This is a genomic window from Nitratireductor pacificus pht-3B (assembly GCF_000300335.1).
Classification (GTDB): Bacteria; Pseudomonadota; Alphaproteobacteria; order Rhizobiales; family Rhizobiaceae; genus Nitratireductor; species Nitratireductor pacificus.
Window position 1 is genome coordinate 172,625 of record NZ_AMRM01000002.1, and the last position, 56,658, is coordinate 229,282.

Annotated in this window: 51 protein-coding genes and 2 tRNA genes (2 of these 53 only partly in view); 26 read left to right on the plus strand and 27 right to left on the minus strand. The window is 65.1% G+C overall.

Annotated elements, in window-relative coordinates:
* Positions 1-1,137 carry the 5' portion of a glucose-6-phosphate dehydrogenase gene (zwf, locus tag NA2_RS02285; protein WP_008593704.1) on the minus strand. The gene continues 336 nt to the left of window position 1, outside the view, so the window shows 1,137 of its 1,473 coding nt (coding positions 1-1,137); it begins with the start codon at positions 1,135-1,137; its stop codon lies beyond the left edge, outside the window.
* Positions 1,138-1,351: 214 nt separating this feature from the next.
* On the opposite strand from zwf, the gene NA2_RS02290 reads away from it, so the two are divergent.
* From NA2_RS02290 to NA2_RS02300, 3 genes are all read left to right on the plus strand, one after another.
* A complete protein-coding gene (locus NA2_RS02290) occupies positions 1,352-2,827 on the plus strand; it encodes an aldehyde dehydrogenase family protein (RefSeq protein ID WP_008593705.1) in 1,476 nt (491 codons plus the stop codon).
* A gap of 13 nt (positions 2,828-2,840) precedes the next feature.
* The gene (locus tag NA2_RS02295; RefSeq protein WP_008593706.1) at positions 2,841-3,590 is read left to right on the plus strand and encodes an SDR family oxidoreductase; all 750 of its coding nucleotides are present in this window, start codon (positions 2,841-2,843) and stop codon (positions 3,588-3,590) included.
* A 261-nt stretch (positions 3,591-3,851) separates the two neighbouring features.
* Positions 3,852-5,621 carry an SLC13 family permease gene (locus NA2_RS02300; protein WP_008593708.1) on the plus strand — a complete coding sequence of 590 codons (1,770 nt, stop codon included), beginning with the start codon at positions 3,852-3,854 and terminating at the stop codon, positions 5,619-5,621.
* A 9-nt stretch (positions 5,622-5,630) separates the two neighbouring features.
* On the opposite strand, the gene NA2_RS02305 is transcribed toward NA2_RS02300, so the two are convergent.
* The 5 genes from NA2_RS02305 to aceA form a co-directional block, all read right to left on the minus strand.
* On the minus strand, positions 5,631-6,917 hold the full coding sequence (locus NA2_RS02305) for an NAD(P)/FAD-dependent oxidoreductase (RefSeq protein ID WP_008593710.1): 1,287 nt from the start codon (positions 6,915-6,917) through the stop codon (positions 5,631-5,633).
* Between the two features lie 160 nt (positions 6,918-7,077).
* A complete protein-coding gene (locus NA2_RS02310; RefSeq protein WP_008593712.1) occupies positions 7,078-8,511 on the minus strand; it encodes a glutamine synthetase family protein in 1,434 nt (477 codons plus the stop codon).
* 66 nt (positions 8,512-8,577) lie between these two features.
* Positions 8,578-9,039: a response regulator gene (locus tag NA2_RS02315; RefSeq protein WP_157188106.1), complete on the minus strand. Its 462-nt coding sequence runs from the start codon at positions 9,037-9,039 to the stop codon at positions 8,578-8,580.
* 287 nt (positions 9,040-9,326) lie between these two features.
* Positions 9,327-9,572 (minus strand): SMc00767 family acetate metabolism repressor, encoded by a 246-nt coding sequence (locus tag NA2_RS02320; protein ID WP_008593715.1) that lies wholly within the window; start codon positions 9,570-9,572, stop codon positions 9,327-9,329.
* Positions 9,573-9,603: 31 nt separating this feature from the next.
* The gene (gene aceA / locus NA2_RS02325) at positions 9,604-10,893 is read right to left on the minus strand and encodes an isocitrate lyase (RefSeq protein ID WP_008593718.1); all 1,290 of its coding nucleotides are present in this window, start codon (positions 10,891-10,893) and stop codon (positions 9,604-9,606) included.
* A 444-nt stretch (positions 10,894-11,337) separates the two neighbouring features.
* On the opposite strand from aceA, the gene NA2_RS02330 reads away from it, so the two are divergent.
* Positions 11,338-12,783: a helix-turn-helix domain-containing protein gene (locus tag NA2_RS02330; RefSeq protein WP_008593720.1), complete on the plus strand. Its 1,446-nt coding sequence runs from the start codon at positions 11,338-11,340 to the stop codon at positions 12,781-12,783.
* Between the two features lie 382 nt (positions 12,784-13,165).
* On the opposite strand, the gene NA2_RS02335 is transcribed toward NA2_RS02330, so the two are convergent.
* Complete coding sequence (locus NA2_RS02335) at positions 13,166-13,612, minus strand: VOC family protein (protein ID WP_008593723.1); 447 nt, start codon at positions 13,610-13,612, stop codon at positions 13,166-13,168.
* Between the two features lie 32 nt (positions 13,613-13,644).
* Positions 13,645-14,040: a VOC family protein gene (locus tag NA2_RS02340; protein ID WP_040676553.1), complete on the minus strand. Its 396-nt coding sequence runs from the start codon at positions 14,038-14,040 to the stop codon at positions 13,645-13,647.
* 478 nt (positions 14,041-14,518) lie between these two features.
* On the opposite strand from NA2_RS02340, the gene NA2_RS02345 reads away from it, so the two are divergent.
* Together NA2_RS02345 and NA2_RS02350 are read left to right on the plus strand one after the other, a co-directional pair.
* The gene (locus NA2_RS02345; protein WP_081582590.1) at positions 14,519-15,619 is read left to right on the plus strand and encodes a protein kinase domain-containing protein; all 1,101 of its coding nucleotides are present in this window, start codon (positions 14,519-14,521) and stop codon (positions 15,617-15,619) included.
* Positions 15,620-15,699: 80 nt separating this feature from the next.
* Positions 15,700-17,208 carry a hypothetical protein gene (locus NA2_RS02350; protein ID WP_157188107.1) on the plus strand — a complete coding sequence of 503 codons (1,509 nt, stop codon included), beginning with the start codon at positions 15,700-15,702 and terminating at the stop codon, positions 17,206-17,208.
* Between the two features lie 574 nt (positions 17,209-17,782).
* Here the strand turns inward: NA2_RS02350 and NA2_RS02355 are convergent.
* Complete coding sequence (locus NA2_RS02355; protein WP_008593730.1) at positions 17,783-18,760, minus strand: NADPH:quinone reductase; 978 nt, start codon at positions 18,758-18,760, stop codon at positions 17,783-17,785.
* A gap of 211 nt (positions 18,761-18,971) precedes the next feature.
* Here NA2_RS02355 and NA2_RS02360 point away from each other — a divergent pair, with 211 nt between their 5' ends.
* The 5 genes from NA2_RS02360 to NA2_RS02380 all read left to right on the plus strand — a co-directional run bounded on the left by NA2_RS02360 (position 18,972) and on the right by NA2_RS02380 (position 24,773).
* Entirely contained in the window at positions 18,972-20,372 is a 1,401-nt protein-coding gene (locus NA2_RS02360) for a glutamine synthetase family protein (protein ID WP_008593733.1), read from the plus strand.
* Between the two features lie 393 nt (positions 20,373-20,765).
* Complete coding sequence (locus NA2_RS02365; protein WP_008593736.1) at positions 20,766-21,863, plus strand: polyamine ABC transporter substrate-binding protein; 1,098 nt, start codon at positions 20,766-20,768, stop codon at positions 21,861-21,863.
* A 25-nt stretch (positions 21,864-21,888) separates the two neighbouring features.
* Complete coding sequence (locus NA2_RS02370; protein WP_008593738.1) at positions 21,889-23,028, plus strand: ABC transporter ATP-binding protein; 1,140 nt, start codon at positions 21,889-21,891, stop codon at positions 23,026-23,028.
* Between the two features lie 5 nt (positions 23,029-23,033).
* Positions 23,034-23,945, plus strand: coding sequence for an ABC transporter permease subunit (locus tag NA2_RS02375; RefSeq protein WP_008593740.1), 912 nt, complete (start codon positions 23,034-23,036; stop codon positions 23,943-23,945).
* 3 nt (positions 23,946-23,948) lie between these two features.
* Positions 23,949-24,773, plus strand: coding sequence for an ABC transporter permease subunit (locus tag NA2_RS02380; protein WP_008593742.1), 825 nt, complete (start codon positions 23,949-23,951; stop codon positions 24,771-24,773).
* A gap of 31 nt (positions 24,774-24,804) precedes the next feature.
* Here NA2_RS02380 and NA2_RS02385 read toward each other — a convergent pair whose 3' ends face one another.
* A complete protein-coding gene (locus tag NA2_RS02385) occupies positions 24,805-26,610 on the minus strand; it encodes an AsmA family protein (protein ID WP_008593744.1) in 1,806 nt (601 codons plus the stop codon).
* 284 nt (positions 26,611-26,894) lie between these two features.
* Between NA2_RS02385 and NA2_RS02390 the strand changes: the two genes are divergently transcribed.
* A complete protein-coding gene (locus NA2_RS02390) occupies positions 26,895-28,850 on the plus strand; it encodes an acetoacetate--CoA ligase (RefSeq protein ID WP_008593746.1) in 1,956 nt (651 codons plus the stop codon).
* Positions 28,851-29,208: 358 nt separating this feature from the next.
* Here the strand turns inward: NA2_RS02390 and NA2_RS02395 are convergent, their stop codons facing one another.
* The 3 genes from NA2_RS02395 to NA2_RS02405 all read right to left on the minus strand — a co-directional run bounded on the left by NA2_RS02395 (position 29,209) and on the right by NA2_RS02405 (position 35,677).
* Positions 29,209-30,906: an ABC transporter permease gene (locus NA2_RS02395; protein ID WP_157188108.1), complete on the minus strand. Its 1,698-nt coding sequence runs from the start codon at positions 30,904-30,906 to the stop codon at positions 29,209-29,211.
* Between the two features lie 102 nt (positions 30,907-31,008).
* Positions 31,009-32,052, minus strand: a complete 1,044-nt coding sequence (locus tag NA2_RS02400; RefSeq protein WP_040676556.1) for a Fe(3+) ABC transporter substrate-binding protein — start codon at positions 32,050-32,052, stop codon at positions 31,009-31,011.
* 196 nt (positions 32,053-32,248) lie between these two features.
* A complete protein-coding gene (locus NA2_RS02405; protein WP_008593751.1) occupies positions 32,249-35,677 on the minus strand; it encodes a sensor histidine kinase in 3,429 nt (1,142 codons plus the stop codon).
* Between the two features lie 348 nt (positions 35,678-36,025).
* Between NA2_RS02405 and NA2_RS02410 the strand changes: the two genes are divergently transcribed.
* The 4 genes from NA2_RS02410 to NA2_RS02425 all read left to right on the plus strand — a co-directional run bounded on the left by NA2_RS02410 (position 36,026) and on the right by NA2_RS02425 (position 37,978).
* Complete coding sequence (locus NA2_RS02410) at positions 36,026-36,481, plus strand: phasin (RefSeq protein ID WP_008593753.1); 456 nt, start codon at positions 36,026-36,028, stop codon at positions 36,479-36,481.
* Positions 36,482-36,726: 245 nt separating this feature from the next.
* Positions 36,727-36,803: transfer RNA gene (locus tag NA2_RS02415), tRNA-His, on the plus strand.
* A gap of 132 nt (positions 36,804-36,935) precedes the next feature.
* Positions 36,936-37,661 (plus strand): helix-turn-helix transcriptional regulator, encoded by a 726-nt coding sequence (locus NA2_RS02420; RefSeq protein ID WP_081582591.1) that lies wholly within the window; start codon positions 36,936-36,938, stop codon positions 37,659-37,661.
* Between the two features lie 92 nt (positions 37,662-37,753).
* Entirely contained in the window at positions 37,754-37,978 is a 225-nt protein-coding gene (locus NA2_RS02425) for a hypothetical protein (RefSeq protein WP_008593757.1), read from the plus strand.
* Positions 37,979-38,103: 125 nt separating this feature from the next.
* On the opposite strand, the gene xseA is transcribed toward NA2_RS02425, so the two are convergent.
* On the minus strand, positions 38,104-39,672 hold the full coding sequence (xseA, locus tag NA2_RS02430) for an exodeoxyribonuclease VII large subunit (RefSeq protein ID WP_008593759.1): 1,569 nt from the start codon (positions 39,670-39,672) through the stop codon (positions 38,104-38,106).
* Between the two features lie 63 nt (positions 39,673-39,735).
* The gene (locus NA2_RS02435) at positions 39,736-40,698 is read right to left on the minus strand and encodes a LysR substrate-binding domain-containing protein (RefSeq protein ID WP_008593760.1); all 963 of its coding nucleotides are present in this window, start codon (positions 40,696-40,698) and stop codon (positions 39,736-39,738) included.
* A 180-nt stretch (positions 40,699-40,878) separates the two neighbouring features.
* Between NA2_RS02435 and NA2_RS02440 the strand changes: the two genes are divergently transcribed.
* Positions 40,879-41,169 carry a DUF1127 domain-containing protein gene (locus NA2_RS02440; protein ID WP_008593762.1) on the plus strand — a complete coding sequence of 97 codons (291 nt, stop codon included), beginning with the start codon at positions 40,879-40,881 and terminating at the stop codon, positions 41,167-41,169.
* A gap of 137 nt (positions 41,170-41,306) precedes the next feature.
* Here the strand turns inward: NA2_RS02440 and yacG are convergent, their stop codons facing one another.
* From yacG to NA2_RS02480, 8 genes are all read right to left on the minus strand, one after another.
* Complete coding sequence (yacG, locus tag NA2_RS02445; RefSeq protein WP_008593765.1) at positions 41,307-41,504, minus strand: DNA gyrase inhibitor YacG; 198 nt, start codon at positions 41,502-41,504, stop codon at positions 41,307-41,309.
* Between the two features lie 2 nt (positions 41,505-41,506).
* Positions 41,507-42,139 carry a Maf-like protein gene (locus tag NA2_RS02450; RefSeq protein ID WP_008593768.1) on the minus strand — a complete coding sequence of 211 codons (633 nt, stop codon included), beginning with the start codon at positions 42,137-42,139 and terminating at the stop codon, positions 41,507-41,509.
* A 29-nt stretch (positions 42,140-42,168) separates the two neighbouring features.
* Positions 42,169-42,387, minus strand: coding sequence for a translation initiation factor IF-1 (gene infA, locus NA2_RS02455; protein ID WP_006200926.1), 219 nt, complete (start codon positions 42,385-42,387; stop codon positions 42,169-42,171).
* 103 nt (positions 42,388-42,490) lie between these two features.
* A complete protein-coding gene (locus tag NA2_RS02460) occupies positions 42,491-42,970 on the minus strand; it encodes an arsenate-mycothiol transferase ArsC (protein WP_008593797.1) in 480 nt (159 codons plus the stop codon).
* Positions 42,971-43,002: 32 nt separating this feature from the next.
* Complete coding sequence (locus NA2_RS02465) at positions 43,003-43,488, minus strand: UPF0262 family protein (protein ID WP_008593800.1); 486 nt, start codon at positions 43,486-43,488, stop codon at positions 43,003-43,005.
* Between the two features lies 1 nt (position 43,489).
* Positions 43,490-43,933: a DUF2948 family protein gene (locus NA2_RS02470; protein WP_008593801.1), complete on the minus strand. Its 444-nt coding sequence runs from the start codon at positions 43,931-43,933 to the stop codon at positions 43,490-43,492.
* A gap of 21 nt (positions 43,934-43,954) precedes the next feature.
* Positions 43,955-45,244, minus strand: coding sequence for a UDP-N-acetylglucosamine 1-carboxyvinyltransferase (gene murA, locus NA2_RS02475; protein ID WP_008593804.1), 1,290 nt, complete (start codon positions 45,242-45,244; stop codon positions 43,955-43,957).
* Positions 45,245-45,456: 212 nt separating this feature from the next.
* Positions 45,457-45,645, minus strand: a complete 189-nt coding sequence (locus NA2_RS02480) for a hypothetical protein (protein WP_008593806.1) — start codon at positions 45,643-45,645, stop codon at positions 45,457-45,459.
* 155 nt (positions 45,646-45,800) lie between these two features.
* Between NA2_RS02480 and NA2_RS02485 the strand changes: the two genes are divergently transcribed.
* Positions 45,801-45,875: transfer RNA gene (locus NA2_RS02485), tRNA-Thr, on the plus strand.
* Positions 45,876-46,495: 620 nt separating this feature from the next.
* Entirely contained in the window at positions 46,496-47,497 is a 1,002-nt protein-coding gene (locus NA2_RS02490; RefSeq protein WP_157188109.1) for a hypothetical protein, read from the plus strand.
* 214 nt (positions 47,498-47,711) lie between these two features.
* Here NA2_RS02490 and NA2_RS21860 read toward each other — a convergent pair whose 3' ends face one another.
* Entirely contained in the window at positions 47,712-47,921 is a 210-nt protein-coding gene (locus NA2_RS21860; protein WP_157188110.1) for a hypothetical protein, read from the minus strand.
* Between the two features lie 581 nt (positions 47,922-48,502).
* Here NA2_RS21860 and NA2_RS02500 point away from each other — a divergent pair.
* Genes NA2_RS02500 through NA2_RS02510 form a run of 3 tightly spaced genes read left to right on the plus strand, consistent with a single transcriptional unit; the run spans position 48,503 to position 50,692 of the window.
* Entirely contained in the window at positions 48,503-49,906 is a 1,404-nt protein-coding gene (locus NA2_RS02500; RefSeq protein WP_008593811.1) for a PTS galactitol transporter subunit IIC, read from the plus strand.
* 12 nt (positions 49,907-49,918) lie between these two features.
* Complete coding sequence (locus tag NA2_RS02505) at positions 49,919-50,380, plus strand: PTS sugar transporter subunit IIA (RefSeq protein ID WP_008593813.1); 462 nt, start codon at positions 49,919-49,921, stop codon at positions 50,378-50,380.
* Between the two features lie 24 nt (positions 50,381-50,404).
* Positions 50,405-50,692 (plus strand): PTS sugar transporter subunit IIB, encoded by a 288-nt coding sequence (locus tag NA2_RS02510; RefSeq protein ID WP_008593815.1) that lies wholly within the window; start codon positions 50,405-50,407, stop codon positions 50,690-50,692.
* Positions 50,693-50,700: 8 nt separating this feature from the next.
* On the opposite strand, the gene NA2_RS02515 is transcribed toward NA2_RS02510, so the two are convergent.
* Together NA2_RS02515 and NA2_RS02520 are read right to left on the minus strand one after the other, a co-directional pair.
* Positions 50,701-51,105 carry a VOC family protein gene (locus tag NA2_RS02515; protein ID WP_008593817.1) on the minus strand — a complete coding sequence of 135 codons (405 nt, stop codon included), beginning with the start codon at positions 51,103-51,105 and terminating at the stop codon, positions 50,701-50,703.
* A gap of 159 nt (positions 51,106-51,264) precedes the next feature.
* Positions 51,265-51,777, minus strand: coding sequence for a DUF2938 domain-containing protein (locus tag NA2_RS02520; protein ID WP_040676560.1), 513 nt, complete (start codon positions 51,775-51,777; stop codon positions 51,265-51,267).
* Between the two features lie 85 nt (positions 51,778-51,862).
* On the opposite strand from NA2_RS02520, the gene NA2_RS02525 reads away from it, so the two are divergent.
* Positions 51,863-52,522, plus strand: coding sequence for an ArsR/SmtB family transcription factor (locus tag NA2_RS02525; RefSeq protein ID WP_008593821.1), 660 nt, complete (start codon positions 51,863-51,865; stop codon positions 52,520-52,522).
* 72 nt (positions 52,523-52,594) lie between these two features.
* Here the strand turns inward: NA2_RS02525 and NA2_RS02530 are convergent, their stop codons facing one another.
* Positions 52,595-53,512, minus strand: a complete 918-nt coding sequence (locus NA2_RS02530) for a LysR substrate-binding domain-containing protein (RefSeq protein ID WP_008593823.1) — start codon at positions 53,510-53,512, stop codon at positions 52,595-52,597.
* 110 nt (positions 53,513-53,622) lie between these two features.
* On the opposite strand from NA2_RS02530, the gene NA2_RS02535 reads away from it, so the two are divergent.
* The 3 genes from NA2_RS02535 to NA2_RS02545 all read left to right on the plus strand — a co-directional run.
* A complete protein-coding gene (locus NA2_RS02535) occupies positions 53,623-54,564 on the plus strand; it encodes a TAXI family TRAP transporter solute-binding subunit (protein ID WP_008593825.1) in 942 nt (313 codons plus the stop codon).
* A 102-nt stretch (positions 54,565-54,666) separates the two neighbouring features.
* Positions 54,667-56,568 (plus strand): TRAP transporter permease, encoded by a 1,902-nt coding sequence (locus NA2_RS02540; protein ID WP_008593826.1) that lies wholly within the window; start codon positions 54,667-54,669, stop codon positions 56,566-56,568.
* Positions 56,565-56,658, plus strand: partial view of a polysaccharide deacetylase family protein gene (locus NA2_RS02545; RefSeq protein WP_008593829.1) — the start only. It continues 833 nt past the right edge of the window; 94 of the gene's 927 nt are visible here — the first part of the coding sequence; the start codon lies at positions 56,565-56,567; its stop codon lies beyond the right edge, outside the window. Before NA2_RS02540 ends, NA2_RS02545 begins: the two co-directional genes overlap by 4 nt.

Sequence of the window (56,658 nt, forward strand, 5' to 3'; positions counted from 1 at the left end):
GGGCTGCAGCCGGATCACGAGCTGGTTGGCGAACACCTTGCCGGCGCCCTCGCCGAAGATCGAATGCGGGATCGGCTTGAATTCGATGACGATCTCCGACACGCGCTCGGCCAGCCGCTTGCCGGTGCGCAGGTAGAACGGGACGCCGGCCCAGCGCCAGTTCTCGATCTCCGCCTTGATGGCGACGAAGGTCTCCGTGTCGCTGGCACCGCTTTCCAGTTCCTGCGCATAGCCCTTGACCGCGCCTCCGTTCGAGGCGCCGGCGCGGTACTGGCCGCGCACGGTGATCTTTTCCGCATGGGTGGCGTCGACGGGCTTCAGCGCCCGCAGCACTTTCAGCTTCTCGTCGCGCACCGTGTCGGCGTCCATCGAGGCCGGCGCCTCCATGGCGACCAGGCAGAGGAGCTGGAGAATGTGGTTCTGCACCATGTCGCGCAGCGCGCCCGCCTTGTCGTAGTAGCCGGCGCGGCCCTCCAGCCCGACGGATTCCGCCACGGTGATCTGCACATGGTCGATATGGGCCGAGTTCCAGAGGGGCTCGTAGAGGGCGTTGGCGAAGCGCAGCGCCATCAGGTTCTGCACCGTCTCCTTGCCGAGATAGTGGTCGATGCGGAACACGTTGTGCTCGTCGAACACGCGGCCGATGGCGTCGTTCAGCTCCTTCGCGGAGGACAGCGAGCGGCCGATCGGCTTCTCGACGATCACCCGCGCCGTTTCCGTCGAAAGTCCGTGCTCGGAAATCTGCTCGACAATGTCGTCGAACAGGCTCGGCGCGACGGCCATGTAGAAGGCGCGCACGCTCGTGCTGTCGCCGATCTCCGTCTTCAGCTCGGCGAAGCCGTCGCCCGATTTCGCATCCGCCGGCACGTAGGAAAGGCGGGCCAGGAAATGCTTTAGCTCGCCCGGCTCGATATCGCCCTTGGCGACATGTTCGCGGATCGCCTTCTCGGCGAAGGCGCGGAATTCCTCGCCGCTGAGCTTCGTTCGCGACGAGCCGATGATGCGCGTCGGGTCGCTGAACTGCCCCGCCCTTTGCCGCTGGTAGAGAGCCGGCAGCAGCTTGCGCTCCGACAGGTCTCCCGTGGCGCCGAACACCACCAGGTCAAAAGGCTCAACCGGAATTGTCTGGCTGGTCATCGTCGCTCCGCTTGCCTCGCAGTTTGTGTGCCGATGCTATAGTCTAATCGATTTAAGAAAGCCAGACGGGAAAGCTGCCGGATGCGGTTCGGGGCATGTGCGCCAATGCCGCGCTCGCGTTTGTGCCTTGACATGGCGACGCATGGCGGGTTTCCCATGGTTCCGTCGTTGAGCATAAGCTCGCGCGCACAGAATACAAACCGGAGCGGCAGGGATGGGCACCCATTTTTCGCGCAGCGTGGCCGAGGGCCGCGCCTTCATGCAGTTGATCGACGGTCGCTCGGTCGATTCCCTTTCGGGCGAGCGGATCGATGTCCTGTCACCTTCCGACGGCAGGGTTTTCGCCACGATCCCCGCAGCCAACGCCGCGGATGTCGATCTGGCGGTGAAGGCCGCGCGGCGCGCCTTCGACGAGGAGCCGTGGAGCCGGATGCCGGCGGTCGAGCGCGGCCGCTGCCTGACGCGCCTGTTCCAGCTCGTCGAGAAGAACGGCGAGGAACTGGCCGCCCTCGAATCGCGCGACACGGGCAAGCCGGTCCGCCAGGGCAAGGCGGACGTCACGGCCACCATGCGCTACTACGAGTTCTACGGCGGCGCAGCCGACAAGATCCATGGCGACACGATCCCCTTCCTGGAAGGATACACGGCGCTCACCCTGCGCGAGCCGCATGGCGTGGTGGTCGGCATCACGCCGTGGAACTATCCGCTGCAGATCCTCGCCCGCGTGGTCGGCGCGGCGCTGGCCATGGGCAACACGCTGGTCATCAAGCCGGCGGAAGACGCCTCGCTGACGACGCTGCGCATCGCCGAACTGGCGCTCGAGGCCGGCATCCCCGAAGGCGTGTTCAACGTCGTCACTGGCTATGGCCGCACGGCGGGTGCGGCCCTTTCGGCGCATCCGCTGGTCGACTACGTGACCTTCACCGGCTCGCCGATGACCGGCACGGCGATCCAGCAGGCAGCCGCCGTCAACAATCGCGGCGTGACGATGGAGCTGGGCGGCAAGTCGCCGCAGATCGTCTTCGCCGACGCCGACATCGAGGCGGCACTTCCGGTGCTGGTCAACGCCATCATCCAGAACGGCGGCCAGACCTGCTCGGCGGGCAGCCGCATCCTGATCGAGAAGCCGGTCTATGAGCAGGTGGCGGCCGCGCTGGCCGAGCGCTTCTCGAAGCTCGTGGCCGGCCCGCACGATGCCGATCTCGACATTGGCCCGCTGATCAATCGGGCACAGCGCGACCGGGTGGCCGGGTTTGTCCAGGCGGCCGAGGAAGCCGGCATGCCGCTTCTCGCCCGCGGTACGGTGCATGCCGACGCCCCGTCGGGCGGCTTCTATCACGCGCCGGTTCTGTTCGGGGACGTCGATCCGGATGCGGCGCTGGCGCAGGACGAGGTGTTCGGCCCGGTTCTGGCGCTGTTCCCCTTCGCCGACGAGGCGGAGGCGGTGCGCCTCGCCAACGGAACGGAGTTCGGCCTGGTCGCCGGCGTCTGGACGCGCGACGGCGCACGTCAGCACCGGGTCGCCAAGCGCGTGCGCGCCGGGCAGGTCTTCGTCAACGGCTATGGCGCCGGCGGCGGCATCGAGTTGCCCTTCGGCGGCTTCAAGAAGTCGGGGCATGGACGCGAGAAGGGTTTCGAGGCCCTGTTCGACATGTCCGCCACAAAAACCATCGTTTTCAATCACGGGTAACAGGAATTTCAGCATGGCTCGACTTGATGGCAAGGTCGCCGTCATCACCGGCGCGGCGTCCGGTTTTGGCGCGGGAATGGCGAAGCGCTTCGCGGAGGAGGGGGCGAAGGTCATCGTCGCCGATCTGAACGCCAAAGGCGCCGCGCGCATCGCCGACGAGATCGGCGAGGCGGCGCTGCCGGTAACCGCCGACGTCTCCATGAAGGCCGACGTGGAAGCCATGGTCGAGGCCGCGATGCAGGCGCATGGCCGTCTCGACATCATGGTCAACAATGCAGGCTTCACCCATCGCAACGGCGACCTGCTCGAAGTCGATGAGGAAACCTTCGACCTGATCACCGCGGTCAACATGAAGGCGATCTATCATTCGACGCTCGCCGTCGTTCCGATCATGGAAAAGCAGGGCGGCGGCTCGATCATCACCACCGCCTCGACGGCAGGGCTCAGGCCGCGGCCGGGTCTCACCTGGTACAATGCCTCGAAGGGCTGGGCGATCACCGCCACCAAGTCGATGGCCGTCGAGCTGGCGCCGAAGAACATCAGGGTCAACTGCCTCTGCCCCGTCGCGGGCGAGACGGGCATGCTCGGCCAGTTCATGGGCGAGGACACGCCGGAAAAGCGCGCGCAGTTCCGCGCCTCGATTCCACTCGGCCGCCTATCGACGCCGCTCGACATCGCCAATGCGGCGCTCTGGCTGGCCTCCGGAGAGGCCGAGTTCATCACCGGCGTGGCGCTGGAGGTGGATGGCGGGCGCTGCATCTAGATCGCCGTGCGTCCGAAAGGACGCAAACCAGATCCCACGCGTCCCTTCGGACGCAAGAAGGACGATCCAGATCATTGACCGAGCATCGGAACAGCCGAAAACCGGAGTCCACGTTTTGGTCCGATGCTCTGAGCGCCCTTGCCGATCTTTCTTCTGGACAATTCCGGAGCCGGGGGAACCTGCCGGCCTTCCCGGAATTGCCCAATTCAGACGGACGGTTCAAGCTGAGGGCCGGCGGGTTCAAGAGAGGGGCACGATCACATGACCTTTGAGCAGGTTTTCCTTTTTTGTCTTCTCGGGGTCGTCTTCGCTTTCCTTGTCTGGGGCCGCATCCGCTACGATCTCGTGGCGTTTGCCGCGCTGATCATCGCGGTGATCGGCGGCGTCGTCGCGCCGCACGACGCCTTCATCGGCTTCGGCCACGAGGCCGTGGTCATCATCGCGCTGGTGCTGATCGTCTCGCGCGCCATGATGAACGCGGGCGCGGTCGAGCTGATCGCCCGTTTCGTCCTCTCGTCAGGCCGTTCGCTGTCGACGCATATCGGCTTCATGTCGGTGATCGGGGCCGGACTGTCGGCCGTCATCAACAATGTCGCCGCGCTGGTGATGCTGATGACGCTCGACATCGAGGCGGCGCAGAAGGCCAAACGGCCCGTCTCGCGCTCGCTGATGCCGCTCTCCTTCGCCACCATTCTCGGTGGCATGATCACGCTGATCGGAACGCCGCCCAACATCGTCATCGCCGAGTTCCGCGGCAGGGCGCTCGGCGAGTCCTTCTCGATGTTCGATTTCTCGCCGGTCGGCCTCATCTGCGCGGCCTTCGGCATCGCCTTCGTCGCGCTGGTCGGCTGGCGGCTGATTCCGGAAACGGGGCCGGCGGTGATCGGCCAGAGCGAGGATGCCGGCCTGTTCGTCGCGGAAGCCGGCGTGAAGGAGAACTCGAAGTCCATCGGCAAGACCGTCAATACGCTCTATCCGATGGCCGACGAACACGATGTGACGATCCTCGGCCTGGTGCGGCGCGGTAAACGCCTGCCTGGCTTTTCGGCGGGCGAGGAGGTGCGCAAGAGCGATCATCTCGTCCTGGAGGGCGATCCGAAGTCGATCGAGGCCTTCATCGGCGCCGCCGGGCTGGACGCGCCGGGCGCGGAAGAGCATGGCGGCCTGCGCGGCCAGTCCCTGATCCTGGTCGAGGCGATCGTGCCCGACAATGCGCGCATGGTCGGCCGAACGGCGCTGGACCTGCGGCTGCTCTACCGGCGCGGCGTCACGCTCCTCGGCGTCTCGCGCCAAGGGAAGCGCTTCCGCGAGCGCGTGCGCAAGCTCGTCATCAAGCCGGGCGACGTGGTGCTGCTGCTGGGGCCGGAAAGCCGGGTGATGGACGCGGCCGAGTGGCTCGGCGTCCTGCCGCTGGCGGAAAAGAGCCACACCGTGATCCAGCGTGGCAAGGCCATGTTCGCGGTCGGCGTCTTCGCCGCTGCTGTCGCCTCCTCGGTGATGGGTTTTGTGCCGCTGGCCATCGCGCTCGCGGCGGCGGTGGGCATCTACGCGCTGTTCAACGTGGTCAGCGCGCGCGAGGTCTATGAATCCGTCGAATGGCCGGTGATCGTGCTGCTGGCCTCGCTCATTCCGCTCGGCTTGGCCCTGGAGGAATCGGGCGGTACGAAGCTGATCGCCGATCAGATCCTGTCGCTGACGGGCGCCCTGCCGGCCTGGGCGATCCTGACGATCCTGATGATCGTCACGATGACCCTGTCGGACTTCCTGAACAATGTGGCCACGGCGCTGATCGCCGCTCCGGTCGGCCTGTCGGTCGCGCAGGGACTGGACGTGTCGCCGGACCCGTTCCTGATGGCCGTCGCGGTCGCCGCCTCATGCGCCTTCCTGACGCCGATCGGCCACAAGAACAACACCATCATCATGGGGCCGGGCGGCTATCGGTTCGGCGACTACTGGCGCATGGGCCTGCCGCTCGAGATCCTCATCATCGCGGTATCCGTGCCGGCCATCCTGTTCTTCTGGCCGCTGTAAGGCTGGCCATCAGATCCGGTCGCGCAGCGCATACCAGTTGAGTGCGAGGAACATCAGCGCCGGCCGCAGGAACCGGCCGCCGGGGAAGGGCGGGATCTTCAGTTCCTCCAGCAGCTTCAGCCGGTCGCGATTGCCGCAGACCGTCTCGGCATAGAGCTTGCCGGTGAAGTTCGACAGCATGACGCCGTGGCCGGAATAGCCGCCGGCGGCGATCACGTTGGGCATCACCTCGCGCACGAAGGGCTTGCGCGGCATGGTGATGCCCACATAGCCGCCCCATGCATGGGTGATCTCGACGTCTCTCAAGGCGGGATAGAGTTCCGCGATCTGCCGGCGGATATGCGTCTCGATGGCCTTGTCCTCGCCCGGCGCGTAGATCTCGCGCCCGCCGAACAGAAGCCGCCCGTCCGACGATTTGCGGAAATAGCGAACCACGAAGCGGGAATCGTCCACCGCCTCGCCGCCCGGCAGGACCGGGCTGTCGTCGCCGAGCGGCGCGGTCGCGCCGATGAAGGAGCCGATCGGCATGACATGTGCGGCGCTGGTCGGCTCCAGATCGCCGCCATAGGCGTTCGTGGCGAGCAGGCATTTCCGTGCGCTGACGGTGCCGCGCGCGGTGGCAATGCGCACCATGCCGCCCTCGGAGACGATCCCGGTCGCAGGTGAGTTCTCGAACAGCAGCGCCCCGGCCTCCGCCGCCGTGCGCGCTGTGCCGATGACCAGTTTCAGGGGATGGATGTGGCCGGTGCCCGTGTCGCGCACGCCGCCGAAATAGCGGTCGGAACCCAGCCGCTCGCGCGTCTCGCCGGCGTCCATGAAGCTCAGATGCGGATAGGCGAAGCGCTCGCGCATGATGTCGGCATGCCGGCGGTAATCGTCGAGATAGCGCTTCTTGTGGACCACCGACATCTGGCCCGGCCGGTAGTCGATCTCGATGCCGTTGGCCGCCGCGAAGTCCAGGAGATGCGCCTTCGCCTCCTCGGCCAGATCGAACAGGGCTTTCGCCCGGGTGAAGCCCAGTTCGGCCTCCAGCTCTTCCGCCCAGGCGCGCTGTCCGGTGCCGAGCTGTCCGCCGTTGCGCCCAGAGGCGCCGTCACCGAAGCGATGCGCCTCGATCAGCGCGACATTGACGCCGGCCTTGGCGAGATGCGCCGCCGCCGAAAGGCCTGTGAAGCCACCCCCGACAATGGCTACATCGACCGAGAGATCCGCATCGAGCGCCGGATAGTCCGCGCGTGGCCCGCTGGTCGCTTCGTACCAGGAGTGGCCGGGGGAGATGGGAGAGCGGTGGGACATGGGAGAGGAGCGAGTAGTGAGTAGTGAGTAGGGAAAAAAGATGGCTTCAGGAAGGTGGCCGGTTGTCTTCGCTCATCATACGGATACTCCTCTATTCGCTATTCGCTATTCGCTATTCGCTATTCGCTATTCGCTATTCGCTATTCGCTATTCGCTCACTTCACACATTCAACAGCAGATACTCCCGTTCCCACGGGCTGATCACCTGCATGAAGGTTTCGAATTCGGCGCGCTTGATGGCGGCGAAGGTGGAGACGAAGGAGGCGCCGAGGATGCGCGTCAGGGCTTCGTCGCTCTCGAACAGGGCGACGGCCTCGAGCAGGCCGCGCGGCAGCTCGATCTCGTCCTGGTTTACCGCCGTGCCGGCCGGCGCGTCGGGCGTGTTCTTGTCCAGGATGCCGATCAGCCCGCAGGCGAGCGATGCGGCCAGCGCCAGATAGGGATTGGCGTCGGACGATGGGATGCGGTTCTCGACGCGCCGTGCCGCCGGGTCGGAGCGCGGCACGCGAAAGGCCGTCGTGCGGTTGTCGTAGCCCCAGCGCGTGTTCACCGGCACGGAAGTGCCCTGGGTCAGCCGGCGGTAGGAGTTGACGTAGGGCGCGAGCATGATCAGCGCGCTCGGGATGTGCCGCTGCAACCCGCCGATGAAGTGGCGGAAGGTTTGGGTCTCGCCGCCGTCTTCGCTTGAGAAGACATTGTTGCCCTTCTTCAGCGACACCACCGACTGGTGGATATGCATCGCCGAGCCGGGTTGGCCCTGGATCGGCTTGGCCATGAAGGTGGCATAGGTGTCGTGGTTGAGTGCGGCCTCGCGGATCGTCCGCTTGAACATAAACACCTGGTCGGCGAGTTCCACGGGATCGCCGTGGCGCAGATTGATCTCGAGTTGGCCGGCGCCTTCCTCGTGGATCAGCGTGTCGATCTCCAGGCCCTGCGCCTCGGAATAGTGGTAGATGTCGTCGATCAGCTCGTCGAATTCGTTGACGCCGGCGATGGAATAGCCCTGACCCCCGCCGATGGGACGGCCCGAGCGGCCGACCGGTGGCGTCAGCGGATAGTCCGGGTCGGGGTTCTTGTGGACCAGATAGAACTCGATCTCCGGCGCGACGATGGGTTTCAGGCCATGCTTCGCGTACTGGGCGACCACATGCTTGAGCAGGTTGCGCGGGCTGAACTCGACGGCGCGTCCGTCCTGGTGCACCAGGTCGCAGATCACCTGCGCCGTCGGGTCCGTCTCCCACGGCACCGCCGTCAGCGTCGACAGGTCCGGCAGAAGCTTCAGATCGCCGTCGTCTTCCGGGTAGACGAAGCCGCCGCCGCTTTCGGGATACTCGCCCGAGATCGTCGTCATGAAGACGGCGGAGGGGAGCGCCAGCGATGTGTTGGAGGTGAATTTCTTCGACGGCATCATCTTGCCGCGCGCCACGCCGGCCTGGTCCGGCGTGATGCATTCGATGTCCTCGATACCGCGCCATTCGAGCCAGGACGTCGCCTGCTTCCAGTCCTTCACCCCGCGCAGATTCTTGAGAAATGCGGGAGCGCGCACCACGTCGCCGCGGCCGGCGGGACGGCTCAGCTTTTTCCTGTCAGGCATCAATCACCAGGGATCGTTTCGGATGCCGGAGTATAGACGGGCGATGCGCGGGAAGGGAAGGCCCGCCTATCCCCTGGCGCCGGCGATCAACCGCTCTATGACCGGCTGCAGGGTCTCGGGGGTGACGGGGCGAACGACGGTCGCGTCGAACTGCAGGGCGGGCAGGGTGGCGGTCTCGCAGCTGGAGACGACGCCGATGACCAGCGGCAGCCGGCGCGGCGAGGCGCTGCGCAGCGCGCTGAGAAGGTCGATCAGGCTGCCGGCATTGCCGAGCGCTGCGTCCATGTCGACGATCACCAGGCCCGGCGACCGGTCGCGCGCGGCGGCGGCGGCAAGCGTCCGCCCGGCTTCGCCTGGCTCCATCGCGCTGGCCTTCAGATAGGCGCGCTCGGCGATCCGCGACAGGACGATGCGGTTGATCGGCGATGCGGCGACGACCAGCACCTGGCCTAAATCGGCGGTGCAGGCGGCCTGCTGGGCGCTGTGGTCGGAAACCATTGTTTCGCTGGAAGAAGAAATGTTCGTCATCGCCCCGCCACCCAAAAGAACAGGGCAGCGAAACGCAATGCCCGGTTGAATTTCGGGCGCCATACTCTCAACGAGCGGTGAAAAGTCAAGTTACAAAAGGTTTATATTGGGCGGATTGGCAGGATTTCCCGTGTAAAATTATGCAAACGGGGGTTGTTTGCGATGTTTAGTTGAATTTGCATATTCTTTTATTGAATTTTTCTATCCCGAGGGTCTCCTTTCCTGCCATAAAGAAACACCCGCGCGGCGGACCGCGCGGGCGTCGGGCTGGAGGCCCATTGGCCGGTTCAGGAGCCGGCGAGGCGGTTGGTGACGATGACCGGCACCAGGAGGTCGCCCCAGTTTCCCTCCCCGCCATGGTGGCGCGCCGAGCGGACGAGTTCGACGGACACGCCCGAATCCACCGCCTTCATCACCGACTGGTTGAGCCTGTGCAGGTCGTTGGCGACCATGCGGATGATGGCCTGCTGGTCGACGCTCATGGCGCTCGACTGTTCTTCTGCACGTTCCTTGACGCGGGTCTTCGGTGTCATGTCCGTTCTCCTTTCCGGGCGTCGGCCCTGTTTACTCCGCCGCCGGGCGGAACTGGTCGTGTTCGGTGGATTCCTTCATGGCGGTGGTCGACGACTGGCCGCCGGTGATTGCCATCGACACGGCGTCGAAATAGCCTGTGCCGACTTCGCGCTGGTGCTTGGTGGCCGTGTAGCCATTGGCCTCGGCGGCGAACTCCGCCTCCTGCAGCTCCGAATAGGCGGCCATCTGCCGGTCCTTGTAGCCGCGCGCCAGCTCGAACATGCCGAAATTGAGCTGATGGAAGCCGGCCAGCGTGATGAACTGGAACTTGTAGCCCATGGCGCCCAGCTCGCACTGGAACCTGGCGATGGTGGCGTCGTCGAGGTTCTTCTTCCAGTTGAACGAGGGCGAGCAATTGTAGGCGAGCAGCTTGCCCGGATGCGCCTTCTGGACGCCCTCGGCGAATTTGCGCGCCTGCTCGAGATCCGGCTTCGAGGTCTCGCACCAGATCAGGTCCGCATGCGGCGCATAGGCGATGGCGCGGGCGATGCAGGATTCGAGCCCGTTCTTCACCTGATAGAAGCCCTCGACGGTACGGCCCGCGTCATAATCGACGAAGGGCCGGTCGCGCTCGTCGATGTCGGAGGTGAGCAGCTTGGCCGCTTCCGCGTCGGTGCGGGCGATGACCAGCGACGGCACGCCCATCACGTCGGCGGCGAGCCGCGCCGCGTTGAGGTTGCGGATATGCGCCGCGGTCGGGATCAGCACCTTGCCGCCCAGATGGCCGCACTTCTTCTCCGAGGCGAGCTGGTCCTCGAAATGGACGCCCGCCGCGCCCGCCTCGATATAGGCCTTCATGATCTCGAAGGCGTTGAGCGGGCCGCCGAAGCCGGCCTCTGCGTCGGCGACGATGGGCGCGAACCAGGTGTCGACTGACAGGCCCTTGCCCTCCGCCGTCTCGATCTGGTCGGCGCGCTGCAGGGTGCGGTTGATGCGCTTCGCCAGTTCGGGGCCGGCATTGGCCGGGTAGAGCGACTGGTCCGGATACATGGCGGATGCCGTGTTGGCGTCGGCCGCCACCTGCCAGCCGGACAGATAGATCGCCTTCAGCCCGGCGCGCACCATCTGCATGGCCTGGTTGCCGGAGAGCGCGCCGAGCGCGTTGACGAAGTCTTCCTCATGAATGAGCTGCCACAGCCGGTTTGCGCCCTGTTCGGCCAGCGTGTGGCGGATCGCCACCGAGCCGCGCAGCTTCTCCACGTCGGCCGGCGTGTAGGGCCGCTCGATGCCGTCGAAACGGCCTTCCGCCGCGCTGGGAACAAGGTTGTAAAAATCCGTCATTGTGACCTCCGTGCAGGAAATGCTTCTGTTGCGGGGCGAGCTTCCTGGGAAATTGCTTGCCCCGTGTTCGTTACAGGATTTACATTGCGGCGCAGCGGAAGCGGAGAAAATTCAGAGAATGCAAGGGATTTTTCGTGTCAGCATGTCTGGATTTTGACAGGGTAGGCGTGTAAATTTGTAAAGGATGTAAGGGCGAGTTTGTGGGGCGGTTTTGTAAAGGTGTGTAAAGTGGCGATCGTTCAGGCATGGATCCTCGGGTCAAGCCCGAGGATGACGAAGCCGGATCGCGAGGCGGTTGGCCTGGTTCACTGCGGGCCGTAGGGCTCACTTGCGGTGGCGGCAGGTTCGCAGGCCTTTCCTCTCGTCATCCTCGGGCTTGACCCGAGGATCCATGCCTGAACGGCCACGCGTTGCCGAGGACGCAGAAACAAGCGGGGTTCGACCATGGCCAACCAGAAGATCTTCGCCGGCGCGCGCATCCGCCGGGTGCGCAACGCCAAGGGGCTGACCCAGACGGCGATGGCCGAGGGGCTGGGCATCTCGCCCTCCTACCTGAACCTGATCGAGCGCAACCAGCGCCCGCTGACCGTGCCGCTGATCCTGAAGCTTGCCTCGGTCTACAAGGTCGACCCGGACGAGTTGCAGGGCGAGGCGGGGCTTTCGCTGGCGGCGCTGCGCGAGGTGTTTTCCGACCCGCTGCTGGCCGGCGAGCTGCCGGGCGAGCAGGAGCTGATCGACGTCGCCGAGGCCGCGCCCAACGCGGCGGCGGCGCTGGTCAAGCTCTACCGCGCCTATCGCGAGCAGGCCGACCGCATGTCGGACCTGTCGGAGATGCTCGCGCGGGAAGGGCGCGCCACGGCGATCTCCGCCGCGCGTCTGCCCATCGACGAGGTGCGCGAGACCTTCGAGCGGCGGGCCAACCATTTCCCGGCCATCGAGGAGGAGGCGGAGAGCTTTCACAAGCTGCTGGAGCCGGGCGACGACCTCTCCGCCGCCATCCGGGCCTGGCTGAAGCGCGAGCACGGCATCGTCGTGCGCGTCCTGCCGGTCGCCACCATGCCCAACTGGCGCCGCCGCTATGACCGGCATTCGCAGCGCCTCTTCGTCTCCGAGCGCCTGTCGCCCGCCGACCAGCTGCGCGAGATCGCCATGGAGGCGTGCCTCCTGCGCATGTCGGTGGCCGTGGCCGGCGAGATCGAGGCGCTAAAACTTTCCGGCAACGAGGCGCGGCGGCTCGCCCGCTTCGAGCTCGGCCGCTATGCGGCGCACGCGCTGATGATGCCCTACCGGCCCTTCCTCTCGGCGGCGGAGCGGGCGCATTACGACATCGACGTTCTGAAATCGCGCTTCGGCGTTTCCTTCGAGCAGGCGGCGAACCGGCTGACCACACTCGGCCGCGCCGGGGCCGCGGGCGTTCCCTTCTTCATGCTCGAGGTCGACCATGCGGGCAACCGCTTCCGCAAGGCGGGCGCGCAGGGTTTTCCGCAGAGCCGTTTTGGGGGGGGCTGCCCGAAGCTCGCCGTGCACGCCGCCTTCGCCCAGCCGGGGCAGGTGCTGGTGGAGGCGGTGGAGATGCCCGACGGGGCGGAGTTCCTGACGATCGCCCGCACGCTGGAGGGGCCGCAGGGCGCCTTCGCCGAGCGCCCGCGCCGCACGGCGCTGCTGATCGGCTGCGATCTGGGGTTCCGCGACGCCGTGGTCTATGGCGCCGCGCTCCCCGGCATGCCGGGCAAGGCCGGCGGCGCGCCGACCCATGCGCTGACCCCGGTCGGCCCCGCCTGCCGCCTGTGCGAACGCGCCGGCTGCCTCGCCCGCGCCGAGCCGCCCGTGACGCGGCCGCTCGGGCTGGACGAGATGGTGACGGGGCTGAGCGCGTTCGATTTTCAGTGAGGGCCGCGCCGGTCTTTCCCGCATCGGTCGTCGCGCGCGATCCGGGGGTCGGATTCGTTGCCGGTGCGTGGTTCGACAAGCTCACCATGAGGGAGGTGGGGTGCTGCAATGCTGCTTTGCCGGATCCCGGGACTGGCCTCCTTCGAGGTCCCACCTCTGCCAAAGCCACCCTCCGTCAGGCTCAATCTCCCTGCCTACCCCGGCATCCCGCATGGTGAGCTTGTCGAACCACGCATGGGATCGCCGCAGGGCGACGCGATGCTCCTGCTCGCCTCTCGCAAGGCTCCGCCACGCCGCCGCGCTCCACATCCCTCAGGGTGAGCCTGTCGAACCACGCACGAGGCCGATGCAGCGCGCCAAGACGCTGCCGCCCCGCCATCGCTCAGCCCTGCGCGGGCTTCCAGTCGGCCGAGGGAACGACGTTGATCATCCACGGCACGCCGAACCTGTCGACCAGCGAACCGAAGCCCGGCGACCAGAAGGTCTCGCCGAACGGCATGACGGCCCGGCCGCCCTCCGAGAGCTGGTCGAACCAGCGCTGGCCCTCGGCCTTGTCCTCAGTATGCAGGGTGACGTCGAAGCCGTTCTTCGGCTTGTCGACATTGGGCGCCCAGTCGAGATCCATGTCGGCGCCCATCAGCGCCTGGTCGCCGACCTCGAGCCAGCAATGCATCAGCCAGCTCTTGTGCTTCTCGTCGCTGAACGGCATGTCGGGCGGCCCGTCGCCATAGGGCATGGCGGCGGTGATCTCGCCGCCCAGCACCTTGGCGTAGAATTCGAATGCCTCGCGGCACTGGCCCTGGAAACTGAGGCTGGTCACGATCTTCATGTCGGTCTCCTTTCGGTCGGGATGTCGATGCGTCAGGGGAGATTGAGCTGCCAGGACACGCCGAACCGGTCGGCGACCCAGGCGAAGCGCCTGCTGAAACCGTAATCGTCGAGCGGCATCATCACGCTGCCGCCCTCCGACAGTTTTTCGTAAAGCCGTTCCTGCTCGTCGCCCGACGCGCAATCGACGAAGAAGGACCAGGAGGGCGTGAAATCGAAGGCGTGCTCGACCGGGCTGTCGCTCGCCAGCACGCTCTGTCCGGCGGCCGTGAAGCGGGCCAGCTTGACGCCGCCCTCCGCGCCCTGCTCGCCCTTCCGCCAGCGCGTGACCTCGAGCACCGCGCCGTCCTCGAACAGCGAGACATAGAGGTTCATCGCGGCTTCCGCATGGCCGCCCTGGAACATCAGGAATGGCTGCATCGTAGACATGGTCGCCTCGTTCAACGGTGTTTCGCGTGGAGAGCGGCGGTCGATGGCCGATACGGGCCGATGTCAGCGCGGGAAGGGGGCGGATGTCAACGGTTTTGGTGCTGGCTGCTGACAGGGGTGCTCATTTGGGGGGGCGGTGTGAGGGAGTTGCCGACGTTGGTTTTCTTGGTGGGAAACTGGCGGCCGCATTGCGCCCCACTTCAGACGTTCAGGCAAATTCTGCCTTAGCTTGAAAGCTGACCTTGAGAGCTAGATCAACAGATGTTCGCTGACCTGAGAAACCTGACTTCCTCCAGATTGGGTAGAGCCCGTCGATCCTTGAGGTGCTCCTCGATTTTGGAGCGCCCGTCTGGAGGATTTTCCGGGTTGTTGAGGTACTCCGGCCCACCACCGGCCCCACCATACACATTTATTCCCTTGATTGACGTAAGCTGGCAGACTTGCTGGAAGGTGGGTTTCCGAGTCGCTGAGGGATGCGATGACAAGTTCTGTGCAAATTCCGGCAGCATTCCGGTTGGTGGGAACGACCTTGCCGAACGACTGGCAGGTAGTATCGCCGCTGAACTGGGAGCTTGACGCGAATACCGGGCTGCCACTCGGCGATGGCTATGGCAGTGGCGGAAATTTCGGCATCCCATATGTCGTCCAGCGCAAAGAGCGAAAGGCCTTCCTAAAAGCGATTACTCTCCATCGTCTGAAAGGACGCGGCGACATTATCCAAGCAATGCGCGAAGTGACCGATGTTGTGGAATTCGAACGCGAAATTCATCGCGTATGCGCCGACCACAGGATGGACCGGGTGGTTCAGGCTGTCGATGGCGGCCAAGTCTCTTTGGGTCAAAATATCGAGGACCAAGTCCCCTACATCATAATGGAATTGGCGGATGGCGATGTTCGTAGGCGGCTGCGCAAGATCGAGGAGGCGCAGATCATCGCCTGGAAGATGCGTGCTATGCATCATGCCGCTGTTGGCCTGTCTCAGCTGCACGGTCAGAGAATTGCGCATCAGGACCTAAAGCCATCGAACCTGATGAGCTTTGACGCCGAGAGCGGGTTCAAACTAGGGGATTTCGGCCGCTCAGTTAGGCAGGGTGTCGCTGCACCACATGAGGATTTCAACCATGCCGGCGACCCCTCATACGCGCCGCCGGAATTGATGTATGGGGAGCTTGATCCCGATTGGGTCCGGCGTCGCGTTGGGTGCGACATCTATATGCTTGGCGGTCTGCTCAGCTGGGCCTTTCTAGGTGAGGCAGCTACACCACTTCTTGTCCAGCGTCTCGCCCCAACTCATCGCCCGCTCGTCGCGAGAGGACAGTGGGTTGGAACCTATCGAGACGTTCTACCCTTCGTGCGGAGTAGTTTCACCGATCTCGTCAGCGATTTCGAGACGGCAGTACCAGAGTGGTTACGGGAAAAGCTCGTTCCCGCTTTCGTTCAGCTGACAGAACCTGACCCCCAGCTTCGTGGTCATCCGCTGGAGCGGAAAAGCAAGCACGGGTCTCAATTCTCGCTCACGCGATACATATCTCTGTTCAATACGTTGGCAGCGACGGCCAAGCTAAACGCGAAAGCATAGAATTGATATTTGCCCAAGACCCGAAGCGGCTCCTCGTACCGCGCTGGCGCAGCGTCTCTGATACAATCAGGGCGGGCGAGTTGGACGCGTTGCCGGGAAAACCCGCCCTTGGCGCGGTAGAGTTGGCTGAACAAGGGAAGCGCGAGTTCTCGCAGAAGCAGGCTCGCTGGGCGGAAACCCTGAAGGTTGAGGATGCCGAGGAGCTTGTCGCGGCCGCAATCGTGTCGGGCGTGACAACCAACGAGGTTTGCCGAGCAGCGGCCGCCATCCTTAAGGATCCGGCTGCGCAGAGCGGATCAAGGCGGCTAGCCCAAGGGATACTTGAACCGCTTCCGCAGGACGCCCCTAGACCGGCGTTGGTCACCCGGGCGGAAATTCAGCAGTTGAAGCGGCTAGTCGTAAAGTCTCCACATGATGCGCTTCGCGTCGCTGAGCTCTCTCGCCTCTACACGTTGTTAGGGCAGCGCAAGCCAGCGATCGTCGCCATGCGCCGCGCGTTGGCTCTGGCGGACACCAATCGCTACGTACTGCGTTCCGCCGTGAGATTGTTGATCCATGTTGGACGTGAAGACGAGGCCGCAGCCCTGATAGCCGACCACGGGCTAACCGAACGTGATCCTTGGTTGATGGCGGCCGCTGTCGGTGCGGCACAGGCAGCTGGTCACGGCGGCAGGCTGATGCGTGCAGCAAGCCGAATGGTCATGAGCGACAACCATTCTGCATTTTCTCTTTCAGAGCTGCGAGCGAGCTTGGCAACTGAACACCTTAATGCCGGCGAGATAAAGCTTGCGCGCCGCCAGTTCCGGCTAAGCCTGAAGGCGCCGACGGAGAACGCATTGGCACAGGCCAAGTGGGCGCAAGGAGTGGATAAGGCGATCGAAATCTCTTCCGATCTAATGGGGCGTCCAGAGGCGCACGAGGCACATGCGCTTGACACCGCCCGGATAGGCCACTGGGAAAGGAGCCTCGTCGCCACGGGCGAATGGAAGGCCGACGAGCGCTTTTCAGGCAAGCCGTTCGTTCATGCGAGCTGGATATCCACCGGCCCGCTGAACAGTCCCGCGGACGCTCTGCCGTGGCTGCAAGAGGGTCTTGTTGCCAACCCGGATGATCCCAGCCTGCTTAACAACCTGGCTGTGGCTAAGGCAATGCTCGGCGACCTAGACAGAGCCGACGACGCGCTCACACGAGCACGAAAGAATGCGGAGGATGATGCCTTCCCGTTGATCTTAGCCGCCACGGAGGGACTAATTGCTTTCCGGCGCGGGGATCCCATTTCAGGGGCAGCACTCTACCAACAAGCACTGTCAACCTGCGTAGAAAAAAGGCTTCCGCACCAGTGGCTGCGCGTCGCGGCATATCTCGCGCGTGAACTCGCGGCGATTGATTTTCGCTATGCGAAAGCAACACTCGATCAGATCGAGATCGTAGAAACTGAGATGCGCAAGCGAGGGCACACGATTTCACAAGAAATCTCGGCAGTTACTAACAGCGTACGGGATTCCACTGAAAAGGAAGTGACGGATAACGAGTGGAACTGGGACCTTAGCATCCTATCCAAGCTTCGGGATAGCCTTCTGTTGAACTGAAGATGCTGACTTGGAGTGGACTTCCGTCGCCGTCTCCGCGTGTGTTCGTCGCGGCCATGAAGGAGATGACTGACCACGCCGCGCTCACGCGGAAAAAGGCCGATATGGCGAAGGAAGCTGCAAGAGCGGCTAAGGCGTCGGGATGGCTGCCGGCGCCGCTGCGGCCCAAGGGTACAAGATCAAGAAGCTGGCCTAACTGCGATTCGGCGAGGCACCATTGCGGCACGCTGCCTCAGTTAAAGTGGTTGAAACGCGGACCAAGGGATCATGCGAGCCGATTGACGCGCCTGCAAATGTATGAACCACCACGCTCTGGGCTGGTGCCTTGACCAGTCGCGAAAAGAACCTCTCGTCCATGATCAAAGAACTCGGTTCGTTGGTGGCATCGAACTGCTCGCCTCGAAGGTTGTCGAGCAGCTTCGCTGACGGGTCAGTGACAGGTCTCGGGCGGCGGACGACGCACTTCGGACGACCGCAATGGGGTCGCATGCCGAACGTCGACTTTCCGAGTATCTCTTCCAGAACCGGACTGTCGGAACACGGCCCCTTCTAGCCACTTACTAACCCCCCCCCCTCACCCCATCTCCACCACCACATTCCCCACCACCTCGCCCTTCTCCACCGCCTCATGCGCCTTCACGATCTCGTCGAGGCCGTAGCGCGCGCCGATCAGGTGCTTTAGGCTGTTCTTCGCCAGCATCTCCGACAGGCCGTTCAGCGCCGCCTCGCGCTCGGCCGGCTGCAGCTCGTAGACCAGGAACATCTGCAGGGTGAGGCTGCTCGCGAGCATGGTCGGGAAGGAGACGGGAACGTCGCCGGCGAGGCTCGAGCCGTAGCAGACGGCCTTACCGTGCGCCGCCAGCGCGCCATTGGAGACGATCGCCGCGGTCGCATAGAAATCCATGTCGATCAGCCCGTCGGCGCCCTTGCCGCCGGTCAGGCCCTTGACCGTCGCGGCGACGTCCTTGGCCTTGTAGTCGATGACGAAATCGGCGCCCGCCGCGCGCGCATGGGCGGCGCGGGCGGGCGAGGCGGTGCTGATCACGCGCGCCCCGCGCATCTTGGCGATCTGCACCGCGTAATGGCCGACCGCCGAGCCGGCGCCGATCACCAGCAGCGTCCTGCCGCGTATGTCGCCATGCAGGGCAACGGCGTGGATCGCCGTCATCGCCGGAATGCCGAGGCATGCGCCGGTGGCGAAGTCGATACCGTCGGGCAGGGGAACGGCCTGCGCCTCGGGCAGGGCGATCCATTCGGCGGCGGTGCCATGCGGGCGGCGCCACTGGCCGTTCCACACCCAGACGCGCTGGCCGATCCGGCCATGGTCGACGCCGCCGCCCACCGCGTCGATGACGCCCGCGCCGTCGCTGTGCGGGATGATGCGCTCCGCGCCGGGCGGCCGGTTGCGCCGGGATTTGACGTCCGACGGGTTGACGCCCGAGGCGTGGAGCCGCACGCGCACCTCGCCGGGTTCCGGCAGCGGCACCGGCCGCTCGCCGACCTTCAAGACGTCGCGCGCCGCGCCGTTGCGCTCATACCAGGCCGCCTTCATCTCCCCTCCCACGCCGCGAAGGGCGCCCCGCAGAGCGCCGTGCCGCGGCTGTCGCCGTCATTGACATTCTCCGGACATCCGGCGCAGGCTCGGTCACCTTCAACAGCGACAAGGGCCCATCTTGAGACATCCGGCAACCGGTCTCGACGAGAACCGTAAGAGCAGTTCGTCCGTTCCGCCAGCGGCCCGTGGGCGCAATCCGCAGAATCCGGTGGAAGCCGCCGCCGCCGGGGGCACAAAACCCTCCGAAGGCTTCATCTCCGCCGACCACGAGGCCGAATACCGCGCCTTCGTCGAAAAACATCCCGACATCGAGGCGGTGGAATTCCTGCTGGTCGATCCGAACGGCATCATCCGCGGCAAATGGGCGCCGGGCGACAGTCTGAAGAAGGCCTTTCAGGAAGGCGTCAATTTTCCCATGTCGCTGCACGGGCTGGATGTCTGGGGCCGCGAGGTGGAGGAAACGGGCCTGCACATCGAGACCGGCGACAAGGACGGCTATTGCCGCGCCACGCGCGGCTCGCTCGCCATCGTGCCCTGGGCCAAGCGCAAGACGGCGCAGGTGCTCCTGCAGACCTTCACGCCGGAGGGCGAGCCGTTCATGGCCTGCCCGCGCCAGGTGCTGAAGCATAAGGTGGCCGAGGCCCATGCGCGCGGCTTCTTCCCCGTCGCCGCCTTCGAGCTGGAATTCTACCTGCTCGACCCGTCGAAGGAGGACAGCGCCGGCATGCCGGCGCCGCTCGGGACGGGCGAGGGGCCGGACCGGCTGCGCATGTACGGCCTCGACGACCTGGCGGAGAACGCCGCCCTGTTCGACATGATCCGCGACGCGGCCGACGCGCAGAACCTGCCGATCGACACGATCATCAAGGAGGCGGCGCCCGGCCAGTTCGAGGTCAATCTGAAGCACCGCGCCGACCCGCTGCGGGCGGCCGACGACGTCATCCTCCTGCGCCGCATCGTCATGGGCTGCGCCCGGGCGCACGGGCTGACGGCCACCTTCATGGCCAAGCCCTTCATCGACTATGCGGGCAACGGCATGCATGTGCACACCTCGCTGCTCGACGGCGACGGGGCGAATGTCTTCGCCGGGGCGGACGGGCGGGCACGGCTCGAATCGGCGGTCGCCGGCCTGATCAAGACCATGCCGGAATCGCTGATCCTCTACATCAACACCTGGAACGGCTTTCGCCGCATCACGCCCGGCTCCTACGCGCCGACCCATGCGGTCTGGGCGGAGAACAACCGCTCGGTGGCCCTGCGCATTCCCGTCTCGACGGAGGAGAACCGCCGCGTCGAGCACCGCATCTCCGGCGCCGACGCCAATCCCTATCTGGTCATGGCGGCCATCATCCAGGGCATGATGGAGGGCATCGACAGCGGCGCAAAGCCACCGCCGCCGGTGGAAGGGAGCGCCTATGACGAGACAGCGGACCTCGGGCGCGAGCTGCCCGACGACATGGACGACGCCCTGCAGCTTGCTTCGCGGAGTGCCTTCCTCGACCGTGCCTTGGGGCCGCTTCTCGCCAAGGTTTACCGCGACCTGAAGCGCGCCGAGATCATCGCCTTCTGGAGCGAGATCACGCCGCTGGAGCGCACGACCTATCTGTGACGGCAGGCTTCGGGTGCAACTTTGCGCCATTCAGGCATGGATCCCCGGGGCAAGCCCGGGATGACGAGCGGATGGGGATAGCATGCCAATCTCGAGCCTCGGCGGCTTACGCAAACATCTGCGCCATTCGCCACCCTCCACGGCTTACGCAGACGCTTGTGTCATTCGTCATCCTCGGGCCCCGACCCGAGGATCCATGCCTGAACGCCGACACTCCCGCAAACCGGGAAATTCCAGCCGCACGGGCGGTGCACCGGCATCCGCGAAAACCTGTGAACGGCGCGGAAATTTGCCGCTTGTCGCATTCCCGAAACGACAATAGGGTTGAACGAAACAAGCGGGTTCCGGCTTCCACATGCCGGGGTAGTAAAACGTCCCTAGGGGAGAGAAATCATGTTGCGTAAGACCATTCTGCTTTCCTGCGTTTCGTTCGCCGCGGCCGTTCTGGCGGTGGGGGCGCAGGCGCAGGATCGCGTTGTCAACGTCTACAACTGGTCCGACTACATCGACGAATCGATCCTCGAGGACTTCACCAAGGAAACCGGCATCAAGGTCGTCTACGACGTCTATGATTCCAACGAGATCCTGGAGACCAAGCTGCTCGCCGGCGGCTCGGGCTATGACGTGGTCGTGCCCTCGGGCGAGTTCCTCGGCCGCCAGATCAGCGCCGGCGTGTTCCAGAAGCTCGACAAGTCCAAACTGCCAAACCTCGCCAACATGTGGGACATGATCAGCGAGCGCACGGCCACCTACGACCCGGGCAACGAATACTCGATCAACTACATGTGGGGTACCACCGGCATCGGCTACAACGCCGCCAAGGCGGAGGAAATCCTCGGCACGCCGAAGATCGACACCTGGGACGTGCTGTTCCAGCCGGAGGTGGCGGCGAAGTTCAAGGATTGCGGCATCCACATGCTGGATTCGGCCAGCGAAGTGGTGCGCGCGGCGCTGATCTATCAGGGCCTCAATCCGAACACGCCGTCGGCCGACGACCTGGCCAGGGCCGAGGAACTGCTGACGGCGGTGCGCCCGAACGTGCGCAAGTTCCATTCGTCGGAGTATATCAACGGCCTCGCCAATGGCGACATCTGCCTGGCGCTCGGCTATTCGGGCGACATCTTCCAAGCGCGCGACCGCGCCGCCGAGGCCGACCAGGGCGTCGCGGTGGGCTATGCCATCCCCAAGGAGGGTGCGCTGCTCTGGTTCGACCAGATGGCGATCCCCGCCGACGCGCCGCATGTCGCCGAGGCGCATGAGTTCCTGAACTACATCATGCGGCCCGACGTCATCGCCAAGGCCTCGAACTACGTGGTCTATGCCAACGGCAACAAGGCGGCGCAGGTGGAGATGGACGAGGAAGTGATCGGCGATCCCGCCGTCTATCCCGACGAGGCGACCATGGCCAAGCTGCAGGCACCGCTGCCCTACGACATGCGCACCCAGCGCGTGGTGACGCGAATGTGGACCAAGGTGGTGACCGGCCAGTAGCGCGGCTTCGGGGCGGGGGACGCTCATGAAATCGCTCGGCTCGACGCGCCGGAGTTTCGCACCCTGGGCCGATCCCCAGGCGAAGCCCTATATCAGCTTCGACGGGGTCACCAAGCGGTTCGGCGATTTCACCGCCGTCGACGACCTGTCGCTCGACATCCACGAGCGTGAGTTCTTCGCGCTGCTCGGCGCCTCCGGGTGCGGGAAGACGACGCTCCTGCGCATGCTGGCGGGCTTCGAGCAGCCGACATCCGGCCGCATCCTGCTCGACGGGCAGGACCTGGCCGGCATTCCGCCGCACAAGCGGCCGGTCAACATGATGTTCCAGTCCTACGCGCTGTTCCCGCACATGACGGTGGAGAAGAACATCGCCTTCGGCCTGAAGCAGGACCGCATGCCGGCCGGCGAGATCGCCGAGCGCGTCGCCGCCATGCTGAAACTGGTCAAGCTGGAGCAGTTTGCCAAGCGCAAGCCGCACCAGCTTTCTGGCGGCCAGCGCCAGCGCGTGGCGCTCGCCCGCTCGCTCGCCAAGCGGCCAAAACTGCTCCTGCTCGACGAGCCGCTGGGCGCGCTCGACAAGAAGCTGCGCGAGGAGACCCAGTTCGAGCTGGTCGACCTGCAATACGATCTCGGCCTGACCTTCATGGTCGTCACGCACGACCAGGAGGAGGCGATGACCATGTCCGACCGCATCGCGGTGATGGACAAGGGCAAGGTGATCCAGGTGGCGACGCCGGCGGAGATCTACGAGGCGCCGAACTCGCGTTTCGTCGCCGATTTCGTTGGCTCCATCAACATGTTCGAGGGCAGGGTGACGGCTGCCGACCGGGATGCCGCGCGCATCGCCGACGCCGAGGGGCGCGAGCTCTCCGTGGCCAATGTCGCCGGCGCGGAGCAGGGGGCGACGGTCTGGTTCGCCGTCCGGCCCGAGAAGATCGAGGTTTCGCGGCAGCGGCCGGAAAAGGCGGTCAACGCCCTCGAGGGCGAGATCTGGGACATCGCCTATCTCGGCGACATGACCATCCACCATGTGCGCCTCGATGACGGGCGCGTCGTCAAGGCGAGCAGCATCAACCGGCAGCGCGCCGTCGAGGATGCCCTGACCTGGCACGACCGCGCCTGGATCTCGTTCCCGGCCGATGCCGGCGTCGTGCTGACGCGGTAGCGCCGATGGGCCGTCTCCTCACGATCCTGGCCTCCCGCTTCGTCATCGCCGTGCCCTATCTGTGGCTGCTGGTGTTCTTCCTGGCGCCGTTCCTGATCGTCTTCAAGATATCGCTGTCGGAGCCGGCCATCGCCATGCCGCCCTACCAGCCGGTGTTCGACCTCGCCGGCGGCGTGGCGGCCTTCATCGGCAAGCTGGGCAGCCTGTCCTTCGGCAACTATCTGTGGCTGGCCGAAGATCCGCTCTATGTGAACGCCTATCTGTCGAGCATCTGGATCGCCGGGGTCTCGACCGCCATCACGCTGGCGGTTGGCTACCCCATCGCCTACGGCATGGCGCGCGCCCCGGCGGCGATCCGGCCCATCCTCCTGATGCTGGTGATCCTGCCGTTCTGGACGAGTTTCCTGATCCGCGTCTATGCCTGGATCGGCATCCTCAAGCCCGAGGGCCTGCTCAACCAGCTGCTGATGTTCCTCGGCGTCATCGACACGCCGCTGGTCATCCTCAACACCACGACGGCGATCTATATCGGCATCGTCTATTCCTATCTGCCCTTCATGGTCCTGCCGCTCTACGCGACGCTGGAGAAGATGGACAATTCACTGATCGAGGCGGCGCGCGATCTCGGCTGCCCGCCGCTGTCGGCGTTCTGGAAGATCACCTTTCCCCTCTCGATGCCGGGCATCGTGGCCGGCAGCATGCTGGTGTTCATCCCGGCGGTGGGCGAGTTCGTCATTCCTGACCTGCTCGGCGGCTCGCAGACGCTGATGATCGGCAAGACGCTGTGGAGCGAGTTCTTCAACAACCGCGACTGGCCGGTCTCCTCGGCGGTCGCCGTGATCCTGCTCCTGATCCTGATCGTGCCGATCATGTTCTTCCAGCGCTCGCAGGCGCGTTCCAGAGAAGCGGGGAACTGAACCATGGCCGGGAACTGGAGCCGCTTCAACATCGTCTCGCTGGTGCTGGGCTTCGCCTTCCTGTACCTGCCGATCCTGCTGCTGGTGATCTATTCGTTCAACGAATCGCGCCTCGTCACCGTCTGGGCCGGCTTCTCCACCAAGTGGTATGTGGAGCTCTTCTCCAACCGGGGCCTGATGGACGCGGCCTGGGTGACGGCGCGCGTCGCCTTCGTGTCGGCGACGGTCGCCACCGTGCTCGGCACGATGGCGGCGATCGTCCTGACGCGCTACACGCGCTTTCGCGGCCGGATGCTGTTTTCCGGCATGGTCTTCGCCCCGCTGGTCATGCCCGAGGTGATCACCGGCCTGTCGCTGCTGCTCCTGTTCGTGGCGATCAATTTCGACCGCGGGTTCCTGACGGTGACGCTCGCCCACATCACCTTCTCCATGTGCTTCGTTGCCGTGGTGGTGCAGTCGCGCCTCGTTACCTTCGACCAGTCGCTGGAGGAAGCGGCGCTCGATCTGGGCGCGACGCCGCTCGGCGCCTTCTTCCAGGTGACGCTGCCGGTCATCCTTCCGGCTGTCATCTCCGGCTGGATGCTGGCCTTCACCCTGTCGCTGGACGATCTGGTGATCGCCAGCTTCACCTCCGGTCCGGGCGCCACGACGCTGCCGATGAAGATCTACAGTCAGGTGCGTCTCGGCGTGACGCCGGAGATCAACGCCGTCTGCACCATCCTGATCGGCATCGTCGCCTGCGGGGTCATCGCCGCCTCGATCGTCACCAAGCGCCAGGAAATCCAGCGCCAGCGCGACGAGCAGGCCGCCGCGCGCGCGACGGGATAGGGTTTACCCGGCTGGCGTCGGCCTGCCCGGACTATTCCACCAAAAAGGGCGCGATGAACGGGGCGCTCCATGAGCCGCCGATGAAGAAGGTTTCCTTCGGCCCCTCCTCGGCGCCCTCGACCTTCGCCGGCGTGATGCTGCCGGACAGGGCGATGCCGCGGCCGGCGAAGGGCACCAGGCCGCCGAGCGTGATGACTTCCTGAGAGCCGAGCCTGGCCTCGGCCTTGTCGATCCAGGCGATGCCGCCGGCAAGCGTGGCCTTCAACTCTGCGCCCTCTATCGGCAGTTCGCCGTCCGCGATGTCGGCGAGCGGGAAGAACGTGCCCTTGTCGTTGTGCTCGCGGAACGATTCCAGGCTGAGGCCGGGAATGACGCCCTTGCCGAAATTTGCCGAGATCGAGCCGTCCGCCGTCTCCAGAACGCGCTCCAGCGTGTCGCCGCGCCCCTTGAGGAACACCGAGAAGGAACCGCGCGATTTCGGCATCAGATGCGTCAGCTGCAGTTTCGAGGCGATGTCCTCGCCATTGATGTCCTCCGCGCTGATGCGCAGTTCGGCCTGGTTGCGGTTTTCCATGTTGTCGAGGCGGACGCCCACCTGGAGCATGCCGCCGAAGGCGATGGCGTCGGAAATGTCGAGGCTCACCAGCCCGTCGCGAACCTGCGCCGTTGCCGCGACGCCCGTCATCGAAACGGACCCCGCGCTCGCTGTGGCGGCCGACAGGCGCAGGTCCAGATTGGCCCGCCGCGAAACGGGCGACTTCATCGCATCCCCAGGCGCTCCGGGAACCGGGGTGAGGGTGCTGAGCAGGGACCGCAGATCGAGCGACTTGAAGGCGAGCGTCCCGGTCACTGTCGGCTGGGGTTCGGTAAAGGCGATGTCGAAGACGCCGGTCGCGCTGTTGTCGCCCAGACCGATCGCCGCATTCTCGAACTTGATGCGTTTCGCATCGCCCATGACGGTGCTTTTCAGCGTCGCAGCCTTGATCGTGCTTCCCGGCCAGTCCTCCAGCATGGTCCATTCGACCAACCTCTGCAGCGATGGAGCCGCCATGTCCAGCTGGCCGTCGATGAAGGCGTTCTCGGAAACGTCGACCTGGCCCTTGAAGGAGAGGGAAACCGGCGCCGTCTTCACCGACAGGGTAAGGGGAGCCTTGCCGCCGGCCAGCAGCAGCAGGGGCTGTTCCGTCGATCCCTCGAAGGTGACGCTCTCCCCATGCCAGATGCCACGCACCGAAAGGGCGGCGGACCGGTTGAGGGCCGGCCAGTTCAGCGTGCCGCTCAGCCCGCTGGCGATCGGGTGCCGGTCGCGGTCGGCCAGCGAGACGATGCGACCGTCCTCGATCTCGACCGTCGCGAAGGCGTCGCTGGGTACGGCGCTCATGTCGGGCGCGTTCGGGTGGGCCTTCAGCAACTCGCGCGTCGTCTCGATGGACTGGGCGAGGCGGCCCCATTTGGGAACGGTCTGGAAGCGCGGCGTGTCGCCGGCGCCGTTGACGCGCAGAACGGGGCGCACCAGGCGGATCCTGGTGAAAACCACTTCGCCGCGCAGCGCCGCCAGCGCCGAGAGGTCGATCTCGACACGCTCCGCCTCCATCACCGCCGGGTGCTGGCTGTCGCGCCAGTCGGACAGGACGACATCGTTGAGCACGGCCCTGAAGGAGGGCCAGACGCGGATCTCGGGTGCATCGTCGAGGCGCACCCGGTAACCGCTCCAGGCGCTGACCTGCTGCGCCACGCTGTCGCGGACGATCTGCGTGGAAGCGATGACCGGCAGGCACAGGATCACGATCACCGCGGCCAGTGCGGCGATGCCCAGTGCCCAAATGCTCTTTCTCATCGCCGAAGCGGGCATCGTTCCTCACGCATCCGGCCGCTCAGTCCGACCTTGTGAACCTCCTCACGGGTTTAAACCAGGCGAACGGCATTTCAAGGATTTGTGGCAAGGCGGAGGCGTATTGCACGGCTTTCTCCGTCCCTGCGCGCCGTAACCGGCTGAAAACTGCGGCCGGGCAAAAATTATACCAGGGAAACATTGCCCGGACAGGGGTGGAAATGCATAACAAGACCGGCCGTTTCCGGCGCTGACGCCGGGACCGGAAACAGGGCGCAAGGAGGAAAAGAATGAGCCAGGCCGGGCCGCTGTGGACCCCATCCGATACGCAGAAAAACCAGGCGCCCGTCACCGCCTTCATGCGCGCTGCCGAGACCGTCTCGGGCCGCCCGATCGGCGATTATCCGGCGCTGCACGCCTGGTCGATCGACGACCGGGAGGCGTTCTGGTCTCTGGTCTGGGAAACCTGCGGCGTGATCGGCGAGCGCGGCGAGCGCGTTCTGGTCGATGGCGACAGGATGCCCGGCGCAGCCTTCTTTCCCGACGCCCGGCTGAACTTCGCGGAGAACCTGCTGCGCGGGAAGGGGGCAGGGGACGCGCTGGTGTTCCGCGGCGAGGACAAGGTCGAGCGCCGGCTTTCCTGGGACGAACTCCGCGGCATGGTCTCGCGCCTGCAGCAGCTCTTTCGGGCACAGGGCCTGAAGGCGGGCGACCGGGTCGCCGCCATGATGCCGAACATGCCCGAAACCATCGCCGCGATGCTGGCGGCAACCTCGCTCGGCGCGGTGTGGTCGTCCTGTTCTCCCGATTTCGGCGTTCAGGGCGTGCTCGACCGCTTCGGCCAGATCGAGCCGACCGTGTTCATCGCGCCCGATGGCTACTGGTATGGCGGCAAGGCGTTCGACGTGGCCGACAAGACGGCGGAGCTTCTCACGAAGCTGCCGAGCGTCAGGCTGGCGCTGATCGTCGACTATCTGGGCACGGCGCAGGCTGCGGCCGGAAAGATCGACCGCGCACAGGCATTCACCGCCGCGCTGGACGCCTACGACGCGGCGGAGCTCACCTTCGAGCAACTGCCCTTCTCGCACCCGCTCTACATCCTGTTCTCGTCCGGCACGACCGGCATCCCGAAGTGCATCGTGCATTCGGCCGGCGGCACGCTTCTCCAGCATCTCAAGGAACACCGCCTGCATGCCGGCCTCGTTCCCGGCGACCGGCTGTTCTACTTCACCACCTGTGGCTGGATGATGTGGAACTGGCTGGTCAGCGGTCTGGCCTCGGAGGTGACGTTGCTCCTCTATGACGGGTCGCCTTTTCATCCGGACGGCAACATCCTGTTCGATTTCGCCGATGCGGAGCGGATGACCTATTTCGGTACCTCTGCGAAGTTCATCGACGCCGTGCGCAAGGCCGGCCTCGTGCCGATGGAAACACATGACCTGTCGACGGTGCGGACCCTGTCCTCGACCGGTTCGCCGCTGGCTCCGGAAAACTTCGAGTTCGTCTATCGGGGGATCAAGAAGGACACTCATCTGGCCTCGATCTCCGGCGGAACGGACATCGTGTCCTGCTTCGTTCTCGGCGTGCCGACCCTGCCCGTGTGGATCGGCGAGATCCAGGCCGCCGGCCTTGGCATGGCTGTGGAAGTGTGGGACGAGGATGGCAGGCCGATGCGGGAAGGCAAGGGCGAACTGGTCTGCACCCGGGCCTTTCCGGCCATGCCGATCGGGTTCTGGAACGATCCCGACGGCGCCAAGTACCATGCCGCCTATTTCGACCGCTTCGACAATGTCTGGTGCCATGGGGATTTCGCCGAATGGACGGAGCATGGCGGCATCGTCATTCACGGCCGTTCCGATGCCACGCTCAATCCCGGCGGCGTGCGCATCGGCACGGCGGAGATCTACAACCAGGTCGAGCAGCTTCCCGAGATTCTCGAGGCGATCTGCATCGGGCAGGACTGGGAGGACGATGTGCGCGTGGTGCTGTTCGTCCGGCTGGCCGAAGGCGCGGTGCTGGACGAGGCGCTGGAGAAGACCATCCGCACCAAGATCAGGACGGGCGCCAGCCCGCGTCACGTGCCGGCGAAGATCATCGCCGTCAGCGACATTCCGCGAACCAAATCGGGCAAGATCACGGAACTCGCCGTGCGCGATATCGTCCACGGACGGGCCGTCAAGAACCAGGAGGCGCTGGCCAATCCGGAGGCGCTCGCGCTCTATCGCGACCTGCCGGCGCTGCGTTAGGGCATCGGACGGAAAGCGGGGATCCGGTTCGCGGGTCCCGATGTTCCACGGTGTTCCGGATGGTCATTCGTGCGTCCGGATGGACGCACGGAAAGCCGGTGATCGACCGAAACAGGGTTAAGGAATGGTAACACCGAAATTTACCGAGATTTCACAGGTGGTACACTTTCGTAAACTTCTCGGCATCCCGGTAAGGTTTCGTTAAGGGGTCGCCGCGATAGTGTTGGCTAACTTGACGAGCCGGGCTGATCCCATTCTCCCCGACTGATTGCCGGAAGTTCGCCAAGCCCGTTTTGACAGCATTCCAAGACCCTCAAAGCGCCCGAACGGGCGCTTTTTTTTGTCCGGGTCCGGTTGCTCAGGTGTGGCGGTCGCCCATCAGCGGGCGCGACAGGAGGATCACCGGCACGATGGCCGTGGCGATGATCAGGAGGGCGGCAACCGCGCCGTCCTCCACCGCGCCGCGCGAGGCGTTCTCGTAGACATGCGTCGCCAGCGAGCGGAAACCGAACGGACGCAGCAGGATCGTCGCCGACAGCTCCTTGACCGTATCGACGAAGACGAGGATGGCCGCCGTCAGGATGGCGGGTCTCAGCAACGGCAGCAGGATCGTCAACGCGCTCTGGTTAGCCGTCTTGCCGAGGCTGCGCGCGGCCTGGTCGAGACTGGGCGGCAGTTTCTCCATGCCCGACCGGATGGCGCTTTCGGCCAGCGCCAGGAAGCGGATCGTGCAGGCGATGACGATCGAGGCGGCGGTGCCCGTCAGGAGAAGGCCGGTGGAGAAGCCCGCATGGTCGCGGGCCGCCTGATCGATGGCATTGTCGATCGCGGCGAGAGACAGGAGCAGGCCGAGACCGAGGATCGTACCCGGAAGCGCGTAGCCGATGGAGGCGAGGCGCACCAGAACCAGCGTGTAGGCGGAGCGCGACACGCGCACCGCATTGAGAAGAAGCAGAGCGGCGATCACGGCGGCAATCGCGGTCGTGCCCGCCACGCTTATGCTGGTCAGCAGCGCCTGAAAAACCTGAGGGTCGGCGAACTGGTAGAGCCGCTTCGACGCGTAGCGGCCGAAGACGAAGAGCGGCACGCCGAAGCCGGAGGCGATTGGCAGAAGCAGGGCCATGGTGGCAAGCCATGCCTTCGGGCCGGAAAGCGGCGTGCGGGGCGGGCGCGCATGCATCTGTGTGCCGCGCGCATTGTGGAAGCGCTGCTTGCGGCGCGCCCACTGCTCCACGGTCAGGAGCAGGAAGACGATGACGAGCATCAGCGCCGCGATCTGCGCCGCTCCCTCCAGGCTGCCGCGGTTGAGCCAGGTCGAATAGACCGAGAGCGTCAGCGTGCGCACGCCGAGATATTCGACGGCCCCGATGTCGTTCAGCGTTTCCATCATGACCAGCGCCAGACCGGCGATGATGGCGGGGCGGGCGACGGGCAGGAGGATGCGGAAGAAGACGCGCGCTGGGCGCGCGCCGAGCGTTCGCGCCACGTCGGCGATGTTGCGCCCCTGCATGAGGAACACGACGCGCGCGGTCAGGTAGACATAGGGGAAGGTGACGGACGTCACGACGAGCGCAGCGCCCCAGGTGGAGCGGATGTCGGGAAACCAGTAGTCGCGCGCGCTTTCGAAGCCGAAGACGGCGCGAAGGGCGGTCTGCAGGGGACCGACGTAATGGAAAAATTCGCCGAACGCGTAGGCGGACAGATAGGTGGGAACCGCGAGCGGCAGGACCAGCGCCCAGGAGATCAGCCGACGCAGGGGGAAGTCGTAGCCGACCACCAGCCAGGCAGCTCCCACGCCGGTGATGGCGGTGCCGGACGCCACAAGCCCGAGCAGCAGGAGAGTCGTGCCGAGCGACTGGGGCAGGACATAACGCAGGAGATGGGGCAGGGCTTCGCCCGATCCCGACAGCGCGACGAACAGGACTGTGGCGATGGGAAGGAAAACCGCCAGCGCGATGACCAGGCTGATGACATGGGCCGCGCCGTGGCGCTCGCCCCGGATGCGGGGGAAACGCTGTTCATCGACGGGAGCGGTCGGCTGGACTGGAACGGTCATGGATTCGAGCGCTGGCGGCAGGGACGCGGCCCGGCCGGCATCCGGAACATGCAAAAAAGCCGGACCCCCTGCGGGGTCCGGCCTTCGCTGTCCAAGGACGGACTAGCTGGACGGACCGTCATCGAGGCCGACACGGTCGACCATCTCGGAGGCCGCCTTGCGGTACTTGGCGATGTCGGCGAGAGGCAGGCTGTCGGGCTTGATCTCACCGAACGACTTGACGGTTTCGGAAACCTTCGCGCCCGGCAGGACCGGATATTCGTGATTGGTCTCGGCGTAGATCGCCTGCGCCTCGGCGCTGGCGAGGAAGCGCATCAGCTCCAGCGCGTTCTCACGGTTCGGCGCATTCTTCGCCATGGCCATGCCGGAAATGTTGACATGCGTGCCGCGGTCGCCGGAATTGGGGAACAGGACCTTGATGGCCTTGGCCCAGTCCTTCTGCTCCGGCTCCTTCTCATTGGTCATCATGAGGCCGACATAATAGGTGTTGCCGATGCCGAGGTCGCATTCGCCGGCAAAGATGGACTGCGCCTGGTTGCGGTCGCCGCCGTCGGGCTTGCGGGCGAGGTTCGCCTTCAGGCCCTTCATCCACTCCTCGGTCTTCTCCTCGCCATGGTGGGCGATCATCGAGGCGAACAGGGCGAGGTTGTAGTTGTGCTGGCCGCTGCGCATGCAGATCTTGCCCTTCCACTTCGGATCGGCAAGCTCCTCATAGGTGATCGTGTCCTGCTCGACGCGGTCCTTCGAGGCGTAGATCACGCGGCCGCGCGTCGTCACGCCGAACCACTGGCCTTCCGGATCGCGGAACTCGGCCGGGATCTCGGCATTGACGGTCTCGTCATCGACGGACTGGGCGACGCCCTTTTCCTTGACGTTGATCAGGCGGCCAATATCGACCGTCAGCACCACGTCCGCGGGCGAATTGGTGCCTTCCGCGGCGATACGGTCCTCGAGGCCCTTGTCGAGGAACAGCACCTCGGTCTTGATGCCCGTCTTGGCGGTGAACGCGTCGAGCAGGGGCTGGATCAGGGCGGGCTGGCGGTAGGAATAGATGTTGACCGTGCCTTCGGCCTGTGCGGCGGGCAGGGTGGCGGTGAACGCGCCGGCGATAGCGAGCGCGGCGATGCCGGCTTTCGCGGCGTTGATTTTCTTGGCAAACATGATGGTCTCCTGGCCTGTGGGATTAAAAGTCCCATGGAAAGAGCTGCGGTGGTCTGGCCCCAGCATCACTCCTTTTGAGAAATAATTCCAAAAACGTCAAGGGAAACGCAAGCAATATCAGTAGTTTAGAGGAATTCTAAACTAAGGAGCTCATCTTTAGAGCCTTGCGTCCTGCGAGCCGTCAGTCGGCCAGAACCCGCGTCGGCGGGAAGGTGACCTCGACCAGCGTGCCCTCGCCGGGCACGGAGCTGATCGCGAAGGAGGCGCGGTTGGCTTCCACCATTGCCCGTGTGAGCGGCAGCCCAAGCCCGGTTCCTTCGCCGCGCTTGCGCTTCAAGCTGTTGATTTGCTTGAAGGGTTTCAGGGCCTCGTCGATCTCGGCCGGGCTCATGCCGATGCCTGTGTCGCGCACGCGCATGACCACGGAACCGTCATGGCCATAGGCCGTGGAGACGATCACCTGGCCGCCCGCCGCCGTATAGCGGGTCGCATTGGACAGGAGGTTGAGGGCGATCTGCCGCACGCTCCTGGGGTCGGCCACGACGTCCGGCAGGTTGGAGGCGAAACTGGAGCGGATGATGACCCGCTCGCGATTGGCCTGCGGCTGCATCATCGCCACCGTCTGCCCCAGCACGTCGTTCAGCGGCACCGCCTCGTAGTGCATCTCCTGTTCGCCGGCCTCGATCTTCGAGATGTCGAGGAGGTCGTTGACCAGGTCCAGCACATGGTTGCCCGAGCGGTTGATGTCGCGCAGGTAGTCGCGATACCGGTCGTTGCCGATCGGGCCGAACTTCTCGTCGATCATCAGTTCCGAGAAGCCGATGATGGCGTTGAGAGGCGTGCGGATCTCGTGGCTGACGCGGGCGAGGAACTCCGTCTTCTGCGAGGAGGCGCGTTCGGCTTCGGCGCGCGCCTGGGTCAGCTCCTCGGCGGCCCGCTTCCACTGGGTGATGTCGCGCAGCACGGCGCAGAAGCCGCTCTGGCGCGGCAGGCGGCCGATCGTCATGAACAGGGGGATGAAGCGCCCCTGCGCTTCGCGGCCGATCACCTCCAGCCCATCATTGAGGACGCTGGCCACGCCATTGTCGGACAGGCCGTTCAGGTGCTCCTGCACGGCGCGCTGGCTTTCGATGGCGAAGAGGGCGGTGAACGGCTTGCCGACCACGTCCGCGCTGTCGAAGCCGAACAGGGCTTCCGCCGGGGCGTTGGCCGAGCGCACCGTTCCGTCATTGTCGATGATCGCGACCCCGTCGGTCGCCGTATCGACGATGGCGCGCATCTCCGCCAGATGCATCTCCAGTTCGGCCGTCTCCACATTGTCGCGGGCGGCGGCCGGCCATTTTCCTTCCTCGCGGTCGTCGGCGCCCATGTCGGGCGTCTGCGCCACTGCCGCGGCTTCGCGGGCGGGCTGCGGGGTCTCGCTGCGGCTCAGCGCCAGCAGCAGGGCCTTGCCCTGTCCCCACGGCACCGACTGCAGATGCGCGTGGACGTCGATCAGCATGCCGTCGGCGGTCTTCATGGAGACGCCATGCGGGCCTCCCGCCGGGGAGGGCGCATCGGGGAAGAGGACATCGAGACCGCCGCGCTCGTGGAGGTCGGCGAGCGTGGGGTAGCCCGTCAGGTCGAAGAAGGCCTGGTTCGCGTAGTGCAGGACATCGCCGGCGTGAATAAGGATCGGCAGGGGCAGGTGGGTGAGAAGCGTCGTGTCGGCGGCGGCAGTCCGGCTGCCGGGCGTCGCTCCGTGAAAGGCGGACGGCAGGAACGCCGGCTTAGGCGTAATGCCGGAAAGCGTCTGCAACGCATCCGGGGAGGCGGGAGCGTCATGCGGCGCTTCGGTCCCGACGGGCTCTCCGCCGTCATCGTCGGCGACCGAGGCTTGCAAGTCGGGTTCCACGGCGGCATCCCGTGCGGGATCGTCGATCGCCTCCGAGGCATCTGAGGCGTCCGTGGCGGAAGCCGCCGCATCGTGCTCCCCGACCGCTTCTGTCCGGGACGCATCGTCGGCTTCAAGCGTCTCGTCGGGTGAGCGATCCTCCGGCGCGGCTTCGGCTTGTGCCGCCGCATCGTCGCCGCTGTCGCGCCGCAGCCGGTCGCCGATCTCGAGAAAGGCGATCTGCTCCGTCGGCGTCAGGGCGCCATCCTTCTGCGGGCCGCGATGTTCGGCAAGCCGGATGACCTTGTCGCTTTCCCGGCGTCCCGGCATCGCGCTGATCGACAGGGCCGGCTTTTCCTCGGCTGCCGGCGTGTCTGCCTCGGCGGGAAGCGGGGCCTCCGGCGCTTCAACGTTATGGTCGGCTGCCCCGGATGGAGCGCGGGGTGGCGGCATGGCCGCGCCGGGTGTCAAGACGAGACCGATCCCCTCCGGGTCGGTCACGGCGTCGCCCATGCGGGCGAGGCCGAACCCGTGAAAACCCTCGAACACGCGGCCGCGTCCATAGATCGGCAGCGCCGCCAGATCGACGGGCACCTTCTGGTTCGTGCCGGCCAGCGGCCAGAGGACGGTCCGGCCCGACCAGGTGTCACGACGCTCCAGAAGGGCGGAGATGCGGCCGTCCGGGTCGAGACCGAACGCGTTGGAAACCTCGCGGAAGCGTCGTCCCATCACATCGGCGGCAGCGGGTCCGACCGCCTCGGCGAAGGCATCGGACAGGGCCGTGAAACGGCCTTCGGCGTCCGTCCGCCAGGCAAAGCGAACCGTCCCGGACGGTCTGGGAGCCGCCGCCTCCGTGACGGTGGTGTCGGCCGAGGCGTCGGCTTCGATGCCGTGTTCATCCTGCGCGTCGGGCCCAGAGCGTTCGGTGGCGGTTTCTTCCGGCAGCAGGTCCGGCGCATCCTCGCCTGCCTCCTCCGGTTCATCCGGACCCGGCTCGCTGGCAAGGGTCGCCGGTGCCGGATCGGCCTCCCGTTCGGCCGCCGTGGCGGGCGGCAGGTCCTGCGGCGCGTATTGCGGCGCATCGTTCTGCTCGTCGACGACGATCAGCAGGTGCATGGCCGGGGCGTCCGTCAGCCGCGCGAAGGCGGCGGGCAGGCGGCGCGGCGAGCCGTCGACGACGCGCTTGACCAGCCGGTCGGCCTCGTCGCGGACCTCGGCCACCAGCGTGACGAGTGTTTCCGTTGCGATGCCAAGGCCGCCGAAGCCGCTGGACGCGGCAGCGACCTGTCCTTCGCCGTCGATCAGCGCTGCGAACTGGCCGGCGGCATCGAAGCCCTGCACGGCTGCGGCGGCGCGGAAATCGTCGTCCTGCATGCGCGTCGAAGACGCGGTGCGGGCAAGCAGGATGGCGCGCTCGCCATCGGGCAGGTCGACGGTGCCCACATGCAGCGTGACGATGCCGCGTCCGAGGCGCAGGGCGATCGTTCTGTCCGTATCGAGGTCGGGAAAGCCTGGAGTGGCGGCGATCTGCCTACGCGCCGCGACCGGAAGAACGGGCTCAGCACCGATCGCCGCTTCGATGCTGTCGTGGCCGAACAGCGCCGCGCCCGCTCCATTGGCCCAGATCACCACGTCGAGGCCGGTGGACAGGATCGCCAGCGCATCGCCCGCCGCGAAACGTTCCCGCACCCGGTCCAGCACCGCGATATCAACGAAGGAGTAGGAAACTGATGCCATTCAAACGAGCCAAAAGACCATTGCTGTACGCGCTTGCCCGGCGCTGCCGCTGCCCGGGCGGTGAGCTGTGGGTTCAAACGGCATCGGACCGCCATCCGCACCGCGCCGGCGGCTCCCGACATCGACATTAACACATCATTAATAAAAGCATGTCCCGGCCCGGTCCACAAACACCTGTCGCGCTGACGTGGAATCTCGGTGATTGGTTAATCGCAACAGCGATTTATGCTGCGATGCAATAAAATGTTGCAATGCACAATGAGCTGTACTATATGGGGTGCATAGATTGTTGGGCGGATCCAGCGTGCAGCGCACTCCGCCGTCACCACCATCCAAAGGATCGCGGCTATGACCAAGACCAATCAGAAAGACACCGAGAGCGTTGAGTTCCCGTCCTTCGATGCGACTCAGGCCAGCGAACAGTTCCGCGCTTTCGCCGAGAAGAGCACCGAGCAGACCAAGGAAGTCTACGCCCGCATGAAGGCTGGTGCCGAAGACGCCCAGAAGGCGATCGAGGCGACTTTCGAAAATGCGAAGACTGCCGGCAACGAGTTCACCAGCAAGTCGATCGCCGTTCTGCGCGAGGGCGCCGAGGCCAATCTGGCCCATATCGAGGCACTCGCCGGCGCGCGTTCCTTCGCTGACCTGATCGAGATGCAGAGCACCTTCATGCGCAAGCGCATGGAAGTCGCCGTCGACCAGATGAAGGATTTCCAGGTCACCTCGCAGAAGTCCGCCGAGACGCTTGCGAAGCCGATGAAGGACGTCTTCGAGAAGGCCGTCAAGGAACTTCGCGTCGCCTGAGGAATTAGAGTCCGATCAGACAGGAATACCTGGCGGCGAATCCTCCTCCCATCGCTGCCAGGGACGGGCCGAAACCTCCTCCCTTCGGCCCACCAAGGAAAGACCGGGTCCTCCCCCCGGTCTTTTTTTTGTTTCCCCGGTCATTTTTGTTTGGGTGCCGCTTTTGTTTTTGCCGGGGCCCTTGTTTTGGCTTGAAAAGGCATCGGTTTGCCCGTATTGACGCCTACGCCAGTCGATGGTCGCGTGCGGTTGTAGCTCAGTTGGTTAGAGCGCAGGATTGTGGCTCCTGAGGTCGGTGGTTCGAATCCACCCAACCGTACCATTCCCAAGCTCAGCGATTCTCCGAACTTCCGCCGCCTGTGCCGCCCATGCGCAATGGCTTGATCGCTCCAGCTTGTCGTGTCATGCACGACAACGACAACGCTATCTGTGACGGCTTTGTAGTCGAGGGGGCATGGACAGGCGCAAGCAAGGTGCGGCCAGTGCCGGGAAGGACAGGATCGCGGTCATAAGGGGGTTGTCCTCGAACGAGGAGGCCATCTACAGGATTCGTGAGCTCTACGACATCGCGAACGTGACGATCCGGCTCGCCAAGACTGAACTTGGACTGTTCGACATTCCCTATCTTCGGACCACTTACTCGCCTGAATGGGTCGCCCATCAGCTGACGAAGGGCTATATCGGCGGCGATGCAGTGGTGGTCGCCGGCTTCTCGACGGATGTCCCTTTCTTCTGGTCCGATCTGACGCGGACACCGGCCTGGGACCAGATCATGCGGGACGCCATGCGCGCCGGCGTCGGGCCTGAAGGCTATTCTATCCCGGTGATCGACGACGTCGGCCGCCGCTCGCTCGTCTCGCTCAACACGTTCATGCCCGTTGCCGACTGGAAGGACTATGTCCGTTCGGTCGAAGGCGAACTGCTGACGGTTGCCCGCATTCTGCATGACCGGGCCATAGAGGAAGCCGGTTTCACATTCGTTCCCAAACTCGGCCCGAGAGAACTGGAGTGCCTGACCTGGGTTGCACGCGGCAATGAAGCCGGCGCCATCGCCGAACGCCTGTCGCTCTCCGAACACACGGTGCGCAGCTACCTGAAGGCGGCGCGCCAGAAGCTCGCATGCCGCACGCTTTCGCAGGCCGTCAGCAAGGCCCTGTCGCTGAGGCTGATCAAGGTCTGACCCCCTCAGATTGGGGTGCCCGGATGGGTGATTGTTCGGAGTTCCCGTTTCCAGCAATCTACCGCCCTTCTTTTTCAATGAGGGCGGGTTTGATGATCTCTGTGGAAATGGGGGATTTGGGTCAGAGCAGCGAGCAGATGACGTTCACGACCTGCGATCTTGCGTTGATGCATCTTCAGGAAGCAGCGCGATTAGGTGCGAAGGTGCCGGGTTTCAAGGAACAGCAGCTCTTCTCCTACATCCTTGGAATGTGCGTCGAGCTGCTCTTGCCGATCCAGGCCGCCGAGCGCCTGTCTGACAGCGGCAGAGGGCAGTAAGGCAGGCGCTGTGGCGTCCTGCGGTCAGGTGGAAACAGCCGTCTCCCGCACGAACACAAAAATCGGGTGACGAGATCCGCTCGGCGTTTCGGTGAAGCGGCCAGCGGACCCCGAGGATAGAGCGATCAAAGCAGCGTGCCCTGGTCCCCGGATTTGCCCGGTGCAGCTTGCTGTTTGCGCGGCGGCGTGGCTTTGCGGCCCTCGCCGGCGGCGATGGCGCGGGTGATGCCGTCGGCGAACTGGATCTGCAGTTCGACGCCGGGCTGGATCTCCCCTGCACGCTTCAGCGGCTTGTCGTCGGCGCCGCGCACCAGCGCAAAGCCGCGCTCGAGAACGGCGCGGTAGGAGAGGGATTCCATCAGGCGGGCCGCCTGCTCGCGCCGTTGCGCGGCGCGTTCCAGCCGTGACCGCACCAGCGTGTCCGAGCGCTGCTCCGTCAGCCTGAGCCGCTCGCGCAGATGCGCGATCCGCTGGTTGAGCGCGCCGGGGGCGACGCGCCCCGCGTCGCGGTTGAAGCGCGTTCGCTGTCCGCGCACCATGGCGAGGAACACGCCGGGCAGGCGCTCGCCGGACGCCGTCGTGCGTCGCCGCGCTTCCTTCAGGCGCCGCTCCAGCGTCGCCGGCGAAAGCCGCAGGCCGTTGAAGGTCAGGCGCTTGCGCTGGGTCGCGGCGGATAGCGCCCTGCCGAGCCGGCTGGCCGATTCGTCGAAACGGCGGCGGGGCAGGGCAAGCAGCTGGTCTGGCGAGGGGAGTGCCCGGGCGAGCGCGCGGAGCGCCTGCCGCTTGCGTTCGCCGTCGCGCGAGACGGCGCCTTTCAGTCGCGCCGAAAGCCGCGCGAGCGACGCCTCGAGCTCGGCCTTCACGGGCACGGCCATCTCCGCCGCGCCGGTCGGCGTCGGTGCGCGCCGGTCCGCAACAAGGTCGATCAGCGTCCAGTCGGTTTCGTGGCCCACGGCCGAGATGACCGGGATCGTCGAGGCGGCGACCGCCCTGACGACGGCTTCGTCATTAAAGCCCCAGAGGTCCTCGAGGCTGCCGCCGCCGCGCGCGACGATCAAGAGGTCGGGGCGCGGCAGGGGACCGTCCGCGGGCAGCGCGTTGAAGCCGTTGACGGCGGCGGAGACCTCGTCGCCCGAGGTCTCGCCCTGGACGCGCACCGGCCAGACCAGCACATGCACCGGAAACCGGTCGGTGATGCGGTGGATGATGTCGCGGATGACCGCGCCGGTCGGCGAGGTGACGACGCCGATGACGCGCGGCATGAAGGGCAGGGGTCGCTTGCGCGCATCCTCGAACAGGCCTTCGGCGGCGAGCTTCTTCTTGCGTTCCTCCAGCAGCGCCATCAGCGCGCCGGCACCGGCCGGCTCGATGCTCTCGATGACGATCTGGTATTTCGACGAGCCGGGATAGGTGGTCAGCTTGCCGGTGGCGACGACCTCCAGCCCCTCCTGCGGCAGGAATTTCAGCTTCGAGAAGACGCCGCGCCAGATGACGGCCTCGAGCCGCGCCCGGTCGTCCTTCAGCGCGAAATAGGCATGGCCCGAGGAATGCGGCCCGCGATAGCCGGAGATTTCCCCGCGCACGCGCACATGCCCGAAGGCGTCCTCCACGGTGCGCTTCAGCGCCCCCGAAAGCTCGCTGACGGAGAACTCGGCGACATTGCTCGGCGAATCGTTTGCGGGAAGGTCGATCATGGGACGATTGAGACGCCGCTTGCCATGCGGGTCAAGTCCGCAGGGCGAACTGCCATCGAGCCATCACCAGCCGGCCAGGATGTGGCCGGGCCGCAGCCGCTTGCCCTTCGGGTTGTGGAGCATCCCGTCGAAGTCGAAGCTGCCCTTCTCCTCAATGAAGGCCGGAACCGAAAGATTGTCGAGGCTTTCGGCGATGTGCCGCGCCAGCGCGTCGATGATCTCCGTCTGCCCGGTGTGCCCGCGCATGAGGCCGATATGGCAGTCGGGCAGCGTGTTGAAGCCGTCGGCCTCGCCGAGCACCCGCATGCCGGGACGCAGGGCGCATTCGGGCAGGATGGAAACGGCGAGGCCCGAAAGAACCGTCGTCGTGATGACGGTTGCCGAGAAACTGGTGAACAGGACCCGGTAGTCGCGGTTCATCGCGTCGAGCGCTGCGCAGGCCGCCCGCCGCCACAGGCAGCTGGGGCGGCCGAAGGCCATCGGCAGGATCTCGCGTTCGTGCACGGAATGGTTCGCCGAGCTCACCCACAGAAGCGGCTCGCGGCGCACGGCTTCCGGGCCGTGACTGGATGAATCGAGCGTGACGAGCGCCAGGTCGAGATTGCCGCGCCGGATATGCTCCACCAGGTTCGACGTCGGCTCGCACAGCACCGACAGCTCGACGCGCGGATTCGAGCGCGAGAAGCGCGCCATGATCTCTGGCAGGAAGCGGTCGGCGTAATCATCCGGCGTGCCGATGCGGATATGGCCTTCGAGGCTCGCATCGTCAAAGGCGGCCAGCGTCTCGCGATTGAGCCGCATCAGGCGGCGCGCGAAGGTCAGGAGACGTTCTCCATTCTCCGTCAGCCGGTTGGTGCGTCCGTCCTTCTGGAACAGCGGCTTGCCGACGCGTTCTTCCAGGCGGCGCATCTGCATCGACACGGCGGACTGGGTTCGATGAACCTCCTCCGCCGCCCGGGTGAAGCTGCCGGTATCGGCGATGGCGATGAAAGTTGCGAGTTGGTCGAGATCGAGCGGAGCGTTCATGACACCATGCATCATCATTGTTGATGTCAAAGATTAGAAACATTCGTTCGACTAATCAATAATCCCTTGGCATTGTTTGTCCATGCAAGGCCGATGGCGCTTCCTTCCGACGAGGGGGAGCGCCGAGGCCGCGTTATCATCGCACCGCCCCGGACCCACCGAACAGGAAGGAGAACGACCATGACCCCCGCCGCTTCCGATGCCTTTGCGACGACTGCTGCCGCACGGCCGGTCGCCATCGCGCGTCTCGCGGTGGTATCGGTCTTCGCTTCCCTGCGCCGCTTCTGGCAGACCCGACAGGCCATGCATCAGCTTTCCGAGATGTCCGACTGGCAGCTCGCCGATATCGGCCTGACGCGTTGCGACATCGACGTCGTGTCGCTGAGCGTCGCGCATGGCGACGTTACGCGGGCGCTCCAGGAGCTTGCCGCCGAGCGCGCCGCCGTGAGGCATAGGGTCCGCATGTCCTGAATCCCATGCAGGCTTGACTCCCGCAATGCCGGCTTCCCCCCGGCTGCCTGCACATTGCCCGGTCCCCTCAACGGACCGGGCTTTTTTCTTTTCAGGAGAATGGAAAGGGCTGTTCCGCCGGTCCGGCCGGAGAGCCGTCAGCTCGGATCGCCGTCTTCTTCATCGACCGACCGGCCGGGAATGGCGTAGGCGCCGGACAGCCAGCGATTGAGATCGACATCCTTGCAGCGGCTCGAGCAGAACGGGTAGTAGGCGCGCTGCGAATCCTTGCCGCATTCCGGGCAGGGACGTTTTGGTCGCAACGGTGTGACCTTCTCATGCGGATGCTGCGGCAAGGCTACTGCTCCCTGGAGCCCGAAAGCCAGTTGAAGTGCACCTTGTAGCCTTCGGCGCCGAGCAGGTTCACCGTTTCGAACAGCGGCAGGCCGACCACGTTGGTGTAGGAGCCGACCAGCTTGACGACGAAGGTGCCGGCCAGGCCCTGGATGGCGTAGCCGCCTGCCTTGCCGCGCCATTCGCCGGAGGCGAGATAGCTCTCCAGCTCCTCGCGCGACAGGCGCTTGAAGCGCACGCGCGTTTCGACCAGCCGCTGGCGCAGCTTGCCGGCGGGCGTGATCAGGCAAAGACCCGTGAAGACCCGGTGCGAACGGCCGGAAAGCAGTTGCAGGCAGTTCGAGGCCTCGTCGACCATCTCAGCCTTCGGCAGGATGCGTCGCCCGACGGCGACCACCGTATCGGCGGCGAGGATGAAACCCTGCTCCGCCGGGTCGTCCTTCCTGAGGCGCTCGAGCGCCTTCTCCGCCTTGCCGCGCGAAAGACGCTTGGCAAGCGAGCGCGGATGCTCGCCCTTGATCGGTGTCTCGTCGATGTTGGCGGGGACCAGCCGGTCGGGTTCGAGGCCTGCCTGCTGCAGGAGCTCGACGCGCCGGGGCGATCCGGAGGCAAGCACGAGTTTCTGGAAGGCGCTCATTCCTGTCTCACCGGTCGCCGATATCGGTGCTACTTGAAGCGATAGGTAATACGACCCTTGGTCAGGTCATAGGGCGTCATCTCGACGAGCACCTTGTCGCCGGTCAGAACGCGAATGCGGTTCTTGCGCATCCGCCCGGCCGTGTGGGCGATGATCTCGTGTTCATTTTCCAGCTTCACGCGAAACATCGCATTCGGCAGCAGTTCCGTAACCACGCCTGGAAACTCCAGGACTTCTTCCTTTGGCATCCGATACCTTCGGTTTTGCAGATATTCCCGACCGACGGCCGGAATTGGCGCGGAACCTATCCCATTCATCCCTGTTTGTGAACAAGCTTGCGCCCGGCAAAAGTCAATTTGTGTCCGTTTTGCCGCCATCGCCGAAACGCGCGCCGATCGCGGCCGCCAGCCGCTCGCGCACATCGCGATACGCGGCCATGATCTGCTCGCGCGTTCCGCTGATGATCGTCGGGTCCAGCATCGGCCAGTATTCGACATCCGCCGCGATGGTGCGCGTCATCTCCAGGGCCCGGTGGTGCGCTTCGGGAGAGAGCGTGATGATCAGGTCGAAATTGGTGTCGGCCAGCTCGTCGATCGATTGCGGATGCCGGTCGCCCAGCGTCAGGCCGGTCTCGTCGAGCACCGCGTCCACGAAGGGGTCGCGCTCGCCGGCACGCAGGCCGGCCGAGGCGAGGAAGACGCTGCGCGGCAGGGCCCGGCGGGCGAGCGCCTCGGCCATCGGAGAGCGGATGGCGTTCATGCCGCAAAGAAACAGGACGGATTGCGGAATGCCGTGTCTGCCTGCCGAGGATCGGGGATCGAGTGCGTTCATGGCCGTGCTCCACGGCGGCCGGCATGCATCGCCTAACCCCGCCGGTGCAGAACATAGACCAGCGTGAAGAGCCGGCGCGCGGTGTCGAAATCGACGCTGATCTTGCCGTCGAGCCGATCCATCAGGGTCTGGGAGCCTTCGTTGTGCAGACCGCGCCGTCCCATGTCGATGGCCTCGATCTGGCTGGGCGTGGCGCTGCGGATCGCGTCGTAATAGCTCTCGCAGATCAGGTAGTAGTCCTTGACGATGCGCCGGAAGGGCGTCAGCGAGAGAATGTGCGTCACCACGGTTTCCCCGCTCTCGCGCGAAATCGAGAAGACCAGACGGGAATCGACCAGTGACAGTTTCAGCCGGTAGGGGCCGCCAGCCTCGTCGCCGACCGGCTGGAAACGGTTCTCCTCGACGAGGTCGAAGATGGCGACGGCGCGCTCATGCTCGACGTCCGGCGTCGTGCGGCCGACGGATTCGTCGAGCTCGACTTCGACCAGGCGTGCTGTGTCGGAGCCGGCGCAGCTCATGTCACAGATCGTGGCTCGGTCTCGTGGGCGTTTCCCACGCGGCACCGAGATCGGTGAGGCGGGCCTCGATGCACTCGACGTCGAGGCGGATCGCGGCCTCGCCCGAGAAGATCAGCTCGATGGTGCCCGAGGGTTGCGTCGCGGCCGTAAAATCCACCGCAAGAAGCGACAGGACGTCGTTTGGCCTGCTCCGGTCGATGCCGGCGGCCTTCACCGACTGGACCCGGTCGAAATGCAGGATGCTGCGCCGCCGTTCGTGCGGCGCCGGCCGGAAGGTGCGGCGCGCTGGTTCCTTCTCCCAGGCGAAGCGGTTCATCGCCAGGGCAAACCGCCGGTCGCCCGGCTGGAACGCCAGGTCGCCGACCTTGACGACGGCATCCTGCAGATGCGCCGAAAGGACCGCGAGATCCTCTTCGTCAAGCGCTACGAGTTTGAGAAAGTCCATGGTCGACCGCGCCGTTTGAACTCAGCTGGAAATCCGCTCGATCGTCGCGCCGCAGCCCGACAGTTTCTCCTCGAGCCGTTCGAAGCCCCGGTCGAGATGATAGACGCGGTTGACCTCGGTGCTGCCTTCGGCGGCGAGCGCGGCGATGACGAGAGAGACGGAGGCGCGCAGATCGGTCGCCATCACGGGCGCCCCGCGCAGGCCGGCCACGCCGTCGACGACCGCGGTCTGTCCGGACAGCGATATCTTCGCGCCCAGCCGGGCGAGTTCCTGCACGTGCATGAACCGGTTCTCAAAGATGGTCTCGGTGATGTGCGAACGTCCCTTGGCCATCGTCATCAGGCCCATGAACTGGGCCTGCAGGTCGGTCGGGAAGCCGGGGAAGGGTTCGGTGGTGACGTCGACCGGCGAAATTCCGTGTCCGTTGCGCCGGACCCGGATGCCGCTGTTGGTGCGGACGATCTCCGCGCCGGTCTGTTCGATCGTGCCGAGCGCCGATTCGAGAAGGCCGGCCTCGGCACCCTCGAGCATCACGTCGCCGCCGGTCATCGCGACCGCCATGGCATAGGTGCCGGTCTCGATGCGGTCGGGGATCACGCGGTGGCGGGCGCCCGAAAGGCTGGTCACGCCGTCGATGGTGATGGTCGGGGTGCCTGCGCCGGAAATCTTCGCCCCCATCGCGTTCAGGCAATCGGCGAGGTTGACGATCTCCGGCTCGCGGGCGGCGTTCTCGAGAACGGTTTCGCCCTTCGCCATCGATGCCGCCATCATCAGCACATGCGTGGCGCCGACGGACACCTTGGGGAAGACGTAGCGGTTGCCGATGAGGCCATTCCTGGCCTCGGCCTGGACATAGCCCTGCTCGATCTCGATTTCCGCGCCCAGCGCGCGCAGGCCGTCGATGAACAGGTCCACCGGGCGCGTGCCGATCGCGCAGCCGCCGGGCAGCGAGACCCTGGCCCGGCCCATGCGCGCCAGAAGCGGTCCGATGACCCAGAAGCTCGCCCGCATCTTCGACACGAGCTCATAGGGCGCCGTGGTGTCGACGATGCTGCGGGCCGTGAAATGGATGGTGCGGGAATATCCCTTTTCCTGGCTTTCGCGGCGCCCGTTGACCGAATAGTCGACGCCGTGATTGCCGAGAATGCGGATCAGGCTTTCGACATCCGCGAGATGCGGCACGTTGTCGAGCGTCAGCGTGTCGTCGGTCAGAAGCGCGGCGATCATCAGCGGGAGAGCTGCGTTCTTGGCACCGGAGATGGGCAGCGTGCCCTGAAGCGTATTGCCGCCGGTAATGCGTATGCGATCCATCTGTTCTCACTTCCCGGGGTATTCCCGGTCTCTGTCGCGCGGGAACGCGCCCGTCCGACCAGAATGCGTTCATTTGCCTTGCGGGACCGTAAAGGCCCGGATCCGACGACGCCGGCGACCTGTGCGCCCCCGTCCGCGCGCAAAGCACGTTCGTTCAACCCGGTCCTAAAACAACGCCGCTTCGCGCGCAAGGAATGCGTGGGTGGCGTCGTTCACGGTTTTGCGTCTTGCGGGCCGGGCTGCAGGCCGTCGGGCCGTTCATCCGCCTTCCCCTTGCGCCGCGAGCGGGCCTGTTCCTTGCGCCGCGCCAGATTGGCGCGCAGCGCGGCGGCCAGCCTGTCGTTGCGTCCGCCGCTCTTCTCGGCATCGGGCTTGCGGTTTTCCTGTTTCGGTTCGGTCAAGGCGTCGTCCCCGGGATTCTGCTGTGTGTATGGTAACGGGCAATCGCCCGGCTGCAAACATTGTCGCCCTCGGCGGCAGATGTGTCTCAATCGCCACGAATGCGCGCTTGCGCTCCGCTTTTCATTGTGGCAGAAGTCCGCCGCATCGTGGGGCTGCTGCCGTAGCTCAGGGGTAGAGCACTCCCTTGGTAAGGGAGAGGTCGAGAGTTCAAATCTCTCCGGCAGCACCAGTTTCATCAGGCCATCTTCCGGAATTCCGGTCGTTTGCGTTTCTCCCGCCCGGCGAGACTGTAAACGGGCCATCCGATTGCGGCCCTGTTGTGTTCGATCCGCCGAGCCAGCCGCCCTTACTTGCCCATAACGCATCGTCAAACCAGTTTGAGAATCAATGCGGTTACCGAATCCGTACGGCTGGCATCGCTGGTCCACATGGTAACCGCTCCGTATCGGTCGGTGCGTTTCCGAACCCGGAAGCCGGAAGACACAGGCAATCGGAGCGCGGCTTGCTGCCGCGTAAGACCAAGATTGGAACGAAGACTGGTGCTTGATCCCTTCCCGGGGATGCCGCGGTCGGAGGACGTCGAGAGATTGTCCACCTGGCTGGCGGATGAGGCAAGCATAAGCACTTTCGAACTTCGTTGTCTGCTCGGACAGATCGAATGGTCGTGCCGGCAGCTCGAGGGAATGAAGTCGCCCGTTCCGATGCGTACCTTGTATGCGCGTCGAGTGATCAAGACCGCTCTGCGGAAACGGTCACGGGTTTGAACGGTCGGCAGCTCGTTGCCGTCCCTGAACGACGAACAGAACCCCGGGGCGACAGCCCTCGGTGGAGGCATAGAGCGAAAGAATGATGCTGCAACATTCTCTTACCAATCCGGGCGGGATCGAACACGGCGCCTCCCGTGCGCCGCAGGGTCAGGCTGCGAAAGAGCAGGACGAGCGCCTCACAACGCTGCAGGCGCTCCTGCTGAATCCGGACTTTCGGGCATCCGAACGCAACAAGCGCTTCCTGGCTTTCGTCATCGAGGAGACGATCGCCGGCCGCTCCGACCGCATCAAAGCCTTCACGATCGCCGTGGATGTCTTCGGTCGCGATGCGGATTTCGACGCGACGGTCGATCCCATCGTGCGGATCGCCGCCGGCCAGTTGCGCAAATCCCTGAATGCGTACTACTCGGGCAGCGGACGCCTGGACAGGGTCAGGATCGGCCTGCCTCTGGGCGGTTATGTTCCCACCTTCACCAGAACCTCCAGGGCCAGCGTGGCGCGGCAGCGGCTGAGGAACATCCTGTGGTCGAAAGGCGCCATGGCGGCCGGGCTGTCCCTGGTGGTGGCGGCGGTTGCCGGCTACGGCATCAGCCATCTGATCCCTTTCTCTCCGCTCCAGGCATCCGCCGGCATTGGAAACGCGGTGATGATCCTGGACAGTGCCCGCAGCAATGACGGGAGTCCCTCGGAAATCCGGTTCGCGCAAACGCTGACGGAAGCGCTCTGGGTGCAGATGGGGCGGCAGGACGGCATCCGTCTGGTCGGAGTGCGTGCGGATGAGGAGCTGGACCGGATCGTATCGCAGGCGCGCCAGGCCTTCAGCAATCGCGAGCACATGTATCAACTGCTGACGACGGTGCAGGTCGAGGCAGAGAAGGTGAGCGTTTTCTGGCATCTGGTAGACGCCGATTCCCGCGAGACCTACTACTCGTCCCGGGTCAGCCAGGACGTCACGAGCGAGGCGCGAAACGCCGCGGCCGATACGATTGCCGCCAACATGGCGGCGTCGCTGTTCGGTTATGACGGCTTCTTGTCCCAATATGCCGAAGGGGCGAGGATCCTCGCAAACGACACGTCCAGGTGATCGACCCTCATTCCGTTCCCGGGCCTGTCTGAAGGCCCGGCATCGCCGGTATCGGGGCGCTCCCCGATGCGGCTGGTCGGCAGGCGTGCGGTGCCTTCTGGGGCATCGGTTTGACCGGCATGTTGCAGACAGGTGGAAGCGCCCGGCGCGCGCACGAACGAGGACCATCGGAGCAACAGGACGAGCGGGCGGCTACATCAACCGATGTGCCGGCCTAACGCCATCTGGCAAACGGCCGTGGCCGCCTGGTGTCCCTTCCGCGGAACTTCGGATGAATGCTCTTGCACTCCTGCAGCAGATCGAGATCCACGGGGCCGTGGCGCGTGATGACGACGTCGAGCTCCGTCGCCGAAAGGCCGGATTCTGCAAGTTCGTCGAGGAGCGCCAGGATCACCTGACGCTCGATCAGGGGTTTAGTGGGCATGGGTCGGCTCCACGGCAGGACGACCGTGCCAGGCTTGAGGCCGGGTTTGATGGGGCAAGTGGGTCCCAAGACCTCGTTGCGCTCTTGGGGAGGCAGACGAGGCTTTGGGAGAAGCCGGCCCGGGGGGCGGGAGGACCGGCTTGTTCTGGGGCCCCCGGTGCGGTGGATGGTCAGACCGCTGAGCCGCATGATTCACTTGGATCGATCGCTCCTGCCGGCTTTGCCGGCCAATGTGGGATGGATTGGCTGAGCATCACGGCCCCGTTCGAAGTCGTCGTTCACTGTCTGAATGGAGAGTGCCGCCGGGGGGCGATTATGAGCAAATAGGCGCAGCGCATTTTTTGAATTCCTGTGCCGACGCCGTTCGCCGCAGCCGATGGCCGATTGACAGCCGGATGACGGCAGGAATAAACTTGCGTCTGGAAGAGGAAACAAATGTTCTATGCATGGCGAGGCGGTCGCAGTGGCCCTCGCGCCGTGCGCATGTGTGATTGTAACGGTTGAAACCTTCGCTGGCCGTCGATCGAGATGCGGCTGCGGGATGAAGAGGGGCTAGCGCCCGCTCCGAGGGGGGGAGAAAAATGGATACGTTTCTGAGCGGCCTCAAGGCGGCCGTGGATACGCTTGGCGCAACTGTTCTGCTGCCGATCGTGATTTTTATCATCGCGGTGGTGCTCGGCGCCCGGATGGGCAAGGCCTTCCGCGCCGCCGTCACCATCGGCGTCGCCTTCATCGGCATCAATCTGGTGCTCGGGCTGATGCTCGGCTCCATCGGCGACGTCGCCCAGGCGATCGTCACCAATACCGGCATCCAGCGCGACATCGTCGATGTCGGCTGGCCCTCTGCGGCGGCAATCGCCTTCGGCTCATCGGTGGGCCTCTGGGTCATCCCGATCGGCATTGCCGTCAACATCGCGCTGCTGCTCACCCGGATGACGCGCACGCTCAACGTTGATGTCTGGAACTTCTGGCACTTCGCCTTCATCGGGTCGCTTGCCGTCGCCGCGACGGGGAGCCTGGCCTACGGGCTTGTGATCGCCGCGCTGATGGCCGCGCTTTCCCTGCTGTTCGCCGACTGGTCGGCCAAGGCGGTGCAGAAATTCTACGGCATCCCCGGCGTCTCCGTGCCGCATCTCGCGTCGGCGCAGATCCTGCCCATCGCCATCGTGGTGAACTGGCTGATCGAGCGCATCCCGGGCATCAACAGGATCAACATCTCGACCGAGACCATCGAGAAGCGCTTCGGCGTCTTTGGCGAGCCGGTCGTGCTCGGCCTGATCATCGGCCTCGTGCTCGGCGTCATCGCCTACTACAATGCGGGTGACTTCGGGGTCGTGCTGTCGAAGGTGCTGCAGACCGGCATGACGCTGGCGGCGGTCATGCTCCTGCTGCCGCGCATGGTGAAGATCCTGATGGAAGGGCTGCTGCCGGTTTCCGAGGCGGCGCAGGAATTCGTCCGCAAGCGGACGGGCGACCGCGAATTGCTGGTCGGCCTTGATTCGGCGATCCTCATCGGTCACCCCGCGGCGATCTCCTCGTCGCTGATCCTCGTGCCGATCGCCATCGTCCTGTCGATCATCCTGCCGGGCAACCGGGTCATCCTGTTCGCCGACCTCGCGGTCATTCCCTTCATCGTCGCGATGACGGCGCCGCTGATGCGCGGCAACGTGTTCCGCATGGTGATCGTCGGCACGGTGACGCTGGCCGTCGGCTTCTATGTCGCCAACGCGCTGGCGCCGCTGTTCACCAGCGCGGCGGTCGATTCCGGCTTCCAGATGCCGGAGAACGCAGTCCAGATCACGTCGGTGGTCGACGGCTTCCTGTGGATTTCCTACGCGGTGATCGCCGCGATCCGCGGACTTGGCGTCGCCGGCCTGGCATTGCTGGCCGCCATCATCGCCGCCTGCTTCTGGCTCTACCGCCGCAACACGGCCGCCTGGGAGCGGGCGGCCGGCGCCGAGGATGAGGCGGAACAGCAGGGCTGAGAAAGGTCATTGATGACACAGAGACTCTTCACGCAGATCGATCCCGGGGCGATTGTCCTCGGGGTCGAAGCCGGCGACCGCGAAACGGTCATCCGCCTCCTGGCGGACCGCCTGCTGAGCGGCGGCTATGTAAAGGACAGTTTCGCGGATGCCGTGATCGCGCGGGAAGCGGCGATGCCGACGGGCCTGCCGCTCGGCCGCGCCGTCAATGTGGCGGTGCCGCACACCGATCCCGAGCATGTGCTGAAGCCCGGTATCGCCCTGGCGACGCTTGCAACGCCGGTCGCATTCGCCAATATGGAGGACCCGGACGAGGCGGTCGAGGTCGGTCTGGTCTTCCTGATGGCGCTGAACGACAAGGATCGTCAGATCGAGATGCTGCAGCAGATCATGGCAACGATCCAGGATGAGGCGGCCGTCATGGGCCTGATGCAGGCTGCGTCGCTGGACGACGTGGCGGCGATACTGAAATAATGGCGTGCTGAGCGGGAGAAACGCATGAGCATCAAGAAACGCGTCCTGTTTGCCTGCGGAACCGGCATCGCCACGTCGACCGTGGTGTCGCATGCCGTGGTCGAGGCCATGAAGGAGCGCGGCATCGACATCGATCCGCGCCAGTGCAAGGCGACGGAGGTTCGCAGCGAACTGGGCGGCATGGATCTCATCGTCTCGACGACTCAATTGCCGTCGGAGCTGCCCGTGCCGTCGATTGTCACGCTGGCGTTCCTCACCGGCATGGGCAAGGCCGAGGCGCTCGACAAGATCGAGGCTGCGCTGCGCGCCTGAGCCGCTGCTCAGGCCGTTTCGTTGAAGCGGAAGAACTCCACCGAATAGCCGCCCGGGTCGCGCATCAGAAAGGCGTTGACCAGTTCGTTGGTCGTGCGGTCCGGGTTCAGGGGCTTGATGAACTCCGCGCCGCCAGCCTTCGCCCGCGCATACCACGCCTCCAGTTCGCTTGTCTCGATGCTCAGCATCACGCCTCCGGCGTGCCCCGCCTTGTGATGGCCCCGGGCCTCGTCGATCAGGCCGACCTGCGCATGATCGGCGAGGCGAAAGAACTTGACCCATCCCTTGTCGAAGGTTTTCTCGAACCCGAGCACGGTGCCGTAGAACCGCTCGGCGGCATCCATGTCCGCATAGTAGAAGAAGGTGATCTGTCCCTCGGTGGACGGAATCGCGGTTCTCGTTGCGTCGCTCAAGAATGCCTCCCTGCAGTGCCCGTGCGTCGATGAGTGTCTGCTGCGCTTATGCGCCAGATGCTATCATTTGATCAAGAAGAGCTTGCGCCATGCCGGGCAAATCCCTTCGGGCACGGGTGTATGTCGTCGGCTGAGGGAGGCGCCGCCTTGCTCACGCGCTCAGCCTGCCGGAGACGGCATGAGCCACGCGACGAGCAGTGCGGCGAGATAGAGGCCGATGCCGAAGGAGGCGTGGGCGACGAGGCTGCGCCGCCGCGCGACATTCGGTTGCGGCGTCTTCGAGGCGAAGATCCCGGCGCCAAGCGCCGGCTGCAGGATCAGGAACGGCGCGGCCACCGTCACAAGGCCGGTGGCGAGCGCGGGCAGGAGGGTCGGGTTGCGCGCCCAGCCGAGCCCGGTGAGGGCGATGAGCGCCGCCGCGAAGACGATGCCGATCGCATAATGAGCGCCCCAACCCAAGGCAGCCTCGCCCCGGACAGGTGCGGTGGCGCCGATCGGATTGTGGGTGAGGCGTCCCTTTGGCAGATGCCCGATCCAGCGGCCGACCATAGCGTAGTTCAGGGGGACGATGCCGAACAGGCGCTGCTGAAGCGCCGCCCAGATGTCCATGACCAGCGTGGCGCCGGCGCCGATCAGCGCAGCCCGCACGACAAACTCCATTCCTTCATTCATCCGCCGGCAGTCCTTCAGGTTCGGGTCAAAGAATTTAACATTCAACATATTGATTGATTAATGTTGGAATGCTAGCCTTCTGTCAATGACCGAGATCGACCCACAGGCGCAGATATTCACCGAGTTTGCCGAACTGGCGCGGACGCTGGGCAACCCGCACCGGCTGGCGCTCCTTGAGCATGTGGCCCAGGGCGAGCGGGCGGTGGAGCGGCTTGCCGCCCTTTCCGGCCTGTCGCTGGCCAACGCATCGCAGCATTTGCAGCAGTTGCGCCGTGCCGGCTTCGTGGAAGCCCGCCGCGACGGGAAACGGGTGCTCTACCGGCTTGGCGACGGTCCGATCGAGGAACTGCTCGGGGCGTTGCGAAACTACGCCGAACACAACAGGGCCGAGATCCGCGCCCTCGTTGCCGGCGCGTTCAGCAGGGAGGGGCGGGTCGAAACCATCTCCCGCCAGGAACTGATCGCCCGGCTTGCGGAGGGCGCGGTAACGCTTCTCGATGTCCGCACCGAGGACGAGTTCGCGCTCGGCCACCTTCCCGGAGCGGTCAACATTCCCGCCGAGGAATTGCAGCGCCGGCTGAAGGAACTGCCGGACGATCAGGAGATCATCGCCTATTGCCGCGGACCCTATTGCCTGCTGTCCGTCGACGCGACGGCCGCGCTCATCGAGCGGGGCTATCGCGTACGGCGCCTCGAGGAAGGGTTCCCTGACTGGAAGGCCGCCGGCCTGCCGGTGGAGACCTGATTCGCCAGCCGTGTTGCGCCGTTCAGGCTCCGCGTCCGTAGCTGGGGAAAATGCGTAGGGCGGCTTCCACCATCATGGCGACCCGGGCAGGTGCCGATGGGCAGCCGAAGCGATGATCTCATCCAGCACCTGGCAGAATTTCGCCGTCGCGCGCGAAAACGGCCGGTTCCTGGGGGTCATCGTCACATAGTCGATCTCGACGCGTGGAATGATCGGCCGATGCGTGACATCGGGCATCGGAATCGCACCGACCGTCAGCTCATCAAGGATGGAAATCCCCATGTCCTGGCTCACCAGCGCGCAGGCGACAGACGCGTTCTGCGTTTCGGCGACGATGTTGGGCTGGACCGCGTGCTGCTCGAACAGGAGGTCGATCCGCTGGCGGGTCACGGAGGGTTTGCCGAGCGAGATGAACGGGTAACCGTCGAAATCGGCGGGCCGGATCGACTTGCGCGCGGCGAGCGGGTGATCGCGGCGCATGATGCAGACGCCCTGGACGCGCATCAGCGGGCGGATGGTGAGCTGATCGCTGCGCAGGTTGGCGGCGGTCACGCCGAGGTCGATCTCGCCTTCCTCGATGAGGTTGATGATGGACTGCGGCGTGCGGACCTCGAGCGTTGCGCCGATGCCGGGAAACCGCTCGAGGAATAATTTCAGGGCGACCGGCAAGACCGACATGGCGATGCTCGGCGCAGCGGAGATCCTGAGCGATCCCGCCCGGTTGTCGCGCACCCGATGGGCAAGGTCGGCGATCTGGTCGAGGCAGAGATAGTTCTGGTGGATCGCCCGGTAGAGCTCATGAGCCTCCGGTGTCGGACGCAGGCGATTGACCTCGCGATGGAACAGCTTGAAGCCGACTTCCCGTTCAAACTCGGAAAGGGTGCGGCTGGTCGTCGGCTGGGAGGTGTGCAGGGAGACGGCTGCCTGGCTCACCGAGCCGCAGGACATGACGGCGTGGAATGTTTCCAGATGGCGAAGACGGAACGACATGTGGTTCCTTTCAGGGTATATCAGAATTTCATAATAAGTACGAGAAACGAATATTTTACAATATGCCCCGGCATTCCCATAGTTGTCGCTGAAAACGAAAGGGGAAACCGATGAAAACCAGTATCGTCCTGTCAATGCTCGCTTCGCTTGCAGCCGCGTCGGGTCTGCCGGCTGTCGCCAATGCGGAGCCTCTGTCCTTCGTCACCGGTGGGCAGGGCGGCTCCTGGTACGGGATTGGCGCCGGTATGGCGGATGTCTTCGAGAAGGCCGGCGTCGATGTCTCGGTGGAGATCGGTGGCGGCATGTCGAACATCATCGCCGTCGGCCGCGGCGACAGCGAGATCGGCATGACCAATGGTTTTGCCGTGCCTATGGCGGCAAAGGGCGAGGCTCCCTTCGCCGAGCCTGTGGGAGGCGTCAAGGCGCTTGGCGTGTTCATGCTGAGCATCATCCAGGTGCCGGTGCTCGCAGACAGCGACGTTCGCGGATACGAGGACTTGAAGGGCAAGAAATTCTGTCTTCTGCCGCTCAGCGCCTCGTCGACAATCGCCTTCCAGAAGGTCTTCGCGGCCTTCGGCATGACCGAGGACGACGTCGATTTCTCACGCGGCAATCTCGGTTACTGCGTTTCCCAGATGAAGGACCGCAAGGTCATCGGCACCTCGGCGGCCACCGCCATGCCGGTAGGCTCGTTCAGCGAGCTGGCGGCCAGCGTTCCGGTGCGCTTCCTTGATGTGGATGATGCTGCGCTGAAACGCATCCAGGATGAGAACCCGGCATTCGTTCGCGTCTCGATGCCCGCCGATGTCTATCGCGGTGTTGGCGAAACGGTCGCGACCGTGGGCACGCAGGCCCTGCTGATCGCCAACGAGAACCTGCCCGAGGAAACGGCTTACACGCTGGTGAAGGCAATGGCCGAAAACCTCGAAGAGACCCGTGGCGTCCACAGCGGCATGGAAGACCTGTCGGTCGAGGGCATGGCGGCCGTGGCCGGCATGGAGCTCCATCCCGGAGCACTGCGCTATTATCGCGAGGTTGGCGCGGTGAAATAGCAGCAGCGGCTCAGACGACCCCTGCGAGGCGGGAAGGCAGCGGCGGCGCCATGGCCTTCCCGGAACCTCCTCACATCCATCGGCTCATCCCCGGATACTCCAATGACAGACATCATACGTGACCTGCGCGATGCGGGCTGGCGCGCCATCCTGGTGGTCTTTGCCCTGGCGATGTCGGCTTACCAGCTTGTGTTCGCCTGGCTCAGCTACCCGATCGGCGAGATCCATCGCCCGCTTCATCTCATGTTCGCCCTTTGCGTTCTCTTCTGCATCAGGCGCGGCGATCCGGCGACGCCGCGCGGACGGCTTGCGCAGAGCGTTTGGGATAGTGCGCTGGTCGCTGCCACGATGGCGGGCTGCGGCTATCTGATCCTCAACGCTTACAGCATCCAGGAGCGCATCCCCTACGTCACCGACATGACCTCGGCGGAGACATTCTTCGCGCTGTTGACGCTGTTCGTCGTGTTCGAGGCTGCACGGCGTGTCGTCGGCTGGGGGCTGGTGATCGTCGGCCTCGCCTTCGTCCTGTACGCTCTTTACGGCCACTTGCTGCCGGAGCCTCTCTACCACCGCCCCTATTCGCTCAGCCGGATCATGGAGAGCGTGTATCTGACCAAGGAAGGCCTGTGGAACACGCCGCTCGGCGTCTCAGCGAACTACATCTTCATCTTCGTGCTTCTGGGCGCGTTGCTCCTGGCGACGGGCGCAGGCGCTTTCTTCACCGACATAGCCCAGCAGTTGACCGGGCGCATGGTCGGCGGCACCGCCAAGACGGCCGTGCTGTCGAGCAGCTTCATGGGCATGCTGCAGGGGAGTTCCGTCTCCAATGTCGTGACGACTGGCAGCTTCACGATCCCGGCCATGCGGCGCAGCGGCTACAGCCCAACCTTCGCGGCCGGCGTCGAGGCCGTTGCCTCCTCCGGCGGCCAGCTCACGCCGCCGATCCTCGGTTCAGCCGCCTTCCTGATGGTCGAGTTTATCGGCGTGCCCTATCTCGACGTCATCAAGGCCAGCATCATCCCCGCTGCTCTCTATTACCTCGCCGTGTTCATCATGGTCGATCTTGAGGCCCGGCGGCTGGCGTTGCAGGGCGTTACGACGACCGAAGGCAGGGTGTTCGAGCTGCTGCGCACGCAGGGCTACCTGATCCTGCCGCCGATCATCATGATGTGGTTCCTGTTCGATGGCTACACGCCGACGATGGCCGGCTTCTGGTCGGTGATATCGCTGATGGTGCTCACCTTCGTGCTCGATGCGGACAACCGGCGCAATTTCCTGCGCATCCTGTATCAGGCCGGCGTCGAGGCGCCCAAGCTGATCGGGCCGGTCGCTGTCGCCTGCGCCATTGGCGGCATCATCGCGGGCGTGACGCTGACCACGGGGCTCGGGCTGAAGATCAGCAAGATCATCCTCATGGTGTCGGGGGGCTCGCTGCCCATCGCCCTCAGCATGACGCTGCTCATCTCGATCATCCTCGGCATGGGGATGCCGACTTCGGGAGCCTATATCGTGCTTGCGGCACTTCTGGCGCCCGGCCTAATCGAGCTCGGCGTCGATCAACTGGCAGCGCATCTGTTCATCATCTTCGCCGCAGCCAGCGCCTCGATCACGCCGCCGGTCGCGATTGCCTCCTATGCCGCCGCTGCGGTGGCCAACTCCAATCCGTGGAACACCAGCCTCGTCGCGCTCAAGCTCGGCGTGTCCGTCTTCATCATCCCCTTCATGTTCGTCTACAGCGCACCGCTTCTGTGGAACGGCTCGCTGCTCGAGATCGCCTGGGCAACCGTGCCGGCGGCGGCCGGCATCGCCTGCCTGTCGATCGCGGTGATCGGGCATCTGCGCGGGCGGTTGAGGCCTTTCGAGCGGCTCGTTCTGCTCGTCGCCGCGCTGCTGTTCATCGTGCCGGAGTGGAAGACCACCTTGCTTGCCCTGCTGCTTGCAGGGCTGCCCGTCGCCACCTCGCTTGCCCGCGTCCGGAAAGCTTCAGGAGAGAATGCAGCATGACAGATATCATTTACGTCGCCGTCACGATGGATTGCGAGCCGCTGAGGGACCAGGGGATTCGCAATGCCAGCGGGCCGGTCACCTGGCGCG

Bases quoted from the DNA above. Each gene is read 5' to 3' on its own strand.
- NA2_RS02460 (WP_008593797.1), bottom strand. From the start codon at position 42,970: ATGAACGCACTCGATCCCCGATCCTCGGCAGGCAGACACGGCATTCCG.
- NA2_RS02335 (WP_008593723.1), bottom strand. From the start codon at position 13,612: ATGAAGATCGTGACCAGCCTCAGTTTCCAGGGCCAGTGCCGCGAGGCA.
- NA2_RS02465 (WP_008593800.1), bottom strand. From the start codon at position 43,488: ATGAGCTGCGCCGGCTCCGACACAGCACGCCTGGTCGAAGTCGAGCTC.
- xseA (WP_008593759.1), bottom strand. From the start codon at position 39,672: ATGATCGACCTTCCCGCAAACGATTCGCCGAGCAATGTCGCCGAGTTC.
- NA2_RS02535 (WP_008593825.1), top strand. From the start codon at position 53,623: ATGAAAACCAGTATCGTCCTGTCAATGCTCGCTTCGCTTGCAGCCGCG.
- NA2_RS02310 (WP_008593712.1), bottom strand. From the start codon at position 8,511: ATGCCTGACAGGAAAAAGCTGAGCCGTCCCGCCGGCCGCGGCGACGTG.
- NA2_RS02410 (WP_008593753.1), top strand. From the start codon at position 36,026: ATGACCAAGACCAATCAGAAAGACACCGAGAGCGTTGAGTTCCCGTCC.
- NA2_RS02390 (WP_008593746.1), top strand. From the start codon at position 26,895: ATGAGCCAGGCCGGGCCGCTGTGGACCCCATCCGATACGCAGAAAAAC.
- NA2_RS21860 (WP_157188110.1), bottom strand. From the start codon at position 47,921: ATGCCCACTAAACCCCTGATCGAGCGTCAGGTGATCCTGGCGCTCCTC.
- NA2_RS02355 (WP_008593730.1), bottom strand. From the start codon at position 18,760: ATGAAGGCGGCCTGGTATGAGCGCAACGGCGCGGCGCGCGACGTCTTG.
- NA2_RS02305 (WP_008593710.1), bottom strand. From the start codon at position 6,917: ATGTCCCACCGCTCTCCCATCTCCCCCGGCCACTCCTGGTACGAAGCG.
- murA (WP_008593804.1), bottom strand. From the start codon at position 45,244: ATGGATCGCATACGCATTACCGGCGGCAATACGCTTCAGGGCACGCTG.
- NA2_RS02530 (WP_008593823.1), bottom strand. From the start codon at position 53,512: ATGTCGTTCCGTCTTCGCCATCTGGAAACATTCCACGCCGTCATGTCC.
- NA2_RS02365 (WP_008593736.1), top strand. From the start codon at position 20,766: ATGTTGCGTAAGACCATTCTGCTTTCCTGCGTTTCGTTCGCCGCGGCC.
- NA2_RS02525 (WP_008593821.1), top strand. From the start codon at position 51,863: ATGACCGAGATCGACCCACAGGCGCAGATATTCACCGAGTTTGCCGAA.
- NA2_RS02540 (WP_008593826.1), top strand. From the start codon at position 54,667: ATGACAGACATCATACGTGACCTGCGCGATGCGGGCTGGCGCGCCATC.
- NA2_RS02330 (WP_008593720.1), top strand. From the start codon at position 11,338: ATGGCCAACCAGAAGATCTTCGCCGGCGCGCGCATCCGCCGGGTGCGC.
- NA2_RS02345 (WP_081582590.1), top strand. From the start codon at position 14,519: ATGACAAGTTCTGTGCAAATTCCGGCAGCATTCCGGTTGGTGGGAACG.
- NA2_RS02380 (WP_008593742.1), top strand. From the start codon at position 23,949: ATGGCCGGGAACTGGAGCCGCTTCAACATCGTCTCGCTGGTGCTGGGC.
- infA (WP_006200926.1), bottom strand. From the start codon at position 42,387: ATGCCAAAGGAAGAAGTCCTGGAGTTTCCAGGCGTGGTTACGGAACTG.
- NA2_RS02340 (WP_040676553.1), bottom strand. From the start codon at position 14,040: ATGTCTACGATGCAGCCATTCCTGATGTTCCAGGGCGGCCATGCGGAA.
- NA2_RS02395 (WP_157188108.1), bottom strand. From the start codon at position 30,906: ATGACCGTTCCAGTCCAGCCGACCGCTCCCGTCGATGAACAGCGTTTC.
- NA2_RS02490 (WP_157188109.1), top strand. From the start codon at position 46,496: ATGCTGCAACATTCTCTTACCAATCCGGGCGGGATCGAACACGGCGCC.
- NA2_RS02385 (WP_008593744.1), bottom strand. From the start codon at position 26,610: ATGAGAAAGAGCATTTGGGCACTGGGCATCGCCGCACTGGCCGCGGTG.
- NA2_RS02435 (WP_008593760.1), bottom strand. From the start codon at position 40,698: ATGAACGCTCCGCTCGATCTCGACCAACTCGCAACTTTCATCGCCATC.
- NA2_RS02290 (WP_008593705.1), top strand. From the start codon at position 1,352: ATGGGCACCCATTTTTCGCGCAGCGTGGCCGAGGGCCGCGCCTTCATG.
- NA2_RS02420 (WP_081582591.1), top strand. From the start codon at position 36,936: ATGGACAGGCGCAAGCAAGGTGCGGCCAGTGCCGGGAAGGACAGGATC.
- NA2_RS02370 (WP_008593738.1), top strand. From the start codon at position 21,889: ATGAAATCGCTCGGCTCGACGCGCCGGAGTTTCGCACCCTGGGCCGAT.
- NA2_RS02505 (WP_008593813.1), top strand. From the start codon at position 49,919: ATGACACAGAGACTCTTCACGCAGATCGATCCCGGGGCGATTGTCCTC.
- aceA (WP_008593718.1), bottom strand. From the start codon at position 10,893: ATGACGGATTTTTACAACCTTGTTCCCAGCGCGGCGGAAGGCCGTTTC.
- NA2_RS02320 (WP_008593715.1), bottom strand. From the start codon at position 9,572: ATGACACCGAAGACCCGCGTCAAGGAACGTGCAGAAGAACAGTCGAGC.
- NA2_RS02425 (WP_008593757.1), top strand. From the start codon at position 37,754: ATGATCTCTGTGGAAATGGGGGATTTGGGTCAGAGCAGCGAGCAGATG.
- NA2_RS02510 (WP_008593815.1), top strand. From the start codon at position 50,405: ATGAGCATCAAGAAACGCGTCCTGTTTGCCTGCGGAACCGGCATCGCC.
- NA2_RS02375 (WP_008593740.1), top strand. From the start codon at position 23,034: ATGGGCCGTCTCCTCACGATCCTGGCCTCCCGCTTCGTCATCGCCGTG.
- NA2_RS02520 (WP_040676560.1), bottom strand. From the start codon at position 51,777: ATGAATGAAGGAATGGAGTTTGTCGTGCGGGCTGCGCTGATCGGCGCC.
- NA2_RS02295 (WP_008593706.1), top strand. From the start codon at position 2,841: ATGGCTCGACTTGATGGCAAGGTCGCCGTCATCACCGGCGCGGCGTCC.
- NA2_RS02450 (WP_008593768.1), bottom strand. From the start codon at position 42,139: ATGAGCGCCTTCCAGAAACTCGTGCTTGCCTCCGGATCGCCCCGGCGC.
- NA2_RS02405 (WP_008593751.1), bottom strand. From the start codon at position 35,677: ATGGCATCAGTTTCCTACTCCTTCGTTGATATCGCGGTGCTGGACCGG.
- NA2_RS02315 (WP_157188106.1), bottom strand. From the start codon at position 9,039: ATGACGAACATTTCTTCTTCCAGCGAAACAATGGTTTCCGACCACAGC.
- NA2_RS02500 (WP_008593811.1), top strand. From the start codon at position 48,503: ATGGATACGTTTCTGAGCGGCCTCAAGGCGGCCGTGGATACGCTTGGC.
- NA2_RS02470 (WP_008593801.1), bottom strand. From the start codon at position 43,933: ATGGACTTTCTCAAACTCGTAGCGCTTGACGAAGAGGATCTCGCGGTC.
- NA2_RS02440 (WP_008593762.1), top strand. From the start codon at position 40,879: ATGACCCCCGCCGCTTCCGATGCCTTTGCGACGACTGCTGCCGCACGG.
- NA2_RS02300 (WP_008593708.1), top strand. From the start codon at position 3,852: ATGACCTTTGAGCAGGTTTTCCTTTTTTGTCTTCTCGGGGTCGTCTTC.